Genomic DNA, 56299 nt, shown 5'->3' with positions numbered 1-56299 from the left:
CCGGCGCGCGCCTCCTCGAGCGACTGGCGGGTGACCGCGTAGCTCACGAGGACGTCGTTGCCGTCGATGCGCACGCTCGGCATGCCGAAGCCGGCGCCGCGCAGCGACAGCGGGCTGCGCGACTGCCGCGAGACGGGCACCGAGATCGCCCACTGGTTGTTCTGCACGAAGAACACCTGCGGCGTCTGGTAGCTCGCGGCGAAGACGAGCGCCTCGCTCGCGTCGCCCTGCGAGGTCGAGCCGTCGCCGTAGTAGACGAGCACGGCCGCGTCGGACTCGGGGTCGCCCGTCGCCGTCGCGCCGTCGAACTGCAGGCCCATCGCGTAGCCGGTGGCGTGCAGCGTCTGCGAGGCGAGCACGAGCGTGTAGAGGTGGAAGTTGCCGCTCTCGTCGGGGTTCCACCCGCCCTGGGTCACGCCGCGCAGCAGCGCGAGGATGCCCACCGGGTCGAGCCCGCGGATCATGCCGACGATGTGCTCGCGATACGAGGGGAAGAGGTGGTCCTGCGGGCGCGCGGCATGCGCGGAGCCGACCTGCGCGGCCTCCTGGCCGTGGCTCGGCACCCACAGTGCGAGCTGGCCCTGCCGCTGCAGGTTGGCTCCCGTGAGGTCGAGCCGGCGCGACACCGCCATGTCGCGGTAGAAGCGCTGCAGGGTCGTGTCGTCGAGCGCCTCGACGAGGGGCAGGTACGGCTCGGCCTCGGGGGTCGGTCGCAACTGGCCCTCAGGGGTCAGGAGCTGGACCGTCGGCGCGGTGAAGTCTCTCTCGCGGGCTGCCACCGTTCCACGCTACCCGCTATGCGGGACGCCCTTCTTGTGAGGCCGGTACAAGCTCACTGAGAATCGTGAGGAGGGTTTCGACAGACTCCGGCTCGCCGATCGAGATCCGGATGCCGTCGGGGGCGAACGCCCGCGTCACGAGGCCGGCGTCGAAGAGGCGCTCGGCGACCTCGGCCGTCGCCTCGCCGCTCGGCAGCCAGATGAAGTTGCCCTGCGCCTGCGGAATCGGCCAGCCCTGTGCGATGAGCGCAGCCCGCACCCCGTCGCGGCGCGCGGCGATCACGCCGACCCGGTCGAGCAGCTCGGCCTCGGCCGCAGGCTCGAGCGAGGCGATGGCCGCCGCCGACGAGGCCGCCGTGACGCTCAGGGGGATGACCGTCGCGCGCGCGGCGTCGAGGATCGGCACGGGCCCGATCGCATACCCGACGCGCAGGCCCGCGAGACCGTACGCCTTCGAGAAGGTGCGCAGGATGACGAGGTTCGGGTACCGGCCGAGCAGGGTGCGGCCGTCGACGGCCTCATCGACCGAACCGGGGCCCTCGCGGTCGACGAACTCGATGTACGCCTCGTCGAGCAGCACGAGCAGGTCGGACGGCACCTTCGCCATGAACGCCTCGAACTCGGCGGCCGTGACGACGACACCGGTCGGGTTGTTGGGGGAGCACACGATCGCCACGCGCGTGCGCTCGTTGATCGCGGCGGCCATGGCATCGAGGTCGTGGCCGTGGTCGGGGCGATTCGGCACCTGCACGCTCGTCGCGCCGGACACCGTGACGAGGCCCGGGTACGCCTCGAACGAGCGCCACGAGTAGACGACCTCGTCGCCGGGCGCGGCCGCGGCCTGGATGAAGGCGGCGAGCAGCGCGACCGACCCGGCGCCGACGAGCACCTCGTCGGCGGTCACGCCGAAGCGGGCACCGAGTCGTTCGCGCAGCGCCAGCGCCGTGGCATCGGGATAGCGGTTGACCGTCGCACCGGTCGACGCGACCGCCGCGGCGACCGAGGGCAGCGGATCGAACGGGTTCTCGTTGCTCGACAGCTTGTAGCCGTCGGCCGGGGCAGGGCGGCCCTGCCGGTACGGGGGAAGGGCGGCGATCTCGGGGCGCAGGCGAACGCCTGCGCGCGAAGGCTCCGGTGCGGTCACGCGTTCAACCGTACCGCCTCGCCCCGCGGAACTCCTCGCCCGGCGGGGCTCTTCGCCCGGCGGGCGCGGTCTGACAGAGTGGGGGCATGCGCTTCATCGTCAAGGTCATCGTCATCGCCTTCGCGCTCTGGCTGACGACGCTCATCGTCTCGGGCGTGAACGTGGTGCCGTACGACGACACCGACATGGCACGGGTGCTGACGTACCTGCTCGTCGCGCTCATCTTCGGCCTCGTCAACGCGATCGTCGGCACGTTCATCAGGGTCGTCGCGTTCCCGATCTACGTGATCACGCTCGGCCTCATCTCGTTCATCGTGAACGGGCTGCTCCTGCTCATCGTCGACTGGATCAGCGACCTCATGGGCTTCGGCCTCGTCGTCGACAGCTTCTGGTGGGGCGTGCTCGGCGCGCTCGTGCTCGGACTCATCAGCTGGCTGATCGGGCTCGTCGTGCGACCCTCGAAGGACTGACCGCACGCCTCACTGCCGCCGGGCGACCCACTCGCTCACCGCGCCCTCGCCGCCGCCCGTGAACGCCAGCAGCTCGCGGAACTCCGCGAGCCGCGGGTCGTCGGACTCGTCCATCAGCGCCGCGGTCTGCCGATAGCGCTCGAGCGAGTGCGCCGGCAGGATCTCGCCGTCGTACGACCGGCCGGGTTCGAGCGCGTCGCGTGCGACCACGATGCGCTCGGGCGACGGGTGACCCGCCCCGCCCAGCGCGGGTACGAGGTCTTCGGTGTGCTCGACGGCGACGTTCGGCACGCCCGGCCGCGTCGGCGCCGAGTCGTTCGGCCCGCCGAGGTCGAGCGCCCCGATGACGCCCAGGGACGGGTCGCCCGCGAGCCTCGCCCCGATGATGCCGCCGCCCGAGTGCCCGGCCACGAGCACCGGGTCGTCGGGCGCGATGCCCGCGGCCGACATCGCCTCGCGCACCGCGCGTTCGCCCGCGCCTGATGAGGCCCCCGCGCGCCGCAACGCGTCGAGCGGCGAGTCGTCGGCGATGCCGTGCAGGTTGTTCACCATGTCGAAGGGCTGCTCGCCCGCGACGACCCCGAGTTCGACGGTGCCGCTGACGTACACCACCCATCGCGGGTCGCCGGGCTCGCCGTAGCGCTCGATGCGGATCTGCGGCCCCTCACCGCCCGGAATGCGGCCCGCGAGGTCGCCGAAGCCGGCCGGCGCCCGCACCGTGCGTTCGGGGCCCTCGGACGGATGGCCGCCGGGCGCCTGGCCGTCGCCCGCCCGGTCGTCGCGATCCGTGCGGCGAACGCGGACGGGTCCGTCGACGAGCGCCGGCGCACGGAGCGCCGCGGCGAGCGCGAGCAGCACCGACGCGCTCTCGGGCGCCCCGACATGCGGCCCGATCAGGGCGGCGAGCTTCTCACCGCCCGGCACGTGCAGGGCGCCGAGCACGAACTCGTCGACCGAGTCGACGGCAGCGCGGACCGCGCGCACGAACAGCGGGTCGGACAGCACGCCCCGGTTGGCCGCGAGCCACTCGTCGAGCGCGGTCGCGCCCCACACCTGCCGGGCCGACGTGTTCGCCCCCGCGGCGAGCGCGACCCCGCCGGCGAGGGCGGCACCACCGGGTGAGACCAGGAACGAGCCGAGCAGATACCCGGCGACGCCGCCGCCGACCCGCCAGGCGCCGTCGACCAGCTGTTCGGTCAGGCCGTAGCGCTCGGCGCTCGCGATCAGCGCACTGCGCAGTTCGTCACCCTCGGCCCGGCGGTCGCGCAGCGCGCACTCGAGACGGTGGGTGGCCCCGGCGGGGTGCGGCCCGTTCCAGAGCGTCTGCCGGCCGGCGAAGCCACCGGCATCGCGGTCGGCGCCGAGCGCGTCGAGTTCGACCGCCAGTCCGGCGGCGTCGCCGGCGGCGGCTTCGAGCGCGGCGACGGCGGCGCCGAGGCGAGCTGCGTCGGCGAACAGGTCGTCGGTCGCGACGGCGGTCGTCCCCCCGCCCGAGATCGTGATGGCGTCGCTCATGCCGCACCCCGGCGCTCGTCGGCGACCCGCAGCATGCGTGCCTGCTCGGCGAGGTCGGCGGCGCGCCGGGCCTCTTCGGCGGCGCGCACGTCTCGCTCGGCCTGTTTGTACGCGGCGATCTCATCGCCCATGCGCCGGATGCGCTCGTCGAGCTCGACGACGGCCTGATCGAGCAGGCCGACCGCGGCGAGCGCACCCGACCTGAGCTCGTGCAGCCGTTCGGCGTAGCGGTCGGCCGCCTGCGAGCGCCACGATCCGCCGTCGGGCGGCAGCATCGCCGCGGCGTGCCCGATCGCGGTGCGCAGCGGCGCGAACCGCCCCCGCAGCATCGTCGCGCGATCGAGCTCGTCGCGGGTCGCGCAACCGCCGCCCGTGAGCGCGAGCAGCCATTCGTCCGAGGCATCCATGCCGGTCAGCCTGCCGGTGCGCCGCGGCCTCCACGATCGTGCGGGCCGCGCCTGTGCACCCGCGCACGCCGACGGCGAGTGTGGAGGACGGGTGGGCGGGCTCAGCCGGCGAGCACCTGCGCGAGCGCGAAGCGCCCGAGGCGCCCGATCGGTCCCGATCCGTCGAGTTCGTCGACGACCGCGCTGCCCCAGACGAGCGCCCAGCCGCGCGCGCGCCGCCACGTCGCCGCGTCGACCTGCCGGCGCCGCTCGACCTCGCTCCGGAAGGCGGCCCGACCGGTGGCGCCGAACGTCAGCCAGGCCGTCGCGAGATCGGTGGCCGGGTCGCCCGCGGTCAGGTCGCCGAAGTCGATCACCGCGGCGAGATCACCGGATGCCTCGACCACGAGATTGCCGGGATGCAGGTCTCCGTGCAGCCAGGACGGCGGGCCGTGCCACGCGGGCGCCCCGAGCGCATCGCTCCAGAGGTCGCGCAGGGCCGCCACGTCGAGCCCGTCGAGATCACCGGTCGCCGCGCGCACCGCGAACCGGTCGAGCCGGGCGCGCACCGCCTCGTCGCGCACGCTGAGCGGTACGCCGCGATACGGGTTGCGGGGGGCGCCGTCGGGCGCCGGCACCGCCATCGCATCGACGAATCCGGCGAGCGCGGGCGCGAGGATCGCACGGCGTGCGGCCGACGCCTCGGCCGCCACGGTGCCCGTGAACCACGGCACGATGCTCCACGGCGCGTCGAACCCCAGGTCGGGGGCGGGGCGACCGATGCGAACCGGCGCGGGCACGGCGACCGGCAGCCGTGCGGCGAGCCCGGGCAGCCAGCGCTGCTCGTGCGCGATGAGCGGCACCGCCACCAGCCGCCGCGGCAGCCGCACCGCGAGCACGTCGCCCAGGCGGAGGATCGCGTTGTCCCACCCGTTCGCGACGAGTTCGAGCGGGCCCGCCAGGTCGGGATGCTGCCGCTGCACGAGCCGCGCCGCGAGCTCGGTGTCGACCTCGAAGTCCGGCACCGGGGCATCCATCGTCATCTCCACCCATTCCTGAAAGCCGCATTCTCCTCCACAATGGAACCCATGACGCGCGCGGAACCCGCGGGGGAGGCCGCGCAGCCCTTCCGGGTGTCCTTCGTGTGCACCGGCAACATCTGCCGCTCGCCGATGGCCGAGGTCGTGCTGCGCGCCCTCGCCGAACGTGCCGGACTGGCGTCGCGCATCGCGATCGAGTCGGCCGCCACGGGCGATTGGCACGTCGGCGAGCCGGCCGACCAGCGCACCGTCGACGCGCTCGCGCGCGCCGGCTACGACGGCACGCATCACCGTGCGCGGCAGTTCGACGCCGGCGACTTCCCCGACCTCGACCTCGTGGTCGCGTTCGATCGCGGGCAGGCGCGCATCCTGCGCAACTGGGCCGCCGGCCCCGTCGAGGAGCACAAGGTGCGCCTGCTGCTCGAGTTCGAGCCCTCGCTCAGCACGCTGCAGGACGTGCCCGACCCCTATTACTCCGACGATGCGATGTTCGATCGGGTACTTGAGATGATTGAACGGTCGACCACGGCGCTCTTCCGGCAACTCGCGCCGGCTCTCAGACAAGGAAACCGATGACTTCGCTGCCCCCCCAGCCGCTCAGCCCCCTCGACGGACGCTACCGCTCGGCGGTCGGCGAACTCGGCGAGCACCTCTCGGAGGCCGGCCTCAACCGGGCGCGTGTGCACGTCGAGATCGAGTGGCTCATCGCGCAGACCGACCGCGGCTTCTTCGGATCGTCGCCGCTCGGCGACCACCAGAAGGCGGCGCTGCGCCAGGTCGTCGCCGACTTCGGGCAGCCCGACATCGACGAGCTCGCGTCGCTCGAGGCGACGACGCGCCACGACGTGAAGGCCGTCGAGTACTACGTGCGCCGCCGGCTCTCCGACCTCGGGCTCGACGCGATCGCCGAGCTCACCCACTTCGCCTGCACCTCCGAGGACATCAACAACCTCTCCTACGCGATCACCGTGCGCGACGCGGTGCAGCAGGTCTGGCTGCCGAAGTACCGCGCGGTCATCGCCACCCTGCAGGCGCTGGCCGTCGAGCACCGGGATGCCTCGATGCTGAGCCGCACGCACGGCCAGCCGGCGACCCCCTCGACCATGGGCAAGGAGCTCGCAGTCTTCGTGCACCGCCTCTCGCGCATCGCCGCTCAGGTCGAGGCGACCGAGTACCTCGGCAAGTTCTCGGGTGCGACGGGCACGTTCTCGGCGCACGTCGTCGCCGCACCGGATGTCTCGTGGCCGACCGTCTCGCAGGAGTTCGTCGAGTCGCTCGGGCTCAGCTGGAACCCGCTCACGACGCAGATCGAGTCGCACGACTGGCAGGCCGAGCTCTACGGTCGGGTCTCGCACGCGAACCGCGTGCTGCACAACCTCGCGACCGACATCTGGACGTACATCTCGCTCGGCTACTTCCGGCAGATCCCGGCGGCCGGCGCGACGGGCTCGTCGACGATGCCGCACAAGGTCAACCCGATCCGCTTCGAGAACGCCGAGGCGAACCTCGAGCTCAGCTCGGCGGTGCTCGACTCGCTCGCCGCGACGCTCGTGACCTCGCGCCTGCAGCGCGACCTCACCGACTCGTCGGCCCAGCGCAACATCGGCGTCGGCTTCGGGCACTCGATGCTCGCGCTCGACAACATCCAGCGCGGGCTCGGCGAGATCGACCTCGACCGGGCGCTGCTGCTCGCGGACCTCGACGGCAACTGGGAGGTGCTCGGCGAGGCGATCCAGACGGTGATCCGCGCCGAGGTCGTGGCCGGCCGGTCGACGATCAGCGACCCCTACGCGCTGCTCAAGGAGCTCACGCGCGGCAAGCGGGTCGGCGCCTCGGACCTGGCGACCTTCGTCGAGTCGCTCGAGATCGGCGACGAGGCGAAGCAGCGCCTGCTCGCCCTGACGCCCGCATCGTACGTCGGCATCGCCGACGACCTCGTCGACCGGCTGCCGTAGGCGTTTCGCGACGCCTCCCGCTCGGCGGGCGAGCGCCTGGTGCAAGATCGCGCGACGCGCGCACATACTCGAAGATGAGTGCGCAAGGAGGCGGTGATGCGAACTGAGAGGGTGGGGGCCAGGCGGGCGCATCGGAGTCGCACCCTGGCGGTGGCGCTGGCATTCGCCGCGGCATCCACCACCTCGGGTTGCGCGACCGCGGAGGGTGCGACGGTCCGGACGGCCCCGGCGACCGCGGGGACGGCCGAGCCGATCGGGCTCGTCGGACTGTGGGACGTGTCCGACGCCGACGGAGAGCGGGAAGGCACCCGCCTCCGTCTCGGCGGCGGCGAACTCGAGCTTCTGCGCGAGTGCGGGACACTCGGCGGGTGGTGGCGTGCCGGCGAGCGTGCCGTCATCGCACACGTCGACTCCGCGAGCGGCGACTGCGTGACGAGCTCGTCCCACGAGGTCGGGTGGCTCGACGCCATGGCCGCCTACCGGGCCATCGACGACGGCTGGCAGCTGCTCGACGCCGACGGCGAGGTCGTCGCCTCGCTCACGGCCGCTCCCGTACCCGAAACGAACGACCCGCAGACGGGGTCCTTCGCCGCAGCGCCGGTCTCCGAGGAGACCGCCCACGTGCTCTTCACCGACCCGCCGCCCCTGCCTGCGGCCCTCACGCCGGCCTCGAGCGGCGACCTGATCGGCCGGTGGGAGCCGGTCGGGATCTCCGCCCCGACCGAACCGCACGTGGTCTTCCTGGCCTCGGGCACCTGGGACGGGTCGGACGGTTGCAACAGCCTCCACGGCAGATGGATCTTCGAGGACGACGGCGACCTGCTGACGACCGCCGGCGGGTCGACCGACGCAGGGTGCGAGGGGTCCCTGGCGCCGTATTGGGTGATGGGAGCACGTCTCGCCGGATTCGACGGAGACGAACTCGTCCTCCTCGACGACGCGGGAGGCGAGCTCGGACGCCTCGTACGGGCCGACCCCTGACCGCTCGGCGTTTGCCTCCGGTACGCTGACCGGGTGGATGCCGCCCGTGAGTCGAGGGACCCCCTCCTCGACGATGTGGACCGCGAGATCATCGACCAGCTCCGGGTCGACGGCCGCCGGTCCTTCTCCGAGATCGGCCGTCGTATCGGCTTCTCGGAGCCGACGGTGCGCCAGCGGTACAACCGCCTCGTGTCGGTCGGGGTCATCTACGTCGCCGGCATGTACGACGAGACGAAGATCGGCGGCATCGCCGCCCACGTCGGCATCCGGGTGTCGGAGGTGCCGGTGGCGCGGGTCGCCGAGCAGCTCGCCGAGCACCCGCAGATCAAGTACGTCGCCTGCACCCTCGGCTACTACGACATCATCCTCGACGTGGTCGCCCCCGACGCGCAGGCCCTCGGCAAGATCGTGCTCCAGGACATCCGCCGCATCCGGGGCATCTCGGACCTCGAGACGCTCACCGTGCTCGAGGTCATGAAGGACACCTACCTCTGGCAGGGGTTCCGCGAACCGACGCCGCTGTCGCGCCTCGAGAACTGATCAGCGATTCGGGTCGCTGATGCTCTGCGCGGTGCCTCGCAGGCCGCCGCCGCTGTAGTCCTTCGCGAGGGAGGTCACGATGATCGGCTGGATCGCGGCCACCCCTGGGTGGCGACGGATCTCATCGAGCAGTGCAATGAGCTGCGGCTGGTCACGACAGGTCGCCTCGAGATAGAGATCGTGCGAGCCGGCGACGAGCGCGACGTGGTTGATCTGGTTGATGCCGACGAGCCCGTCGGCCACTGATCGCGGCGTCAGGTTGCGGACGCTGAGCAGCAGCCGGACCACCTGGTGCCCGAGCAGCAGAGCGTTGCACAGGGCGACGATCATGACGACGTCGTCCTCCTGGAGCTTCGCCACGCGAGCACGCACCGTCGACTGCGAGACGCCGAGCTCCTCGGCGAGCGAGGCGAACGGACGTCGCCCGTCTCGGGCGAGCAGCTCGATGAGCCTGCGATCCAGGTCGTCAATCATTCGGCAGCGGTCTCCTCGGTTCGAGGGTATCGCCTCGCGCCGCGACGACGCCGGGGTCAGCCCCGCTCGAGCGCGCGCACCGCGGCGACGAGCTCGGCATTGCCCGCCGGCAGGCTCCCGTCGGGCAGGTGCACCCCGTCCTCGAATCCGATGCGGGTCTCGCAACGGTCTGCGATGGCAGCCTCGACGACCGGCCAGACCGTCGCGTCGTAGCCGTGGTACAGGATCGGCGCGGCCACGCCGGCCGCCCGGATGACGGCCGCGATCCTCCGGCACTCGGCGACGGCGTCATCGGCGTCCTCCGTCTCGGGCTCGATCAGGATCCGGACGTTGCGGTGCAGTGTCGGCGAGGCGAGGAGGGCCGGCACGTCCTCGATCGACCAGACCGCCGACTCGAGGACCATGCCGCGTTCGAGGACGAGCTCGGCCGCCTCGGCGGCACCCTCCTCGCAGAACGCGACGGAGGCGAAGTCCGGCAGTGCATCGCCGGGCCAGCCGGCGAGGTGCCGCATCCGCTCGGCGTGCGACTCGACGGTCCAGAGGCCGGTCGTCGTCCCGATCACGATCGCCGGGTCCGCCGCTCGCATGGCGCGCACCCACGCTCCGACCGCCTCGGGCTCGATCGTCTGCGCACCGTCCTCGGTGATCACGTGGGCGTGAACGACGTCGGCGCCGGCGGCGATCACGGCGCGACTCGCCTCCACGATCTGCTCGATGGTGCGGGGGACGGCCGGGTGCTCGGAGGTCGGTCGGCCCCCGTTGATCGCGGCTTTGAGGAGCATGGATGTGCCTTTCATGGGTGGATCCGGGCGCGTTCGATCGCAGCCGGACGAGCAGTCCGCCGGCTGTCGGTGATCGAGGCGGGTGCTATTGCGGGGTGGCGCTCTCGAGGAGGGCCGCGACGGTGTCGCTGGCGCCGGTCAGGCTGCCGAGCGGCGCTCCGCCGCGGAGCTCGTCGATGAGCGCCGGCTCCTCCGCGTCGTCTTCGAGCGCGAGGTCGACGAGGGCTTCGAGGCCCTCGAGCGGTACGACGAGGACTCCGTTCGCGTCGGCGAGGACGACGTCGCCGGGGTGCACGACCGCGCCACCGCACGTGACGGGCACGTTGACGCCGCCCGCGTCGATGCCCTGGAGCTTCGTCGTCAGCATGCTGGTGCCACGCGCGTGCACGGTGAGCCCGAGCTCCGCGATCTCGTCGACATCGGTGACGACCCCGTCGACGACGGCGCCGGCCGCGCCCCTCGCGACGAGCTGGGCGGCGACGACCTCGCCGAGGGGTGCGTGGCGCCGGTCCCCGCCGGTGTCGAGCACGAGCACCTGGCCCGGCTCGATGATCCCCGCCGCGTGGTGCAGCGCGGTCGAGTCCGTGGCCGTCGTGCGAACGGTGAACGCCGTGCCGATCACCCGGCCGCCTGCCTCGACCACCCGCCGAATCTCGGGGTCGGCGAAGCCCTCCTCGAGGTAGTGGCCGAGGGTCGGGAAGCTGAGCCGTTCGAGCTTCGCGCGGAGACTCGTCGGCAGTTGGGATGGGGCGTCCCCGGTGCGGAAGAACATGATCCTCTTTCCTGCTAGTTCACGTGGTAGGCGAGTGCGATGCGGCGGTTCTCGAGCGCCGGCAGCATGCGTCGCGCCGTCGCGGTGCGCTCGGGGTCGAGCTCGGCGACGACGATGCCCTCGTCGTGGGCGTTCAGTCCGGCGACGACCACACCGAGGGGGTCGATGATCCGGCTCAGCCCGGCCGAGTCGGGCCCGACGGTCGCCGAGGCGAGGAACCAGCTCACGTTCTCGATCGCGCGCGCCTGCGTGAGCACCGACCAGTGCTCCTCCTTGCCCTTGCCCGAGACCCATGCCGCCGAGAGCGCGATCGCGTCGACGCCGCGGTCGGAGAGGCTTCGGAACAGCTCCGGGAACCGGACGTCGTAGCAGTTCGCGAGGCCGACCCTGAGGCCGTCGACGTCGATGATCGGCGGCAGTCGGTCGCCGCGCGTCACGTAGGCGGACTCCCGGTACGCGAAGGCGTCGTACGTGTGCATCTTGTGGTACCTCGCGAGCTCCTCCCCGTCGGGGCCGAACGCGAGGATCGTGTTGAAGGGGCTGCCGTCGGGGTTCGGCTCGTAGCCGGCCGCGATGACGGTGAGCTCATGCTGGCGAGCCAGCTCGCGGATCAGCGCGACGAAACCCGGCCAGACCGCGGGCAGCAGGTCGGGGAAGTCCGGCTTGATCTCGTCGTCGGCGAGGAGCATCGCCTCCTCGGGGAACACGACGAGACGCGCGCCCTGCTCGGCGGCCTCGGCGGCGAAACGGCGGATGGTGGCGAAGTTCGCCTCGGGGTCGATGCCCGGTGACGTCTGGACGACGGCTACTCGCATGCGGGGCTCCTGGTTCGGTTCTGGCGGTGGTTCGGTCAGCGGACGACGATCCTGGCGTCCTGCGGGCGCCACGAGAGGCGGAGGGTGTCGCCGGTGGCGAGGCCCGGCAGGTCGCGCTCCTTGACGAGGCTCGACAGGGAGGCCTTGATGAGTCGGCCGCCCACGCTCAGGTGGAGATGCCACTCCTCGCCGAGGAAGGTGAGGGTCTCCACCGTGCCCTCGATGCCATCGCCGTCGCGGTGCACCTCGATCCGCTCGGGGCGGAGCAGCAGGGTTCCCGTGCGCTCGTGGGTGACCGTCTCGCCGAGCACTCCGCGCACCGCGCCGATGCCGTCGAGCGGCACCGTGACCACGTCACCTTCGACCCCCTCGGGAACGGTGACGTCGAGCAGGTTGCAGCTGCCGATGAAGCCGGCGACGAATCTCGTCTCGGGCTTGTTGTAGATGTCCTCGGGCCCGGCGACCTGCTGGACGACGCCCTCCGACATGACCGCGATGCGGTCCGACATGGTGAGGGCCTCCTCCTGGTCGTGCGTCACGTAGATGAACGTGATGCCGACCTCGCGCTGCATGCGCTTGAGCTCGTACTGCATCTCCTTGCGGAGCTGCTGGTCGAGCGCGCCGAGCGGCTCGTCGAGCAGCACGACCTTCGGACCGGAGACGACGGCGCGCGCCAACGCCACCCGCTGGCGCTGGCCGCCCGAGAGCTGGTCGGGCTTCCGGTCGCCGAGGTGTCCGAGCTTCACGAGCTCGAGCGCCTCCCGGGTGCGGCGGTTCGCCTCGCTCTTGGCGACGCGCCGCACCCGGAGCTCGAAGGCCACGTTCTCGAACACGGTCAGGTGGGGGAACAGCGCATAGCTCTGGAAGAGCATGTTGAGATCACGGTTGCGGGTCGGCACACCGGTCACGTCCTCGCCGCCGAGCAGCACACGTCCGGCGGACGGCGTCTCGAAGCCGGTGATCATCCGCATGAGCGTGGTCTTGCCGCACCCGGAGGGACCGAGGATCGAGAAGAACTCGTTCTCCCGGATCTCCAGGTCGAGCGGGTGCACCGCGAGATGGCCGGCGAACTCCTTCGAGAGCCCCTGGATCTCGACCGCGGAGGCGGCGGTCGACGTGGTCTGCGTGTTCATGATCCCAATCGCTGTTCGCTGGTGGCCGGCCTAGGAGGCCTTCACCCGGGTCCAACCGTCCTGGTAGTACTTCATCGCCTCACCCGGGTCGACGATGAAGTCGGCGTTCGCGACCTCCTCATCGGTCGCGTACACGGCGGAGTTGCTCAGCACACCCTGGTCGGTGACGTGCTCCTGGGCGGCCGCGTTCGCACTCGCCAGCCCGCCGTCGTTCGTCGCCATCGCGGCGATCTCGGGGCGGAGCAGGAAGTTGATGAACTCGTACGCGGCATCCTGGTGGGGCGCGCCCTTCGCGATGGAGAGACCGTCGACCCAGAGGCTGCCGCCCTCCTCGGGCAGCACGTAGTGCACGTCGGGGTTCTGCTCGATGATCTTCGCGGTGCTCGTGCCGCCCCACGCCTCGGAGATGCAGACGTCGCCGCTCGCGACCAGGTCGCCGTAGTTCGTCGAGTTGTAGCCCGAGAGGATCGGCTTCTGCTCGATGAGCGACTCGGTCGCCGCGTTGATCTCGTCCTCGTCGGTGCTGTCGGCGTCGTACCCGTTGACCTGCAGGCCGGCGATGTAGGCGGCGAGCATGTTGTCGAGCATGTTCACCTTGCCCTTCCACTTCGGGTCGAAGAGCGACTCCCAGCTCGTGATCTCCTCGCCGCCCGTGCAGGCGGAGTTGTACAGGAGGCCGGTCGTGCCCCACACCCACGGCACGGAGTGCTCGAGCCCGGGGTCGTAGCTCGGGTCGGCGAACTTCGGTGCGAGGTTCTCGATGCCCTCGATCTTCGACTTGTCGAGGGTCTCGATCAGGTCCTGGCCGACGAGCTGCTGCACCGCGTACTGGCTGGGCTCGACGATGTCGTAGCCCGAGTTGCCCGCTGCGAGCTTCGAGATCATCGTCTCGTTGCTGTCGAAGTTGTCGACGTTGACCTTGATGCCGGTCTCCTCGGTGAAGGCGTCGAAGACCGACTGGGGGATCTCGTCGGCCCACGCGTAGACGTTGAGCTCCGTCGACGCGCCGTCGCCGGATCCGCCGGTGCTGCACGAAGTGAGTGCCAGTACGGCGACGATGCCGACGGCTGCTGTGGTCAGCTTCTTCATTGCGGGGTTCCTTTCGGTGGGGGGATGTTGCAGTTCGGGGGCTAGCCGCGCGACTCGACGAGGATGCGTCGCATCTGCGTGACGCCGACGAGGAGCACGATCACGAGCGTGAGCAGGATGAGCAGTGCTCCGAGGGCGTTGATCGTGGGGGTGAGTCCGGTCTTGAGGCTCGAGTAGATCTTGAGCGGGAGCGTCGTCGACCCGACGCCGCTGAGGAACGTGGACATCACGATGTTGCTGAACGACGTCGTGAAGCTCAGCAGCCATGCGGCGACCACGGCGGGGCGCAGCAGCGGGAAGTACACGCGGGTGAACGTCTGCCACGGCGTGCAGCCGAGGTCGGTCGCCGCTTCGGGGAGGCTCGGGTCGAGCATCACCGCCGAGCTCATGAGCACGAGCGTCGCGAGCGGGAGCGACACGATGAGGTGGCCGAGCACGAGCGTGCCGATGCCGAGGGGGATCTTCGTAGTGCTGAACACGCTCAGCAGCGCGACACCGAGCACGATCTCGGGCACGATCAGCGGGAGCGCGATGAGCGCGAGGAGACTGGCACGCCCGCGCCCGCGGTACCGGGCGATTCCGAGCGCGAACATGATGCCGATGATCGTGGCGACGGTCGCGGTGATGACCGCGACGATCGCGCTCGTCTGCAGGGTCTGCATGAGCGCGGCGTCCTGGAACAGCTCGACGTACCACTGCAGGGTGAGCCCCTCGAAGCGGGTGTTCGTGCCCGCCGCGTTGAACGAGTACACGATCACCGCGACGATCGGGAGGTAGAGGAAGACGAAGACGCCCCGGGCGATGCCGTTCACGACGCGATCCACGGTCACGCTCCCTTCTTGGCGGACGAGCGCTTCAGCCCGAGGCCGACGAGCACCATCGAGATGAGCATCAGCAGCAGGAGCACCATCGACGCCGCTGCGCCCATCGGCTGGTTGCGGAACTCCGTGTAGAGCGTGACGATGAGGTTGCCGACGAGCGGGTCCTTGCCGCCGCCGAGCAGCACCGGGATGACGAAGACGCCCATGGTCGGGATGAACGTGAGCAGTGCGGCGCCCAGGATGCCCGGGCCCGTGAGCGGCAGGATCACCCGGCGGTGCACCCCCCACCACCCGCAGCCCAGGTCGGTGGCGGCCTCCTTCAGCGACGGGTCGATCGACCGCATCGACGCGTAGATCGGGAAGATCGCCGTCGGGAGGAACGAGTAGAGCAGGCCGAGCACCACGGCGACGTTGCTCGGGATGAGCGAGAAGCCGGCGACGCCGAAGATCCCCAGCAGGCCGGCGATCGGGCCGCCCGATCCGAGGATCGTGATCCACGCGAACGTGCGCACCAGGAAGTCGGTCCAGAACGGGATGATGACGAGCAGCAGCAGGAACCCCTGCCGGTTCGGCGGTCGCGACACGATGTAGTACGACGTGATGTACCCGACGACGAGGCAGACGACGGTGTTCAGGACGCCGAGCCCGAGCGAGTAGAAGAGGGTCTTCGAGTAGACCGGGTCGAGCAGCTTCGCATAGTTGTCGAAGGTGAGCCCGTCGGTGATCCCGCCGTAGTTGTCGGCGACGGCGAAGCTGTTCCGCGCGACGATGAACAGGGGCAGGATGCCGAGCAGCACGACCGAGGCGATGCCCGGAACGAGCAGCAGGAGTGACCCGCGCTTCGGCCGCTCCTTGCGACCCAGCTGGATCGCCCGTGTCGTCGATGTCACTTCGCTCCTTCGCAGATCACCGCCCGGATGGGTGGAATCCCCATCCTGTTATGCGGGGCTGATGATCCGCCCGGGTTCGCGTCGCGGAATCCGTGGAAGTCGGCACCAATCCCGACGGAGTCCGCGTCGGCCGGCGATCGGGCGGTCTCACGAGCAGGCGGAATCGGGCGTGCGGCGGCCGTGAAACCGGTCGCGCGCTCCACCCGATCGGTGCGCGGAGTGCCGCTGTACTAGTGCGTCCGCCCCGTCGGTCCGCCGTCGGCGGGGTCGTCGCCGCCGAGCTCTGCCTGCTCGTCGGCGTTCGGCTTGATCGCCATCTGCAGCAGCGCGAGCACGACGAGCACGACGATGAACGCGCCGCCCGCTCCGATGAGCGCGATGGTCCAGTCGCGGGTCGTGAGGAGGGCGATGACGCCGACGAAGATCGCGGCGATCGCGGCGCCGCCGACGTACTCGGCCGGGCGCAGGCGATCGCGCCGACTCGGTTCGAACTGCCCGGGCGTCTGGCTCACGACTGCGGCTCCGTTCCTGCCGCGGGTGCCCCGTCGGCGGTCTGGTTCGCGGCCCACTTCAACGAGAGGCCGCCGATCACGAGGAAGACGCCCACGATCACGAGGTAGCCGCCGAGCAGGCCCACCGCGGTGACGGCGTCGGGCGGAAGGAGCAGGAACACGAGCGCGAGCAGTGCCGTGAACGCTCCGACCGCGATCCAGTCGCGCGCGACCGCCGAGCGACCGCGCGAGCGCAGCCCCGCGTAGAGCTCGACGAAGCCGGTGACGGCCGCCCACACGCTCACGAGGTAGAGCAGGAAGGGCAGCCCGCCCGGCACCGCGAGCGCGAGCAGGCCGGCGGCGACGGTGACGACGGCGGTGATGGCGAACAGCGAGCGGATGCCTCGGCCGCCGAGCAGGCGCAGGCTCAGCGCCCCGACGACGAGACCGGAGACGACCGCCCACACCCCGAAGACGACGAGGCCGAGGTCGGCCGAGTGGTCCTGCGAGAAGGTGATGACGGCGGCGGGAACGATCGCGAGAAGTCCGCGCACGACCGGGACGACCCAGTAGTGGGGGCGCTCCGGAACTGCATCGCGGGCGGTGGCCACGGCGACCTCTTTCACATCGGAGGGGAGTACCGATCCATCCTACGTGGGCGCGGCTGAGCGCGTGCCCGGGGCGATCGCAGACATGGCCGCCCCAATAGGCTCGACGCATGAGCCGGGTCCTCTTCATGTGCGGCCCGGCGGGCTCCGGCAAGTCCACGATCGCCCGGCGGTTCGAGTCCGAAGGCATGGTCCGACTCTCGTTCGACGTCGAGGCATGGCGACGAGGCATCCGCAGCATGCCGCTCGCGCCCGACGTGCACGCCGAGATCGAGTCCGAACTGCAGTCCCGACTTCAGCGCGCGATCGAGCAGGGACGTGACGTCGTGCTCGACTTCTCGTTCTGGTCGCGCCAGGACCGCGATCGGTACCGGGCGCTCGTGCGAAGCGAGGGAATCGAGCCGGAGACCGTGTACGTGGCGGCACCTCGCGACGTCGTCGTGCGACGCGTGCTGGCGCGCGGTGCAGAGCACGCCGACGATTTCCCGCTCGACGAGGCGCTGGCCGGCGCGTATTTCGACGCTTTCGAGCCGCCGACCGCCGATGAGGGACCGCTCACGGTCGTCAGCCCGGACGACGACCGGCGGTGAACCCGGCCTGAGACGAAGGATGCCCCGCGCCGACGTGCGGCACGGGGCATCCGTTCGCTCACGCCTACAGCGCCCGCAGGATGTCCTCCACGCGCTGCTTCGCGTCACCGAACAGCATCTGCGCGTTGTCGCGGTAGAACAGCGGGTTGGCGACGCCGGCGTAGCCGGCCGACATCGAGCGCTTGAACACGACGACGTTCTTCGCCTCCCACACCCGCAGCACCGGCATGCCCGCGATCGGGCTGCCCGGGTCTTCGGCGGCGGCAGGGTTGACCGTGTCGTTGGCGCCGATGACGAGCACGACATCGGTCGCCGCGAGGTCGTCGTTGATCTCGTCCATCTCCTCGACGATGTCGTACGGCACCTTCGCCTCGGCGAGCAGCACGTTCATGTGCCCGGGCAGGCGACCGGCGACCGGGTGGATCCCGAACCGCACCTCGACGCCACGCTCGCGCAGCCGGCTCGTGAGCTCGGCCACGGGGTACTGCGCCTGGGCGACGGCCATGCCGTAGCCGGGGGTGATGATGACGGTCGAGGCGTCGCTCAGCAGTGCGGCGACGGCCTCGGCGTCGACCTCGTGCGTCTCGCCCTCGACCTCGCCGCTCGACGACGGCGCGGCGATGCCGAAGCCGCCCGCGATGACGGAGATGAACGACCGGTTCATCGCCTTGCACATGATGTACGAGAGGTAGGCACCCGACGAGCCGACGAGCGCACCGGTGACGATGAGCAGGTCGTTGTTGAGCAGGAAGCCCGCAGCGGCCGCCGCCCAGCCCGAGTAGCTGTTCAGCATCGAGATGACGACCGGCATGTCGCCGCCGCCGATCGAGGCGACGAGGTGCCAGCCGAGCGCGAGCGCGAGCAGCGTCACGACGACGAGCAGCCACAGCTCGGGCGTGACGACGTACCAGACGGTGAGCACGACGAAGGCGACGAGTGCGCCGAGGTTGAGCGCGTTCTTGCCGGGCAGCATGAGCGGCGCCGACTTCATGCGGGCCGAGAGCTTGAGGAACGCGACGATCGACCCGGTGAACGTGACGGCGCCGATGAAGACGCCGATGAAGACCTCGGCGTGGTGGATGTCGAGGAGCGCGCCGGTCATGCCGGTTTCATCGAGCGCCCCGTTCCAGCCGACGAGCACGGCTGCGAGGCCGACGAAGCTGTGCAGCAGGGCGATGAGCTCGGGCATGCCCGTCATCGCGACCACGCGGGCTCGCCACAGGCCGATCGCCGCGCCGACGATCACCGCGACGACGAGCAGGATGAGCCCGGTCGTCACCGCGGGTGTTCCCCACGCTCCCGCGAACGTCACCCATACGGTCGCGACGAGCGCGATCGCCATGCCGGCGATGCCGTAGCCGACCCCGGCTCGGGAGGTCTCGTGCCGGCTGAGCCCCGCGAGGCTCATGATGAACAGCAGCGCCGCGACGATGTAGGCGGCTCCGGCGATCGACGCCGGGGTCAGCAGGGTCGTGGTCTCAGGCACGGTCGGCTCCAGTCTCGGCCTTGGCGGCGGCGCGGGCGGCGGCAGGGGCCGTCGGCGCAGCGGAAGGCGCGGTCGGCGCGGCGGCGGGCGCGGCACCCTTCGCGAACATCGCCAGCATGCGTCGGGTCACGGCGAAACCGCCGAAGATGTTGATGCTCGCGAGCAGCACGGCGACCGCCGCGAGGATCTGCACGACGGGCTGGTCGCTCGTGATCTGCACCATCGCGCCGACGACGATGATGCCCGAGATGGCGTTCGTCACGCTCATGAGCGGCGTGTGCAGCGCGTGCGCCACCTTGCCGATGACGTAGAAGCCGACGACGATCGCGAGCACGAGCACCGTGAAGTGCTGCGGCAGCGGCGGGGGAGCGACCGCGTTGACGAGGAACAGCGCGGCGACGCCGACCGCGATGAGCGCGACCTTCCTGCCGGCCGACATGGGCTGCTTCTGCGTCGCGGATGCCTCGGCCGAGGCATCCGGCTTCGGCGATGCCGCGGCGGGCGCGGCCGAGACCTGCACGGGCGGCGGCGGCCAGGTGACCGCGCCGTCCTTCGCGACCGTCACCGAGCGCTGCACGATGTCGTCGAAGTCGAGCGACGGCTCGCCGTCCTTGCCCGGGGTGATGAGCTTCATCAGGTTGACGACGTTGGTGCCGTAGAGCTGCGAGGCCTGCGTGGGCAGGCGCGATGCGAGGTCGGTGTAGCCGAGGATGACGACGCCGTTCGGCGTGACGATGCGCTCGCCCGCCACCGAGCCCTCGACGTTGCCGCCCATTCCGGCCGCCATGTCGACGATGACGCTGCCCGACTTCATGCTCGCGACGTCGGCCGCGGTGATGAGCCGCGGGGCCGCGCGTCCGGGGATGAGCGCCGTCGTGATGACGATGTCGACGTCGGCCGCCTGCTCGGAGTAGATCTCCGCGGCGCGGCGGTCGTAGGCCTCGCTCGTCGCCTTGGCGTAGCCGTCGGTCGACTGCTCGACCTCGACCTCGACCTTGAGGTACTCGCCGCCGATCGACTTGACCTGGTCGGCGACCTCGGGGCGCGGGTCGGTCGCGCGCACGATGGCGCCGAGGCTGGAGGCGGCCCCGATCGCCGCGAGCCCCGCGACGCCGGCACCCGCGACGAGCACCTTCGCCGGCGGGACCTTGCCGGCGGCGGTGACCTGGCCCGTGAAGAATCGGCCGAACTCGTGCGCGGCCTCGACGACGGCGCGATAGCCGGCGATGTTCGCCATCGAGCTCAGCACGTCCATCGACTGGGCGCGCGAGATGCGCGGCACCGCGTCCATGGCGAGCGCGGTGACGCCGCGTCCGGCCAGCGCCTCGAGGAGTTCGGGCTTGAACGCCGGGGCCAGCAGGCCGACGACCGTCGCACCGGGCTGCAGGCCGGCGATCTCGGCCTCCGTCGGCGCGTTGACCTTGAGCACGACGCCGGCGGCGAGCGCCTCGGCGGTGCCGACGATCGTCGCACCGGCGTCGACGTAGGCCTCGTCGGGGAACGCGGAGGCGGCGCCCGCACCGGCCTCGACGATCACCTCGTAGCCGAGCGAGATCAACTGCTTCACGGTCGCCGGCGTCGCGGCGACCCTGGTCTCGGGCGGTTGCTCGGTGACGACCCCGATGCGCGTCATGCGGTGCTCCTTCTCGTCTGCCTCGTCGAGACGGTCACCGGGTGCGACCGCCTCAGCGTGCGTCACCGTCGACGCGGGACGGGAGGACCCCGCTGCGGCGACGGTGCTGCATGCCGAGCACCCACTGTATGGTCACAGAACTTCCTTGATGTGAAAGTTACGTTCCGTTATGCGGAATCGTTGCGTGCCTGTGACCGTCGCAGCGAGGCTCGGCATCAGCGTAGACGCGCGAACGGCGGTGACGAAGGTTTTCCGCCCGATTCGCCTCGAAGGATCTGCACTTCTTTCACCGGGCGGAAGTTCGACCCGCTACTCGACCGCGTCGTCGGCGCGCTCGCGCACGGGACTCGTCGCGGGGAGTGCACCTCGGCCGAACATGGGGAGGTTCTCCCGATGCCCCGCAACGCCCGACGACCGGACCATTGATTCGTCCGGCAGCCGCCGGACGCACTCGAAGGAACGGAACCATGAAGACATTCATCATCGAACGCGAAGTGCCCGGCGCGGCTCGCCTGAGCCACGCCGAACTCGCAGAGATCTCGACGGTCTCGAACGCCGCCGTCGACTCGCTCGGCGTCGAGTACGACTGGGTCACCACCTACGTCGCCGGCGACAAGCTGTACTGCGTGCACCGCACCGACGACGCCGAGACGGTGCGGGAGCACGCCCGACGGGGCGGGTTCCCCGCGAACCTCGTCTCGGAGGTCGTCGCCGAGTTCGGCCCGCACACGGCCGCCGAGATGGCGTGATGGCCATGGACACCGCAACGACCGTGGTGTTCGCGTCGAGCGCCGCGGCGGCCGAGCACGTCGACGCGTTGAGGGGCCGCTTGACGGCGCACCTCGCACATGCGTTCGCCGTCGTCGGCGCGTTCGCCCGGCGACGCCGACCACGCGACCCGCTCAGCCATGAGACGGTTGCGCTCGCCCTCGAGAACCGACGGATCGCCGCCCGGCTTCGCGCGGACTCGCAGCGCGGCGCCGTCGGCGGCCGGCTGCTCTGAGCGAGTCGGCTCCCCGGCCGCCGGCATGCTCGAAACCGCCCACCCGAACCGGCCCCATGACACGTACGCTGCTGTCATGGGGCTGTTCGAGCGCGAGCCCGAGCTCGCGACGCTCCGCGACGGGGCGCGACGCATCGAAGAGGGCGGCCGCGTCGTCACGGTGACCGGTGATGCCGGCGCCGGCAAGACGAGCCTCATCCGCGCCGCGTTCGGCAGTGCACCGGCCTCGGGGCCGCGCCTGCTCCGCGGCCTCTGCGATCCGCTGACCACGCCCCGGCCGCTCGGCCCCATCGCCGACGCGCTGGGCGAGCTCGATGCGATTTCGCGGCCCGGCGGCTCGAATGTCGCACCGGGCGGTGGCGCGACATCCCCGCTCGACGGCGAAGGCGCGTTCGTCGCGGCGGTCGCCGACCGCGCGACGGTACTCGTCATCGAGGACGCGCAGTGGATCGACGCCGCCTCGGTCGAGATGCTGCGCTACCTCGTGCGCCGCATCGACGCGCTGCCGGTGCTGCTCATCGTGAGCTACCGCGACACCGTCATCGGTGTCGGGCATCCGCTGCTCCCGCTCCTCGGCGACGTCGCTCGACTCGAGACGGCGTCGTCGATCACGATGCAGCCGCTGTCGGTCGCGTCGGTCGCAGCCGTGCTCGCCGGTACCGGGGTCGACCCGGGCCGCGCGCACGAGCTCACGGGCGGCAATCCCTTCTACGTCGGCGAGATCGCGCGACATCCCGACCAGCGGCTGCCGTCGACGATCCGCGACGCGGTGCTCGCGAGTACCACCGCGCTCGACGGTGACGACCTGGAGACCCTGCAGCTCATCGCCTCGGCACCCGACGCGCTCGACGACCGCCTGTTGCCCGGACTCGGCATCGGCCTGCCGCAGTTGCGTCGCCTCGAGGCGACCGGGCTCATCGTGCGAGCCCGGCGCGGCATCGCGTTCCGCCACGAACTCGCCCGGCTCGCAGTGCTCGACTCGGCCGGACCGGGCGGCGCGAGCCTGCTGCACCGACGGCTGCTCACGGCCCTCGAGGCGCTCGGCTCGAACGACTACGCGGTGCTGACGCACCACGCGGAGGCGGCCGGCGACGACGCCCGCACCCGGCGATACGCGGCCCTCGCCGCCGACGTCGCGACGCGCACCGGGTCGCACTCGGAGGCGGTCGCCTTCCTCGAGCTCGCACTCGCACACCTGGGCGACGAGCGCACTCACCGCCGCGAGCGCGCCGAGATGCTCGAGCTCCTCAGCACGGAGCAGTACATGGTGTCCCGATTGCCCGAGTCGATCGCGTCGATCGATGCGGCGCTGCGGCTCCGCGAGCAGCTCGGCGACCGCGAGGGCGCGGCAGCCGCGCACGACCGGCGCGCCGTGGTCGAGTACTACTCGGCGCGGCGTGCCGCCGCCGAGCACCATGCCGAGCTCGCGGTCGCGGCGAGCGACGGCACGCCGAACGGGCCGTCGGCGCGTGCCACGCTCGCCTATCTCGCCTACCGGCGCCACGACCTCGCCGCTGCCCGCGCCATCCTGCTCGAGGCCGAGCACGATGACGACGCGCCGGCCGGCCCGCACGACGACCCCGCCGCGATCCGCTTCGCCATCACCGAGGCGGCCGCCGCTCTCGTCGAGGGCGAGCCGTCCGGCCGTCCCCGGCTGCTGCTGCGTGCCGCGCAGGCACTCGACCGCTCGCTCGACGAGGTCGGCACGACGGCGTTCTCGAATCTGGCTGCGATCGACATCGAGTCGCGCCGCTTCCGCGAGGCCGAGGCCGTGCTCGCCCGTTCGATCCCGCTGACCGTCGAACGCGACATCCCGATCTGCTACCAGTGGCAGACGGGCATGCGGGCACGGCTCCACTTGCTTCGCGGACACTGGGCCGCGTCCGCCGAGGATGCCTCGAACATCCTCGACGAAGGCAGTGCGCCGCTCGCCTCGGTGTGGCCGAACCTCGTGCTCGGGCTCGTCGAGCTGCGAACGAGCGGTGACGACGCGACGGTCTCCGAGCACCTCGACACCGCATGGGAACTGGCGCTCGAGCTGGGGGAGTCGCTCATGATCCTCGGCGCCCTCGCCGCGATCGCCGAACGCCGGTGGATGAGCGGCGGCGCCGATGCGCGGCTCGACGAGGCGCCGGCCCACCTCGGCGCCGCCGCCTCACTGCCGGGCATGCAGTGGGCGATCGGAGAGCTCATGGTCTGGCTCGCCCGCGTCGGCCGGGCCGTCGATGCCGATGCGAGCGGGCTCGCCCGCATCGCCGAGCCGCACCGGCTCGAACTCGCCGGTCGCCACGCGGAGGCGGCCGCGGCCTGGCTCGCACTCGGTTCGCCGTTCGAGGCGTCGCTCGCCGAGCTGCACGGCACCGACCGGGAGGCGGCGATCGGCGCCCTGATCCGGCTCGAGGAGATGGGCCTGGATGCCTCGGCGGCACGCGCCCGCACCCTGCTCGCCGATCGAGGCATCGAGGGGCTGCCCGCGCAGCGCAGGGCGAGCACCCGGTCGAACCCCTCGGGCCTCACGAACCGCCAGCTCGACGTCGCCCGCCTCGTCGCGAAGGGGCTGACGAACGCCGAGCTCGCGACGAGCCTCTACATCTCGCCGAAGACGGCCGACCATCATGTCTCGGCGATCCTCGCGAAGCTCGGACTCTCGAGCCGGCGCGAGATCGCCCGACGGGCCGCCGAGTTCGGCATCGACTGAGCGACCGGCTCGTTCACCGCTCCACGTCGGGTCGGCGGCCCTTCCGGGCCGCCCGCCGGGCCGCGACGCGCCCGAGCGAGAGCGTCTCGGCCTTGCGCATCATCTCGGGCTCGAGCTTGACGTACCCGGCGCTCTGGACGCCGATGGCGACGGCCCCGCTGACGAGGATGACCACGCCCGCGATCCAGCTGATCTGCCAGAACGCCGCCACCGTGCCGACGCACGCGGCCGCCATCGCGACCCCCCGGGCGAAGCCGACGCTGCGCGCGCGGCTCACGCGGTGGCGGTACGCCTCCTGGCTGCCGAGCAGCATGAGCATCGCGAGCAGCGGAATGGCCAACGCGAACGAGATGACCGTCACGAGCCCGAGCGGGGGAAGGTCGTCGCTCCCGATGTACGGCTGGACGATCACGACGCCGAGGCCGATCAACCCGCCGTACATGAGCGTGTTCTGCCGGATCAATTCGTCGGCGAGGCCCGGCTCCTTGAGGAGTTCGCCCGTGATCGCCTCGTCGTCGCCCATGCCGAGCGGGTCGCCGGCCGCCGGCTGCCCGCTCGACGGGGACTCGTCACCGTGTTCGGTCATCGACGTCAGTCTCGCACCCGAGGGGTCGTCGGCGCCATCGTCCGATGATCGAGCAGGTCGTTCTAGTATCGGACGCATGGCGGCAGACATGAAGGCGGCGCAGGCGGGGTCGCAGACCCTCAGCCGTGGCATCCGGATCCTCGAGATCCTGGCCGATGCCGACCGCGCGCTCTCGATCGACGAGGTGGCCGCCGAACTGGGCGTGCACCGCTCGGTCGCCTACCGCCTGCTGCGTACGCTCGAGCACCACGGGCTCGCCTCGCGCGACGCCGGGGGGCGCATCGTGCTCGGGGCCGGGCTGGCCGCACTGGCCGCCGGGGTGCAGCGCGACCTGCAGCAGCTCGCCCTGCCCGAGCTCGCGGAGGTCGCCGAAGAACTCGGCATGACGTGCCTGCTCGCCGTGCTGCTCGACGGCGACGAGGCCGTGACGCTCGTGAGCGCGTCGCCGCGCCGGACGGCCGCCGTGTCGTACCGGCCGGGGCACCGGCACCCGATCACGCGCGGAGGCCCCGGCAAGGCGATCCTCATGGGCTTGCCGGAGTCGCGCTGGCCCGACGACGTGCCCGAGGCCCTGCGCGCCGAGATCGCCGAGAGCCGTGCCCGCGGGTACACCGTGAGCCACGACGAGGTGGTGCCGTCGCTGCGATCGGTCGCCGTGCCGCTCAACCTGCCCGGGCAGCCGCCGGCGGCGATCGCCGTCATCCACGTGTCGTTCCCCCGGCCCGAGGCCGAGCTCGCCGAGCGGCTGCTCGTCGCCTCGGCGAACCTGCGGCGCGCCTCGGGCGCCTGACGACTCGGCCCTCCGCGCCCCGAGAGTGCACTCGCCGCCCGCATCCGGGCCACGAGTGCACCTTCGACGGGCCCGGGTTCAGCGCTCGAGCATCTGCCCCGCGAAGAACTCGCCCAGCTCGGCCGTCGCCGTGAGCGGCAGCACGTGCGCGACGTACCCGTCGGGGCGCACGACGACGACCGCACCGTCGCGCGAGATGCCGCGCTCCTCGAAGATGTCGGTCGGGCACCAGACGCTCGGTCCGGCGGCGAAGACCTTCTCCCAGTCCATCAGCGCGAGCGGACCGGTCTTCGGCCGGAACGCCTCGGGCGCCCGGGTGATGTCGAGCTCGTCGTGCCGCTGCTGGTAGATCGCCTTGACGTCGAACACCGCGTCGACGTCGGCACCCGCCGGCGTGAACCGCGACACCGGTGACTCTGGTGTGGTCGCCATCCACTCGGCCCAGTCGGTGAGGGCGGATGCCTCGCCCGCGGCCGGCGCGTCGGCGAAGGCGTAGACGCGCCAGCGGCCGTCGGCCTTGGCGTGGTGGCCGAGGTGCACGACGTTGCCGTCGCACACGAACGACACCTGCGACGACTTGAACCGCTTGCCGATCGGGAACCCGGTCGCGAGCTCCTGGTGCGCGGCGTCGCCCGTGATCATCGAGGGCCCGTACTGCGTCATGAACCCCGACGGGAACTCGGCCGTGCCGAGGTAGAACGTCGCGAGCTCCTGCGGGTCGGAGATCTCCTCGGGCTTGCGCGCCATGAGCGACGACCACTCGCGGTCGAAGTCGATGAGCTGCTGCGCGACGGGCTGCCGTTCGGCCGAGTAGGTCGAGAGCAGCGACGCCGGCGCGAGCCCCGAGACGACCGAACCGAGCTTCCAGCCCAGGTTGAAGCCGTCCTGCATCGAGACGTTCATGCCCTGGCCGGCCTTCGCGCTGTGGGTGTGGCAGGCGTCTCCGGTGAGGAACACCCGCGGCGAGGCATCCTCGTCGTCGTTCGCCCGGTCGTCGAAGTGGTCGGTCACCCGGTGGCCGACCTCGTAGACGCTGAACCACGCGACCTGGCGCACGTCGAGCGTATACGGGTGCAGGATGTCGTTGGCCTTCGCGATGATGGCCTCGATCGGCGTCTTGCGCACCTCGTGGTCGTCATCCTCGGCCACGGCCCCCAGGTCGATGTACATGCGGCTGAGGTACCCGCCCTCGCGAGGGATGTGCAGGATGTTGCCCGCCTCCGAGTTGATCGCGCACTTCGTGCGCCAGTCCGGGAAGTCGGTGTTCACGACGACGTCCATGACGCCCCACGCGTGCGACGCCATGGCGCCGATGTGCTTGCGGCCGATCGCCTCGCGCACGCCGCTGCGCGCGCCGTCGCAGCCCGCGACGTACTTCGCGCGCACGGTGCGCTCCTCGCCGGCGCGCTCGCCCGCGGTGTAGCGCACGCGCACCTCGACGGGGTAGCCCGACGCCGCGCCTTCGCTGCCTTCCTCGTGCACGGTGAGGCCCGTGAACTCGATGCCGTAGTCGGGCACGATGCGGCCGGGCCCGTGGGCGGCGGCCTCGGCGAAGTAGTCGAGCACGCGCGCCTGGTTCACGATGAGGTGCGGGAACTCGCTGATCTTGTAGCCGTAGTCCTCGGTGCGCGAGGTGCGGATGATGTTCTGCGGGTCGGCGGGGTCGGGGCCCCAGAAGTTCATGTAGCCGATGTTGTACGCCTCGGCGATGATGCGCTCGGCGAAGCCGAACGCCTGGAACGTCTCGACGCTGCGCGGCTGGATGCCGTCGGCCTGGCCCAGCACGAGCCGGCCATCTCGGCGCTCGATGATGCGCGTGACGACGTCGGGGTACTGCGAGAGCTGCGCCGACAGCAGCATGCCCGCTGGCCCCGAGCCGACGATGAGCACGTCGATCTCGTCGGGCAGCTCCTCGGGGCGGTCGATGCCGACCCCTGCGGCCGGGAGCACCCGGGGGTCGCCGGACACGTAGCCGTGGTGGTGGAACTGCACGGTGGGCTCCTCACGTCGTCGTGACGAGGCACCCGGCGGTTTCGAGAGATGGATGCCTCGCGTTGTTCGATATTCGAACGTGCTATTCGTTTATCGCGCGAGGCAATGGTAGATCGCGACGCGACGCAGCACAAGCCGGGTGGCGATCAGCGCCGGGCGACCGATGCGGTCGGGCTCGGCGACGTTCGTCACCTCAGTGGAGGAACCGGGTCGCGGCGGGTGGTCGGGCTTCCGTTCGGGCTTGCGGTCAGCGGGAGCGGGCGAACCGGCTCGCGCCGATGATCATCGCCAGGGCGGCGCCGACCGCCGACACGAGCGGCACCGCGACCACCGCGAGGGCGATCGTGTTGGGGCGGAATCGCAGTCCATCCGGTCCGCCGATGTACGCCCCGATCGGCACGGCGTAGCCACCGCCACCGCCACCGCTGCCCTCACCCCGACCGGCCGGGGTCTTCTCGGTCTCCGGCATGTCGCCGGAGCCCTCACCCCCGCCGAACCCGAAGGCCACGAGCGCGACCGGAACGAACTCGCGCCCGTCGATCGTCGACTTCTCGCCGTACGCCACCTTCGCGCCCCACCTGGGCACCGAATCCGCCAGGTTCTCGATGAGCTTCGTCATGCGCTCGACGGTACGCGCGTTGCCCGCGCGCGGCTAGACCCACCGCGAGGTCCGGAACGCGATTGCGCTGGTCAGCGGGTCTCGACGTTCGACGCGAGGTCGGGATCCTGATCGTCCTCGGCGGGCCGATGGACCGGCACCGATCCGGTCACGACGGCGTCGACGGTCATCGACCCGTCCACGGGCCCGATGACCGCGACCGGCGTGGTCGGAGTGGCCGCGAGCGGCTCGACCGGCAGCCGCCCCAGACGACGATGCTCGCGGACATAGGCGGGAATGAGCAGCGCGACCGAGCCCAGCCACGCGAGCGGGTTGCTCAGCACGACGCCGACGAAGCCGAATATCGACCCCAGCACGACCGCGGCCGCGACGCGCATCACGAGCTCGATCACCCCGGTCACCGTCGGCACGACGGTGTAGCCGAGCCCCTGCAGCACTCCTCGCAGGATGAACAGCACGCCGAGCAGCGAGTAGGTGAAGCCGTCGATGGAGAGCATGAGCGCGGCGGCGTCCACCACGTCGTTCGACCCCTCGCCGACGAAGAACCGCACGAGTTGCTCGCCGAACATGATCAGCAGGGCCCCGATCGCCACGGCTGCCCCGATCGACATCCAGGTCGCCTGCACGACGCCGCGACGAACGCGGTCGGGGCGCTTGCCGCCGAGGTTCTGCGCGGCGAACATCGAAGCTGCGAGGCCCAACGACGAGAGCAGCGCGACCGCGATCGACTCGACCCGCGATCCCAGCGTGAACGCGGCGACCGCGTCGGCGCCGAGCTCGTTGAGCGCCACCTGCACGGTGAGCGTGCCGATCGCGATGATCGAGGTCTGCACGCCCATGGCCATGCCGATGCGCAGGTGCTCGCGCAGCTCGACGCGCGACACCCTCCAGTCGGAGCGGCGCAGGTGCAGCACGGGCAGGCGGCGGCGCACGTAGAGGAGGCAGAGGGCGACCGAGACGGCCTGCGCGACGACCGTCGCCCACGCCGCTCCCGCCACGCCCCAGCCGAGCGGGCCGACCATGACGACGACGAGGCCCACGTTCAGCACGCACGCGATCGTGAGGAACACGAGCGGCGTGCGCGAGTCGCCGAGCGCCCGGATCACAGCGGAGAGGTAGTTGAAGAACATGACCGCGGCAGCCCCGAGGAAGCTGACCTGCGTGAACACGGTCGCCTCGGCGAGCAGCTCCTCGGGGGTCTGCAGCAGGCGCAGCGTCGGTTCGGCGAGGAACGGGGCGGCGATCGTGAGGCACGCGCTCATCGCGGCGGTGAGCATCGTGCCCGTCGCCACCGAGCTGCGCACCGCGGCGGAGTCACCGGCGCCGAAGGCCTGCGCCGTCGGGATGGCGAATCCCGAGGTCAACCCCCAGGCGAATCCGAGCAGCAGGAAGAGCAGCGACCCCGTCGCACCGACCGCGGCCAACGAGTCGATGCCGAGGTAGCGCCCGACGACGATCGCGTCGGCGACCTGGTAGAGCTGCTGCACGACGTTGCCGATGAGCAACGGCGTCGCGAAGACGAGGATGACGCGCCAGGGGGCGCCGGTGGTGAGGGAGGTGGTCATGGGGCTCTCGGCGGGTCTCTGCGGGGGCTTCAGATGTTTGCGTTGCCAAGGAGCCTATCGAACCGATTCGATGCGGGTGGCCCGGGTCGGGAGATCACGACACGCGAATCGCACGGCCAGGTGCGCGGGTCACAGCCTCCCGGGAACGAGCGGATCGAACTCGGTGCGGTCGACGTCAGGTGCGGGAGACTTCGAGTGGCGTCCCCGAGAACCGCGGCACCCAGCACCGCACCGCCGCGCGGTACCGGCGGAACTCATCGCCGATTCTCGCTTCCATCTCGGCCTCCTCGAGCGGGCGCACGACGAAGTTCCAGAACAGCCCGCCCGCGACCGCGTAGGCGACGACCAGCCACGCGCCGAGCATGAGACCGACCGCGACCCCCTGCGTGATGCCCGCCAACGCCATCGGGTTGCGCACGAAGCGATACGGCCCGGTGATCACGAGCCGGTTCGCGGTCGCCGCGGGCAGCGGAGTGCCGGCGCCGCGGGTCGCCATCGCGACCGCCGACCAGATGCCGAGGCCGCTCGCGAGCGCGAACACGAAGGCACCGAACGGCAGCAGCCAGCCGGGCGTGGGCACGGCCAGCCCCCACCGCACTTCGAGCCAGGCGATCACCGCCGGCACGACTCCGAGCAGCAGCCCCCAGAAGACCACGATCTGCACGGCGGTCGCCGCGAGGTGTGCGACCGTCTTCGCCGACTCGTCCGCCCGGCGGAATCGGAACGGCCCGACGAGCATCCACTCGGTCGGCACGCGTCCCAGCACCATCAGGCAGAGAGCCACCACGGATGCCACGGACGCCGCGCCCATGAGCAGGACACCCCAGCCCGCCTCGGTGCTGAGCGTCGCGTACACCGTGAGACCCGCGGTGACGATCAATGTCCACCCTGTCGCGACGAACGCCGCCGCGCGCACGCCGCACGCAGCGACCGCCGAGGCCCCGACGAACAGCGGGAGGTCGAGCACGGCGACGACCATGGGGTCGAGCCCGCCGAGCGTGGCGCCCCGCACGACGGGCACCGTGAACACCGCGAGCCACCACGCCAGTCCTGCGACCGCCTGCACCCCGAAGTACGCCCGGCCGAGCCGTTCACTCATCGAAGACGTTCCAGCAGATCGCGCTGCGGCGCCGCTGATCGTCGAGCACGAGATCGCGGATGGCCGGCGGCAGCCGGTCGCGCTGCCAGTCGCGCTCGGCGAGCCGCGCCCGCTCCGAGGCATCCCCGTCGTCAACGGGTGCCGCGGCCGTGGCCGCACGGATCGCATACGCCGCCGCCCCGAGCTCGTGCTCGGCGACGTGCGCCACCGCGACCGCCTGCCCGACCGACAGCGCAGCGAACTTCACGGGATCGGGTCGGCCTCGGCCCGCGGCGTTCGCGTGGAACGCCGCATGATGCGCCTCGCGCATCGGCACCTCGCCGCGCACCCACCCGCGTGCGACCTCGAGCACCTCGCGCGGCCGCGGGTCGTCGGGCTGCGCGTCCTCGAAGAGGGGCAGCACGTGCTCGGCGCACGCGATCGCCCACTCCGCGAGCAGGTGGTGGTCGTCGTCGCTCAGGGTTCCGCCACGACGGATCGTGATGAGCCGCGGATCACGTTCTTTCGGCAGGATCGGCACCTGCCATTCCTACCATCGCGTCGGCGCGGCCGGCGGCGCACCGTCGCGGGCGCCGCGCCCCGCCGCGCTCAGCTGAGACGGCGGGTGAGGTGGACGGTGACCGAGTCGCCGTCGGTCTTGCCGATGCGCTTGCGGACGGCCGCGGAGACCGGCAGCTTGTGGGTGCCGTCGCCGAGCGCCATGAACGCGCCGCGGAACGGCTCGCCGTCGATCGTGCCCTCGACCTTGACGAGGCCGCGGGTGTCGAAGATCGTCGCCGAGTCGGGCAGCTGGGCACAGGTCCAGGTGTCACCCTCGCGCACCTTGCCGAGGGTCGAGGTGAAGGTGATGTCGAGCGGTCCGCTCGTGTCGGTCATGTCGTTGCTCCGATCAGGTGAAGGCGCCGACGAGGGCGCCGATGATGACGAGCTTGAGCAGCCAGTCGGTGAAGTGGACGAGCGCGACGGGGATCGGCGTGTTCTCGTGCACGACCGACCCCAGCAGGAGGACCGCCGGCAGTGAGGCCAACGCCAGTCCGAGCACCGCGCCGGCCGCCGCTCCGTGCCAACCGCCGGCGAGCATCAGGCCGAGCACGAGCAGGGACATGACGAGGCTGCGGAGGACGACGAGCAGCATCTGGACGACGACCGGGATGCCTGGGCGAGGGGTGCTCCGCGCGCCGATGAGCCGGGAGACCGGCGGAATCGCGTAGAGCACCGCGCTTGCGATGAACGAGACGACCGTGGCGAGGGCGACGCCGAGGAGTGCCATGCGGTCCCCTTTCAGTACTGGTGAGTACTCAGTACGGTACGCGCCTCGTTTTAGTCCTGTCAAGTACTAAACTGGAACCATGTCGGTTCCCACTTCTGCTCGCGGGCGTCCGCCCGGGCTCACCGGCTCGGCACTGCTCGCCGAGGCGCGGGCCGTCTTCCTCGAGCGCGGCTACTCCGCCGCGACGATGGACGAGGTGGCCGCGCGTGCGCGAATCTCGAAGAGCTCGTTGTATCGGGAGCATCCATCGAAGTCGGCGCTCTACCGCGCGGTGGTCTCCGACTGGGCGGCCTCGGGTCGCGGCGCGATGCGGCCGGCGCTCGACCGGCTCGCGCAGGCGCCCGATGTCGAGCACGGGCTCGTCGAGCTCGGTGAAACGCTCCTGCGCGCCATCCTCTCGCCCGACGTCGTCGCCATGCGACGACTGGTCATCAACGAGGCGAAGACGCAGCCCGAGGTCGCGGCCATCTACTTCGAGGAGAGCTGGCAGCGCAACGTCTCCGACCTCGCGGACACCTTCGACGACTTGCGTCGAGCGGGCGCGCTGAAGGCCGACGCCCCCCGGGCGGCTGCCGAGGAGTTCACGTGGCTCGTCGTCGGCGCCCCGCTGAACGCCGCTCTGCTCGGCGTCGAGGCCGAGCCGGCGGCGGATGCCTCGGCGAGAGCCGTCGCGCTCTTCCTGGCGCGCTACGGCGAGCCGGGCCGCCACGTGCCGTGAGCATCGAGCGCCCGGTTGCCGTCGGTGTCGCCGTCGACCGCCGGCCGCGGTGACCGCGTCAGTGCGTGGAGCCCTCATACACGCGGGGCGGGCGGACGGGTCAGTCGGTCGCGGAATCGCGCAGCTGCGCGAGGAGCTTCTCGACGCGGCGCGACCGGGTGTCGGCCCCCTTCGCCTGGCCGATCACCCGCGCCTGCTGACGACGCCGGCTCACGGTGAGAGCGTCGAACGCGGCTCGAGCGGTCGGGTCGGCATCGAGCGCCGCGGTGAGCTCCGGCGGCTCGTCGACGGTGATCGGCTCGTCGTCGAGCGCGAGGCCGATGGTGACCTCGTCGCCGACCTCGGCCCCGGTCGCCGCCCGGTTCGCGTTGCTGAAGCCGATGAGGTTGCGTCCGAGCATGATCGCGAGACGGGTTCGCCACGTGTGACCGTTGATCGTGACCACGACACGCGGTCGCTTGCCGCCTCCGAGCCCGTCGACCACCTCTGGCGGCACCTCGAGCCCGCGCATCTTCTCGTGCGGTTCGACGATCGAGGTGAACTGGAGTGCCATGCGGCCATCCTGCCGCAGGGCCTCGTTCAACGACAGGGATGTCTCCGCGACATCCCTGTCGCCGTCGTAGGCTCGTTGGAGTGAGCGATGAAGTGCGCAACCTCAGGGCGGCCCTCGCCGCCGTGCCCGAGCCGTGGCAGCCGCACCGGCTGACGAGCGTCAACGACTACGACGTGAAGGTCGTGAAGCTCCTCGGCGAGTTCGTGTGGCACAGCCACCCCGAGACCGATGAGCTCTTCATGGTGCTGAGCGGTGAGCTCACGATCCAATTGCGCGACCGCGACGTCGTGCTCGGCCCCGACGACGTGTTCGTCGTGCCGAAGGGGGTCGAACACTGCCCGCGCGCCGACGCCGAGGTGCACGCCGTGCTCTTCGAGCCGCACGGCACGGTCAACACCGGCGATGCCGGCGGAGCGCTGACGTCACCGCTGCGCGAGCTCGACTGAGGCCATCGCCTCGGACCGCGACCGCGACCGCGCGCCGAGGTTCTCCGCGCTCTCGGATCGGGGTCGTCACGCCGTGACTCGCGCGGGCCGGTATCGCATGGCGACCACGCCCGACCGGAACTCGTGGCGATCGACGAGCTCGAGCCGGATGCGTTCGCGCAGGCCGGCGAGCAACGTCGGCCCGTGCCCGGCGAGGACCGGCTGCACGACGAACACGTACTCGTCGATCAAGCCGAGGTCCGCCAGCGCCAGGGGGAGCGTCACGCCACCCACGAACAGGCCCTCGCCCGGCTCCTGCTTGAGCCGCTGAACCGCTCGCCCCACGTCGCCTCGCACGAGTTCAGCGTTCCAGTCGACGCCGCTCAGCGTGCTCGACACGACGTGCTTCTTCGCCCGGTCGATGGTCTCGGCGAACGGGATCTCCCACTCGTCCATCCAGTCGGGCCACGTGCCCGTGGCGGGCCGCCGCCACGCCGCCTCCATCATCTCGTAGGTCACCCGTCCGAAGAGCAGGGCGTCGGCCCGTTCCATCTCCTCGGTCCAGTAGCGCATCGACTCCTCGTCGGGAGGGAGCCCTGCCTCGTGATGGCAGCAGCCGTCGAGAGTCACGTTGATCGAGTATCGAAGGGGTCTCATCTCGTCGCTCTCCCTGATGCGTGCATCGCGCCTTCGCCGGACCGTGCTGAGACCATTGTCGGCGGTATTCCTCATCGGCGCCCGTTCCCCTCCTCCTTCCGTATGTCCGGCGCTGCGTTTCGGGCGCTTCCTGCACGGCTTCGTGCGCTGTCGGGCGATCGGGCCAGCTCGATCAGGATTCGAGAAGCGCCGCGGTGCTCGATTCCGTACCGTGAAGGCAGATCGAATTTGACCGGAAGACATCGAGAAGGAGCAACCCATGGCTACGACAAAGACCGACGGACTCTCCGCCGACGAACGCGCCGCCGTCAAGCAGCGCGCGGCAGAGCTGCGGGCCGAAGCGAAGGCCGGCAAGACGCGGGAGGCGGGCGAGAAGGCGATCCGCGAAGCGATCGCCGCGCTGCCCGATGACGACCGCGCGATCGCCGAGGGCATCGACCGCATCGTGAAGGATGTCGCGCCGCAGCTGTTCCCCAAGACCTGGTACGGGTTCCCGTCCTACGCCGACGCGAACGGCAAGATCGTGGTCTTCTTCAAGCCCGCGTCCAAGTTCGAGTCGCGCTACGCGACGCTCGGTTTCGAGGAGGCCGCCCAGCTCGACGACGGCGACATCTGGGTGACCTCGTTCGCGCTGCTCGCGCTCACCCCCGAGACGGAACGGCGCATCACCGAGCACATCCGCAAGGCCGCCGGCTGAGACCGCCACTCGGCGAACCGACCGGGCGAGCCCGGCGTCAGCCGTGGGCCGGTGCGACCGTCTTGCGCATGACGGTCTTGCTCTTGCCGATGTGCCGCTCGAACGTGAATCCCGCCTTCTCGAACATGGCCCTCGTGCCGTTGTGGAGGAACGACGACGACGTCCGCTTGCCGGGGGCGAGCTCGTTGGGGAACGAGACCACCTCGCCCCCGCCGGCCTGGGCGATCAGCTCGAGCGCGCCGTCGAGCGCTTCTCGTGCCACTCCCGACCGTCGATGGTCGCGGTCGACGAAGAAGCAGGTGATGCGCCACGGCGCCGGCGTGGTCTCGCCGGCGTCGTACTGCTTGCGGTGGTAGATGTTCGGCAGTTCGACCGGACTGCCGTACTCGCACCAGGCGATCGCGTCGTCGCCGTCGAAGACGAGCGCGGCGTGCGCGACGCCCTCCGCCACGAGTCGCTGCTTGAACGTCGGCCGGTCGTAATCGTCCTTGACGGTGCGCTCCGTGTCGCCGTGGAAATACGAGCAGTAGCACCCGCCCCAGACCCCGTTGTGCTTCTGCGCGAGCGCCAACCACGCCGGGAAGGTCTCGGGAGTGAGCGGCTTGATCACGTGCGACGTCGTCACTCCCGTCTCACCCGCCACACGTCTCGGCCCGTGCGGCGGCCCGCCGATCCGAGACTCGCCATCGCTCGCGGAAGATGGCTGGCGTGCCTCCGCTCGGGACGTCCTGATCGGCCATGGCAGACTCCTCGCGTCGTGGTGCCAGTCTGCCGACGACTGCGATGTTCGACAAGGTCGGCCGGCACGCCGATCTGCGGGCGTGCGAGTCGGATCGGGCTGCCATTGTCGATGCGGCCGGCAACGCCGCGACGACAGGTTGCGCGAGAACCGGCTGTAGGTTCCGCGCGAAGATGTCGCCGAGGCGCAGAATCCACGGTATTTGTCCGGGCCTGAGCGGGTGGGATTCCACGGAAGATGGCAAGTTCCTACACACACCGAAATCTGCGCCGCGCCCCGCAGGGGATCCCTCAAAGGGAGCGAGTGACGCCGGCTAGGCAATCTGCTTAGCCGGATCCCACAGACCGCGATCGACCGGGTCATTCGCGTTTGTCGCCCGTACCGGTCTGACCTGTCCTTGACGTGCTGCCTGCGTCGGTAGGTCCGGTGTGGAGCGCATCGGTGTCGACGCTGACGAGGCCGGGTGCGGCCAACCCGCCGGTGACGGCTTCGCGCACAGGGTGTGCGTCAGCGTCTTCATCGAGTGAGGCGCGCAGCGGAACTTCCTTGATGAAGAGCACGAGCACGAGGCCAACGAGAACCATCGGGATGAGCGTGGCGAACACCGGGGTGAGGGCGTCGTTGTAGGAGCCGACGATGACCTCCCTGATCTGGTCGGGGAGATCGCGTACGGCCGCGGGGGTGAGGGAGTTGAGGTCTCCGGCATCGCCACCGCCGGCAGGCATGTTCTCGGTGAGCAGGTTCGTCAGGTTCGCGGTGAAGAGGGCACCGACGATCGCGCCGCCGAGGGATGCGCCGATTTCGCGGAAGAAGTTGTTCGCGGCGGTGGCGGTTCCGACCTGCCGGTCTGGGAAGGAGTTCTGGACGATTAGGACGAGGATCTGCATGCCCAGGCCGACGCCGAGTCCGAGGACGAACAGGTAGCTCATCAGCACCCAGAGCGGTGTGTCGACGGTGAGTGTGGAGAGGAGCCACAACCCGATGCCGAGGCCGACCATGCTGCCGATCGGCATCCACTTGTACCGGCCGGTCTTCGCCGCGAGCTGCCCGGTGGTGATCGCCCCGGCCATGAGACCGACAATCATCGGGATCAGCATCAACCCGGACACCGTTGCGTTCACCCCGGTAACCATCTGCAGGTAGGTGGGCAGGTAGGCAATCGCCCCGAACATGGCGATCCCGATGAAGAGACCAGCGATGGTGGCGAGAACGAAGTTGCGCGACTTGAACAGAGAGAGCGGAATGATCGGTTCCTCGGCCTTGTACTCGGCGAGGACGAACAGTGCCGAGAACACGGTCGCGATCACGATCAGCCAGATGATGATCGGAGAGTTCCACTCGTACTCGGTGCCGCCCCACGACGCTACGAGGATGATCGAGGTGACCGCGATGGCCATGGTGAGCACCCCCCACACATCGAACCGGACTTTGGAGTCGTGCTTAGGGAGTTTCAGGAAGAATGCGGCGAGAGCGATGGCGGCGATGCCGAGGGGGATGTTGATCCAGAACGCCCACCGCCAGCCGACGGACTCGGTGAACCAGCCGCCGAGGAGCGGGCCGACAACGGCGGACAGTCCGAAGACGGCACCCATGATGCCCATGTACTTGGAGCGCTCTCGGACGGGAGCGACGTCGGCGATGATCGCCTGCGAGAGGATCATGAGTCCGCCACCGCCAAGGCCCTGGATCGCGCGGGCGATGATCAGCCAGGTCATGTCCTGGGCAAAGCCTCCAACGATCGACCCGACCAGGAAGATCGATAGCGCCCCGATGAATAGGCCCTTACGCCCGATGAGGTCGCCCAGTTTGCCGTAGATCGGCATCATGATCGTCGACGCCACTAAGTAGGCGGTGGTCACCCACAGCATGTGGTTCACTCCACCGAGCTCACCCACGATGGTCGGCAGTGCGGTAGAGAAGATGGTCTGGTCCAGGGAGGCCAGCAGCATCGCGACCAGCAAGCCGGCGAAGATCGGGAGGATGTGGCGGGAACCGCCGGCCTGGTCAACAGTGTTCGCGTCGGGTCGGGAAGAGTGAGTCACCCGTCTATGCTCTGACGGAGCTCTCGGGTGCACGTCCCCCAGGTGCGGCATCTTGACGTACTGCGTTCGCAGTATGCGGGTATCTATCCACCCGGGGTCAGTAGACCGGTCTCGTAACCGATAATCACCAACTGGGCGCGATCATGAGCGTGAAGCTTGGTCATCACTCGGTTCACATGAGTCTTCGCAGTGTGCGGGGAGATGAAGAGCTCCTCCGCGATCTCGAGGTTGGACCGGCCCCGAGCGACCAGCAGCAGCACCTCGCGTTCCCGATCGGTCAGTTCGGCCAGCTCTGGGATGGTTTCAAGGTTGGGCTGCGCTGGAACATTCACGTACCGCGTGATCAGGGAACGGGTAGCGGTCGGCGACAGCAACGCGTCGCCCGCGTGCACGGCGAGAACCGCCCGGACGATGTCGTCGGGCTCTGACCCTTTGCCGATGAACCCGCTCGCGCCGGCGCGCAGCGCCGCGACGAGGTACTCATCTTCCTCGAACGTGGTGAGAATCAGCACCCGGGTGTCGGCTAGGTCGGGGTTCGCGCAGATCTGGGCAGTCGCGGCGATGCCGTCCATGCCGGGCATCCGGATATCCATCACGATCACGTCGGGCCGCAGCCGGGCGGCCTGGTCGACGGCATCGACGCCGTTCACTGCCTGCCCGGTGACGGTGATGCCGTCTTGGCCCGTGAGAATGTCGGTGACGGCCTGCCGGATCAGGGCTTGGTCATCGACGATCAGCACATCGATCACGTCGCGTCCTCCTTCTTCAGCGGCAGAGTAGCGCTGATCTTCCAGCCGCCGAGTATGGGACCGGCCTCAACGGTTCCGCGCACCGACGCGACTCGTTCCCGCAACCCGATCAGCCCTACTCCAGTACCGGTCAAGGGGGCGCTGGGCTGGTCGCCGGCGGGGTTGGTAACCACGATCCGCAGGTTGTCCGGTCCAACCTCCAACAGCAGGTGGGCACGGTGCTCGGTGCCGTGCTTGTGGGCGTTCGTGAGTGCTTCCTGAATCACCCGATACGCCACAAGTCCCACAACACCAGTGACGTGCGTGGTCGCTCCGTCGATGCGAGTGTTCACCTCCAGGCCGGTGCTGCGGAACTGGTCTAGGAGGTCGGGAAGCTGCTCGAGCCCGTATTGAGGAGCCGGGACGCCATCGGCCGGGTCGTCGGCACGGAGCATAGTGAGCAGACTACCGATCTCGCCGAGAACGGTCCGAGCGGCTCCGCGGATCGTGCCGAGCGCCGTTGCCGCCCGGGCGGGGTCATCTCGCAGCGCGGAAGAAGCGACTCCCGCGTTCAGGCTGATGACTGCGATCTGGTGGGCGACCGCGTCATGCAGATCACGGGCCAGGCGCAGCCGCTCCTCGGTGACGCGGCGGCGGGCCTCTGCATCCCGGGTCTGTTCGGCGCGTTCGGCGCGCTCCGTGATCGCCGCAATATATGCCCGACGTGACCGGGCACCGTCTCCAGCGGCGGAGGCGAACGCGACCGCGAACACGAACTGGAACACCCGCGGGTCAAAGACACTCCCGGGGGCGGCCGGAATGCTCAACACGAACACCACCAGCACGGTGAGCCCCCCGATGAGGACCGTGGCTCGTCGGGTGGACCGGTTCGCTACTCCAAACATCGCGATCGCCACGCTCAGCCCAATGCCCGGCGACAGCAGCCCGATCCACGCCGCCGTCCCGTACAAGACGAGGCACACGATGAGCACGGCGAGTGGCCATCTACGCCGGAATGGCAACACAACCGCCGGCAGGATCACCAAGACCGTCGCCGCCCAGTTGTCGGGTTGGAACTCATCACCCGGGAAGGGTGCGAACGCGGCGGCGACGATCAGCGCTGCGGCGATCAGATCCCCCGCCCACGCCGGCATCGCCGGATGCGGTGAAGCCGGCACCTCCGCCACCGTCACGGGGCGATCCGGATCTCTGGTCACCCTCCCAGTGTGGCGCGACCAGACCCCACAGACGTCACCTTCTCAGGGGATCCGGAAATACCGCATCCGCGGTATGAGAGTGTCCGCGTCAGAGTGACGCGCGTATCGGGTGTGCCCGGAAGGCTGGAGATACCCAGACCATCCGACGGCCCCGCGGGGCATCACAGGAGCGATTCATGAGTATCCCGATCATCCTCGCCGACGACGTGCACAAGTCGTACGGGCGCGGCCAAACCCGTTTCGACGCCCTCAAGGGGGTGAGCTTCGCCATCTCCGAAGGTGAATCCATCGCGATCCTCGGCAAATCCGGCTCCGGGAAATCCACCTTGATGCACATCATGGCCCTCCTCGACGCCCCGTCCAGCGGTCGCATCAAGCTCGAGAACGTCGACACCCGTACTTTGAAGGGCCGCCGGCTCAACCGCACCCGCAACAAGACCTTCGGGTTCGTGTTCCAGCAGTTCTTCCTCATCCCCAACGCATCAGTGCTCGACAACGTCACACTGCCGCTGAAGATCGCCGGCGTCGGTGCGGCAGAACGCAAGCGCCGCGGCATGGCAGCGCTCGAGCAATTGGAACTCGCCGACAAGGCCAAGAACAAGGCCATCAACCTATCGGGCGGGCAGAAGCAACGCGTCGTGATCGCCCGCGCCCTGGTGAACAACCCCCGGATCATCTTCGCCGACGAACCCACCGGCAACCTCGACTCCAAGACCGGAGCCGTCGTCGAAGACATCCTCTTCGAGCTGAACCGGGAACACGGCATCACCCTCATCGTCGTCACCCACGACGAAGACCTCGCCGCCCGCTGCGACCGGCAGCTGCGCATCCGCGACGGCCTCCTCATCGACGACACTACGGAGGTAGCGGCATGAAGGCCCTCGACCTGATCGGCTCCGCGGTCTCCAACACGTTCCGATCCAAGACCCGCACCATCCTGACGATTTTGTCGATCTTCATCGGCGCATTCACCCTGGCTATCACCAGCGGCCTTGGCACAGGTATCAACAACTACATCGACGACACCATCTCCGGAGTCGGAGCCTCCGACGCGATGACTGTCACGAAGACCACCGAAAACGCTGGCGACCCCCTCGCCGGAGGCGGCGAACCGGCCGAATACGACCCCGACGCCGTCTCCGCCGGCATCCCTGGGATGACCGTCACCGCCCTCACCCCCGACGACATCGAAACCATCGAGGGCATCGACGGGGTCCTTTCCGTCGACGCGCAGCGGAACATCAACCCTGACTTCATCCAATTCGATGACGGCACTCAGTACGTCGCGAGCGTCGGCGCCCTCGTTGCCGGGCAGACCACCGTCCTCGCGGATGGCTCCGCACCCGATGACGACGCGACGGAGTACGAAGTCGCGTTGCCGCAGGCGTACGTGGAACCGCTCGGATTCGACAGTGACGCTGACGCGATCGGACAGACCGTGACGATCGCGATCACCGACGCGGTGCGCACCCAGCACACCATCGACGCGACCGTCGTCGGTGTCACGGAAGAGGCCCTCGCGTCCCCGACGGGCTCCAGCATCCTCATCAACACCGCGCTCACCGACACCCTGTTCGACGCACAGTCCACCGGCATCCCCGCAGACGAAGCGGACCGGTACTCATCCGCGACCGTCTGGTTCGACCCAGACGCAAGCGCGGACGACATCGAAGCGCTCAAGGAGCGACTCGCCGACGCCGGCTTCACCGGCACGACCATCGATGACCAGCTCGGCACAATCACCACCGTCATCGACGGGATCGTGCTCGTCCTCAACGCGTTCGCGATCATCGCACTGCTGGCCGCGGCGTTCGGGATCGTGAACACCCTCTACATGTCCGTTCAGGAACGGACCCGGGAGATCGGACTCATGAAAGCCATGGGCATGGGCAGCGGCAAGGTCTTCGGCCTGTTCAGCCTCGAAGCTACCTTCATCGGCTTCCTCGGCTCCGCGATCGGCGCGGTCATCGCGATCGCAGCCGGCACCGGGCTCAGCTCCGTACTCTCGCAGACACTACTCGCCGACCTGCCAGGGCTCACGCTGATCGCGTTCGACCCGGCATCGATCGTGGGAATCATCCTGCTGGTCATGGCGATCGCGTTCCTCGCTGGCACTCTGCCCGCCGCACGGGCCGCGAAAGCCGACCCCGTCGACTCACTTCGCTACGAATAGCCGCTATGGGGTGCTCGGCAAACCCCGAGCACCCCACCAGCTCCGCAATCGATCACGTCCCGAGGAGGTGATGTCAGCATCAACTCACTAGAAGAGCACGCGGCGTCGGTCTGAGAATCGAAGGATAATCACGACTTTTCGTTGCAGTCCAGCTCCTCCATGACACCACCCGAAACCCGAGCGATCCGCACCCGCAGCAACAGATCTGACTCCGATTTCCCTCGACACCGCAGACCGCCCTCACCCACATCGAACAGATCGGACTGGAAACATGAAACACAAGACCGCTACGTTCCTCCTCGCATCCGTGGTCGGCGCAGTCGCAGTGTTCGGGCTTACCCTGCTCATCTACGGAACCTTCTTCCAGGACTTCCTCGAAGGTTTCAGCGAGCTATCCCCCGAAACCACGGAGCTGATCTCCAGAGACAGCATCAACATCGTCGCGATCATCATCGCCAACCTCGCTCACGGCGTATTGCTGGCGACCGTCATCACCTGGGGCAAGTTCTACACACCGCTACGCGGTGCGACCGCAGCCGCCGTCGTCGCATTCCTCACTGAGGTGTACTTCCTGTTCACCCAGTACGCGATCTTCAAAACCATGGACCTTGTCTCCGCGATCGCCGACACCATCATGTGGACCATCGTCAACGCCATCGTCGGCGCCCTCCTCGGCTGGATCCTCGCCACCTCAGCTCGCAAACGAGCCGCGCCCGCAGCCATACAGGAGTAGCCGCCGAGGACAGGATCGCGTGATAGGCAGGGGCACGCGCCACGCGCCGGCGAGGGTGCGCTCGGGCACACTCAACGCGATCACCCCGCAGCCAGCCCGCCACACCGCCGTTCAAGCCCCTGGAGAATGAGGGCCCGTTCACCCTGACTGGTGAAAACGCCCGCACAGATGCGTCTACTGCAAAGGCACGGTCGACTCATCTATGGGACCCACGGAAGGTGGCAGAAATGCCATCTTCGTGTGGAACCCTAGGACGGGCCGGAATCCGCGGTAGTTGTCACTAATGACAGGTAGGTGACAAGTACTCGCGGAAAATGACATCTTCCCGCGGAACCTACACCGGCGAAACGGCCCGGCTACACCTGCACCATGTCGGCGAACCGCGAGAAGTGCCCGTGGAAGGCGACCGTGATCGTGCGCGTCGGACCGTTTCGGTGCTTCGCCACGATCAGGTCGGCCTCGCCGGCACGGGGGCTGTCTCGCTCGTAGGCGGCCTCGCGGTGCAGCAGGATGACCATGTCGGCGTCCTGCTCGATCGAACCCGACTCGCGCAGGTCGCTGATCGCGGGCATCTTGTCGGCGCGCTGCTCGGGGCCACGGTTCAGCTGCGACAGCGCGATGACTGGCACCTGCAACTCCTTCGCGAGCAGCTTCAGCGCACGCGAGAACTCCGACACCTCTTGCTGGCGGCTCTCGACGCGCTTGCCGCTCGTCATGAGCTGCAGGTAGTCGATGACCACCATCTTGAGTCCGACGCGCTGCTTGAGCCTGCGGCACTTCGCGCGGATCTCGACGAGCGTCATGTTCGGCGAGTCGTCGATGTAGAGCGGGGCATCGTTGATGCGACCGCGGGTCGAGGCGATGGTGGTCCAGTCGCGCGAGTCGACGGTGCCCTTGCGCATGTTCTGCAGCGGCACGGATGCCTCGGCCGACAGCAGGCGCATCGCGATCTCGCTCTTGCCCATCTCGAGGGAGAAGAACACGGCAGGCAGGTCGTTCGTGATCGCCGCAGCCCGAGCGAAGTCGAGCGCGAGCGTCGACTTTCCCATCGCGGGTCGGGCGGCGACGATGATCATCTGCCCGGGGTGGAAGCCGTTGGTCAGGTCGTCGAGATCGGCGAAGCCGGTCGGCACGCCGACCATCTTGCCGTCGGTGTGCTTCGCGGCCTCGATCTCGTCGATCGCGACACCGATCGCGTCGGAGAGGGGCACGTAGTCTTCGGTCTCGACCGAACCGGTGACCGAGTAGATCTCGGCCTGCGCGTTGTTGACGAGGTCGACGACCTCGCCCTCGCCCTGGTAGCCCATCTGCACGATGCGGGTGCCCGCCTCGACGAGGCGGCGCAGCAGCGCGCGTTCGGCGACGATCGAGGCGTAGAAGCCGGCGTTCGCCGCGGTCGGCACGAGGCTCGTGAGCCTGTGCAGGTACTCGACGCCGCCGGCGCGCTGCAGGTCGCCCGTCTTCGTGAGCTCGTCGGTCACGGCGATGACGTCGGTCGGCTCGCCGTGCGAATAGAGCGTCAGCAGGGCGTTGAAGATGACCTCGTGCTTGGGCACGTAGAAGTCGACGCCGCGGATCGTCTCGATGACGTCGGCGACCGCGTCTTTCGAGAGCATCATGCCGCCGAGCGCGCTCTGTTCGGCGAGCAGGTCGTGCGGCGGAACGCGTTCGCCCCGTCGGGCTCCCTCGTCGTCGACCGGTTCGGCGAGCCCGATGTGCGCGATCGACAACTTGGTGACCTCCGATTCGGCTCGGGCGGGCGAGCGACCCGCGCCCGCTCTTCAGCCTCGCCGTGACCACTGACATGGACTCGGCGACCGCGAGAGAACCATCTGATCGAGGGACGCTGCTTCACGATATGGAAGGCTCGTCCACAGCACAAGCCAGCCTGTGGATAACTCTGGGGAGAATCTGGGCGAAACGCCGACCAACATGTGCACTCAGCCTGTGGACAACTGTGGAATTCTTGTGAATTACACGGGTTGAATTCTGACTTGATCAGGGATTCAAGAATTCCACACCTGTGGGGGAGAACTTCTTTTCGAGATCTTCACACACGGTTCTCCACCTGTGTACAACCATCTCAGGAAACCCGCATGCGGGGTTGCGGCCGACCATCGAACGGGTGTAGAAAACGCGACCCTTCCGACGGTCTCCGAGCGCCCCGCCACGGGGGACGCCGACGCCGTGCCGCGCCCGCCCGAGGCATCCCCGAAAACGACGAAGCGGCGGCCGGGAGCCGAAGCTCCCGACCGCCGCTCGCGATCGTTGCGAAGGCTACTTCGCGGCGACCACCTGGAGGGTGATCGTCGCGGTGAGCTCGTCGTGCAGACGAACCGTCGCCTCGTGGTCGCCGACCGACTTGATCGGCGACGGGATCTGGATCTTGCGCTTGTCGACCGTGCCGAGGCCGGCGGCCTCGACCGCAGCCGCGACGTCCGACGTCTTGACCGAGCCGAAGAGACGGCCGCCGAGGCCGGCCTTGACGGCCAGCCGGACCTTGCCCTCTTCGAGCTTGGCCTTGAGGGCCTGAGCGTCTTCGAGCGAGTGCAGCTCGCGAGCGGCACGCGCCGCCTTGATCTGCTCGACCTGCTTCTCGCCACCGCGGGTCCACGGCGTGGCGAAGCCCTGGGGAACCAGGTAGTTGCGCGCGTAGCCGTTCTTGACCTCGACGACGTCGCCGGCCGTGCCGAGGCCGGTGACCTCGTGCGTGAGAATAACCTTTGCCATTGTCGTGCTCCTTAGCGGCCGGAGCCCGAGTAGGGCAGGAGGGCCATCTCGCGCGCGTTCTTCACGGCGCGGGCGATGAGGCGCTGTTCCTGCACGGAGACGCCGGTGATGCGACGGGCACGGATCTTGCCGCGCTCCGAGATGAACTTGCGAAGGGTGGCGACATCCTTGTAGTCGATGACGCCGACCTTGATGGACTTCGCGGGGGCGGCGTTCTTCGCGCCCTTGCCGCCGCGAGGCTTGCGGCGGTCGCCGCTGCTCTTTCCAGCCATTTCTGATCCTGTCTAGATGTTGCGGGTGTCGGTGGGCGGCCCGGCCGCCTCACTCACCCGCGTGAGTGTTAGAAGGGCGTCTCGTCGCCGTAGTTGGTGCCGGGGGTGTTCCACACGTCGCCGCCGCCGCCCTGAGGGGCGGAAGCGGGCGCGCTGGGAGCCCACGCGTCGTCGGACTGGCCGCCCCCGAAGGAGCCGCCGCCGCCGACCGCACCGCGGTTCGACTGCGCTCGAGTGACCTGGGCGGTCGCGTACCGGAGCGAGGGGCCGATCTCGTCGACCTCCAGCTCGATGGTGGTGCGCTTCTCGCCTTCCTTCGTCTCGTAGGAACGCTGCTTGAGACGCCCGGAAGCGATGACCCGAGAACCCTTGGTGAGCGATCCGGCGACGTGCTCGGCGAATTCACGCCAGCAGCTCGCGCGCAGGAACAGCGCTTCACCGTCCTTCCACTCGTTCGCCTGACGGTCGAACGTACGAGGAGTGGAGGCGATGGTGAAGTTGGCAACCGCCAGACCGTTCTGCGTGTAGCGCAGCTCGGGATCTGCAGTGAGGTTGCCCACCACGGTGATGATGGTCTCGCCGGCCATGGGGACTAGGCGTCCTTCTTCGCAGCGGCGGCGGCCTTCTTGGCGGCCTTCGCCTCCTGCGCCTTGGCGTACGCGGCGACCTGGGCGATCGCCTCTTCGGCGCGGAGCACCTTCGTGCGCATGACGGCCTCGCTGAGGTTCAGCTGGCGGTCGAGCTCGTTGGTGGTCGCCGACTCGGCGGTGAAGTCGACGACGGCGTAGATGCCCTCGGACTTCTTGTTGATCTCGTAGGCCAGGCGACGACGTCCCCAGATGTCGACCTTGTCGACGGTGCCGCCATCGTTACGGATGACGTTGAGGAACTTGTCAAGGCTGGGAGCAACGGTGCGCTCGTCGATCTCGGGATCGAGGATGACCATCAGCTCGTACTGGTGCATGACTAACCCACCTCCTTCGGACTCAGCGGCTACAGGATCTCTGCAGCAGGAGGGTTGTGCATACGTCGCGTCGTGGAGGCCGCGCAATGCGGCACACGGGCAACCTGTCAATGGTAACGGATGCCTCGCGCTCGCGCCATTCGAGCCCGCACCCGCACCCGCACCCGCACCCGCACCCGCGAATGTTCCCGTTTCGACCGAGCGTCGCCGCGAGGGGGGTACTTCTCGGCTGGAAAGGCCACACTCGTGCGGTGCGAGCGGAAGAGCAACACCGTCACCGCCGCTCGCGGAGCGGGCGCAGCCCCGCACGGCGGAGTTCGGCGTCGAGCAGTGGGGGCCGTACGGCCGCCGTCCAGTCCCAACGGGCTCCGAACGGGCGATGATGACGCACGCGGTTCTCACGCTCCTTCTCGAGCAGCACCGCCTCGGCCGTCGTGCGCCCCTTCAGGTACTCGGGCCGAACGTACTTGCCGCGTCCGTCGAATTCGCCGAACACCCCGAACTCCGGCCAGTCGAAGTCGACGATGTCGCGACCGCCTCCCGGTCGTGGGAATGCGACCTGCAGCTCGGGTGCCGGGTAGCCGAGCAGATGCATGTTCGCGCGACTGACCGATTCACCGGGCGAGCCCGACCTGGGGTCGCCGAACGCCACGGCGATGCGCGCCGAGCGCACCCCGCGCCGCCCGGGAATCGCCTCGATCGCCTCGAGCAGGTGCTCGCGCGAGACGCCCGCGAGCGCCGGATGATGCGGATGCATCGTCGCCGCGCCGAGCGCCACGTCGACGACCGCGACCGCCGCGGCGAACGGGAGCGCCCGTACGAGGTCCACGACGGTTCGCCGGAAGCTCGTCACGAGGAACCCGTCGTGCTCGACGGTCTCCTCGTCGGCGACCGGCTCGTGGTGCCACGTGACGCCGTTCTTGCTGCGGACCCCGGAGCGCTCCGGCGCGACGAGATGGACGGCGCCGTGGTGCGGGCCGACGATCGGCAGGCCCCAGACGACGCCGGCCGACACATTGCAGAGCACCGCATCGACTCGCCGCGTCTCGAGCACGGCGCTCACCCTCATCAGGTATCGCTCGTCGTGTCCCGCCGACCGCCACGTCTCCGAGTTCACGAAGACACCGCGGCGCAGGCGCGTGAGCTCGCCCGAACTGGCTCGCGGGGCGCGTCCTTCGAGCGCGAGCGCCCGCGTCGTGACGAGCTCTGCCCGGCGCCGGTCCGTTGAATCCACGCCGCAACGCTGGCACGAATCGCCACCTCCGCCCGCGACTGAACGCGCTCCGTGCACCGTCTGGCCGAAGCATCCGGTGTGGAGGACCAGTGACGACGAGAACGTGCGCGGCGAGCGTTGCCGGGCCCACCGAAGGTTGCCGATCTCGCCGCCACGCTCGGTCGGAACGGTCACATCCGCGTGGCCGCCGCGCGGCGCGTCGCGGCGCGTGGCCGCCGCGCGGCGCGCGCTGCGCGCCCGGCGCGCGCTACTGCTCGCGCGCGGCCCACCAGGCGAGCAGGCGCTCGCGCGCGGCCTCCTCGCCGATCGGACCCTCGTCGAGCCGCACGTCGAGCAGGTACTTGTACGCCTCGCCGACCACCGGGCCCGGCCGGATGCCGAGCGCGGCCATGATCTGCTGGCCGTCGAGTTCGGGCCGTACCGAGGCAAGCTCCTCCTCCTCGGCGAGCCGGGCGATGCGCTCCTCGAGGTCGTCGTACGCGAATGCGAGCTGGTCGGCCTTGCGGCGATTGCGGGTCGTCACATCGGCCCGCGACAGGATGTGCAGGCGCTCGAGCTGCTCGTCCGACCCCGCGTCGCGCACGTAGCGGCGCACGGCCGAGTCCGACCACGAGGCATCCGCGTAGCCGAAGAATCGCAGGTGCAGCTCGACGAGCCGCCCGACCGCCGCAACGGTGTCGTTGTCGAACCGCAGCGCCCGCAGGCGCTTCTTCGCGAGCTTCGAGCCGACGACGTCGTGGTGGTGGAAGCTCACCGCCCCGCCCGACTCGTACCGGCGGGTGGCGGGCTTGCCGATGTCGTGCAGCAGCGCGGCGAGGCGGACGACGAGGTCGGGCGATTCGAGCACGCCGCGCGAGATCTCGTAGTCGATGGCCTGCTCGAGCACGGTGAGGCTGTGCTCGTAGACGTCCTTGTGGCGGTGGTGCTCGTCGCGTTCGAGGCGCAGCGCCGGCACCTCTGGCAGCACGCGATCGGCGAGCCCGGTGTCGACGAGCAGGCGGATGCCTCGGGCCGGCGACCTCGTCGACAGCAGTTTCGACAGCTCGTCGCGAACGCGCTCGGCCGAGATGCGGTCGATCTCGGGTGCGAGCGCCGACATCGCCGAGAGCGTGCCCTCCTCGACGTCGAAGCCGAGCTGGGCGGCGAACCGTGCGGCGCGCATCATGCGGAGCGGGTCGTCGCCGAACGACTGCTCGGGCGCGGAGGGCGTGCGCAGCACCCCGGCGAGGAGGTCTTCGATGCCGCCCGACGGGTCGACGAGCTCGAGCCGGGGCAGGCGCAGCGCGAGCGAGTTGACGGTGAAGTCGCGGCGGGTGAGGTCGCCCTCGAGCGAGTCGCCGAAGACGACCTCGGGCTTGCGCGACTCGCCGTCGTACGAGTCGGCCCGGTACGTCGTGATCTCGACGGTCTCGCCGGCGATCTTCGCGCCGATCGTGCCGAACTGGCGGCCGATGTCCCAGTGAGCCTCGGCGATCGGCTTGACGATCGCGAGGATCTCGTCGGGCGTCGCATCCGTCGTGAAGTCGAGGTCGTTCGTGGACCGCCCGAGGAAGGCGTCGCGCACTGGCCCGCCGACGAGCGCGAGTTCCCGTCCGGCGCGCTCGAAGGCGGCCGCGAGCGGTGCGACGGTCGGCGAGGCCGCCGACTCGGCCAAACGGTCGAGGGCTGTCGCGACACTCTGCATGCCCCCTATGTTAAGCGGGCGTCGTGCGCCGCCGTTCCGAGCGGATGCCCCGCCCCCGACCCGTAGAATCGCCTGCATGGCAGCCGACTCGACCCCTGCGCGCGCGCGCGGCGATCGGCTCACCCACCGTCGGGGCGTCGTGCTCGGCGTCGCCGCCGCCTCGGTGATCGCGGTGATCGCCGCCCCCCTCGGCGCGCTCGCCCTCTCCGGCGGAGCCTCGTCGGCCGGGATCGGCGACGCCGCCTCAGCGCAGGCACGTGCGCAGGCCGAAGCCGTTGCGTCCGCCGAGGCGGAGGGCGTCAGGCTGCACCTCGCGCCCGCGACGTCGACGACGATCGACCCCCGCAGTCCGCTCACCGTGCAGGTCGAGCTCGACAACGCCACCGCCGAGCAGCTCGCCGCCGGCACGCTGCGGCTGACCCGGGCCGAGGAGCCGATCGACGACGCCGACGAACTCGACGCCTGGTTCGGGGTCGGCGACGGCACGCCGCCGTCCGCCGTCGAGCTCGGCACGGCCGAGTCCCGCGCGACGAGTGCCGGCGGATCGACCACGGTCACGTTCACGGTCCCGTCGAGCGCGCTCGGTGACCCCACGGCGCCCGTCATCGGGCTCGGCGCGGAGCTCGTCGTCGACGGCACGGTCGTCGCGACCGGCGCCGACGCGTTCGCGACGCCCACGGGCACCGCCGGCGCGAAGACCACGGTCGCGTTCGCGTATCCGCTCACCATCCCCGAGCAGACGACGGGCATGATCGACGCCGCGACCCTCGAGGAGTGGACGGCGCCGCTCGGCCTCCTCAGCCGGCAGCTCGACGCCGTCGCCGACCGGCCCGTCGCCATCGGCATCGACCCGCGCATCATCGCGTCGATCCGTGCGCTCGGCAGCGCCGCTCCCGAGTCGGCGACCGCGTGGCTCGCACGGCTGGGCACGGTCACGAACGAGATCTTCCCCCTGGCCTACGCCGACGCGGATGTCGCGCTGCAGGCGCAGCTCGGACTGACCACGATGCTCGCGCCCACGAGTTTCAGCGACGTGCTCGACCCGTCGTCGTTCACGACGCCGATCGAACCCGAGCCCGGCACGGATGAAGGCGAACAGGCGCCGATCGACGAACCGACGCCCACGGCCGACGCGACCGTGCCGGCCACCCTCCCCGCGACGACGACGCCCACCGACGGCCCTGCCGACACCCCGACGCCGACGCCGACCGAGACGCCGGCGGTGCCCGGCGAGGTGCCATCGACCGAGGCGCTGCTCGAGTGGCCGTACACCCGCACCGATCTCGCCTGGCCGGCCGACGACACCGTCGCCACCGGCGACCTCGGCCGACTCGACGCCGCCGGTCTCACGACGACGATCCTCGCTCCCGGCAACGTCGCGCCCACCGACTCGGCCGTCTCCGCGACGGCCTCGATCGACGGCTCGACGGCACTCGTCGCCGACGCGAGGATCACCGCGCCGTTGCGCGAGGCATCCGCTGCCGGAAGTGACACGGCGTGGCGCTCGGCGACGGGGCAGCTGCTCGCCGAGTTCGCCGTCGCGCCGGCCGCGGGCGGGCCGGCCCTGCTCGCGACCTTCGACCGCGATGCGGGCGAGCACTCCGTGCGGGTGGCCGCGACGCTCGGGCAGCTGACGAACGACGCGTCGGTGCAGCCGACCGGCCTCGCCGGAGCGATCGGGGCTCCGCCGGTGGCGCGCACGCTGGTCGACGAACCGGAGGACCCGCAGCGCACGACGACCGCTCAGCGCATGCTCGACCTCGAGGCCGAGGTGGGCCAGTTCTCGACCGTGCTCGACGATCCGCGCCTCCTCACCGGCCCGGTGCGCCGCGACCTGCTCGCGCTGTTCGACGTCGCCTGGCTCGCCGACCCCGCTGCCTGGGACGCGGCGGCCGCCCAGTGGCTGGCCGACCGCCGAGCGACGCTCGCGGGCGTCTCGGTCGTGCCGTCGTCGAGCGTCAACATCTTCGCCCGCGAGTCGCCGTTGCCGATCACCGTGCTCAACGCGCTGCCGTACCCGGTGACGGTCGTCGTGTCGGCCGACCCGTCGAACGGTCGCCTGGTGGTCGAGGACAGCGTCACCGAGACGATCCCCGCCGAGTCGCGCAGCACGGTGCAGGTCCCGATCGCCGCCGGCGTCGGCCGCGGCGAGGTCACCATCGCGATCTCGCTGGCCTCCCCGACCGGGGTCGCCATCGGCCGTACCGTCTACATCAGCGGCAACGTCCAGGCCGACTGGGAGGGCCTCGGCGCCGTCATCCTGGCCACCGCCGTCGTGCTCTTCTTCGGGTTCGGCATCTGGCGCAACATCCGCCGCCGGCGCAAGCAGCGCGCGGCCGAGGCGAGCAGTGCGATTGCGGAGAGCGGGGTAGCGAAGTCGGCGGAGGCCGGCGGTGCCGCCGACGCGGCGGAGATTGCGGATGCCGCGGCTGCGGTCGAAGCCGGCGACGATGCCGGAGAACGCGAAACCGCCCGAGCCGGTGTCGACACCGCAGAGCGCGCCGACGAGACCCAGGACGACGAGGACCCGAAGCGTGACTGACGACCATATCGGCAAGGCGAGCCTGTTCCTGGCCTCGGGAACGCTCGTCTCCCGCATCCTCGGGTTCGTCAAGGCGATCGTGCTCGCGGGCACCATCGGTGTCGTCAGCTCCGTCAGCGGTGATGCGTTCGCCGTGGCGAACGGGCTGCCGAACACCGTCTACGTCATCGTCGCGGGCGGCGTCCTGAGCGCCGTGCTCGTTCCGCAGATCGTCCGTGCTTCGGCACACGCCGACGGCGGCAGCGGCTACATCAACAAGCTGCTGACCCTCGCGATGGTGATCCTGCTCGGTGCGACGGTCGTCGCCACGGCACTGGCCCCGCTGCTCACCACGCTCTACGCCGGCACGAACAAGACGATGCTGCCGCTTGCCATCGCCTTCGCGTGGTGGTGCATGCCGCAGATCTTCTTCTACGGCCTCTACACGCTGCTCGGCGAGGTGCTCAACGCCCGCCGCAGCTTCGGCCCGTTCACCTGGGTACCGGTGCTCAACAACGTGGTGGCCATCGCCGGCCTCCTCGTCTTCGGCCTGATCTACGGCTTCGACCCCGACGGCCAGCGCGAGGTCGCGGACTGGACGAGCGGCATGGTCGCGCTGCTCGCCGGCTCTGCGACGCTCGGCATCGCCGTGCAGGCGCTCGTGCTGTTCTGGTTCTGGCGTCGCGTGGGCCTCCGCTTCCGGCCCGACTTCGCCTGGCGGGGCGCTGGCCTGCGCGCGGCCGGCAAGCTCGCCGGCTGGACCTTCGGCATGCTGCTGCTCACGACCTTCGCCGGCATCGTGCAGTCGCGCGTGTTGTCCATCGCGTCCGGCTACGGCGCATCGGTCGCAGCAGTCGACACCGCCTGGCTCGTCTTCATGCTGCCGCACTCGGTCATCACGGTCTCGATCGCGACCGCCTACTTCACGCGCATGAGCGAGCACGCCGCCCGCGACGATCTCGGTGAGGTCCGCTCCGATCTCTCCAGTGCGATTCGCGGCGTCCTCGTCATCCTCATGCTCGCGGCAGCAGGACTCATGGTCGTCGCGTACCCGTTCGGCGCGGTGTTCCAGACCGGACTGGCCGCGGCATCCGCGATCGGCAACATCCTCATCGCCTTCGCCCTCGGACTCGTGCCGTTCAGCCTGCTGTTCGTCGTGCAGCGCACGTTCTACGCGCTCAACGACACCCGCACGCCCTTCTTCTTCACGCTCTTCCAAGTGGTCGTGTTCACGATCGCCGCGTTCACCTGCCTCATCCTGCCGCTCCCCTGGATCGGCGTCGGCGTCGCGCTCGCGACCACCGTCGCCGTCATCGCGCAGTTCATCCTCGCGACACTGCTGCTGCGTCGTCGGCTGACCACCCTCGACGGTCGACGGATCGGGGTGGCGATCGTCCGCTCGCTCATCGCGCTCGTCCTCCCGGTCGCCGCGGGCCTCCTGCTGCTCGTCGTGCTCGGCGGAACCAGCCAAGGCGGTTTCGCCGTGTCCGGCAGGTTCGGCGCCATCGTCTCGATGGTCGTCATCGGTGCCGTGATGTCGGCGCTGTACTTCGGCGGCCTCTGGCTGCTGCGCTCGCCCGAGTTCCGCGGCTTCGCCGAACCGGCACTCGCCCGACTCCGTCGACGCTGACGTCCGGGATCGCGCGTCGGCCGCGGCATCCGTCACACGGGCGTCGCGTTCGGGCCGCCGGAATACGCGACGCCTAGACTGTGTTGACCATGGCGTGACATCCGGATGCCTCGGATGCCACTTGCACGAGAGGGAGCACCCGTTGCGCGACATCATCATCATCGGTTCGGGCCCGGCCGGGTTCACCGCCGCGATCTATGCGGCCCGCGCGCAGCTGAAACCCCTGCTCATCGCGAGTTCCGTCGAGATCGGCGGCGAGCTCATGAACACCACCGAGGTCGAGAACTACCCCGGCTTCCCCGAGGGCATCATGGGCCCCGACCTCATGACGGCGTTCCAGCAGCAGGCCGAGCGCTTCGGCACCGAGGTCGTGTACGACGACGTGGTCGAGCTCGAGCTCGAGGGTCCCGTCAAGCGCGTCAAGCTCGGCAACGGCGGAGTCGAAGAGGCGCGCACGATCATCTACGCCACGGGCTCGGCCTATCGCAAGCTCGGCCTGCCCGAGGAAGACGTGCTCTCCGGCCACGGCCTGTCGTGGTGCGCGACCTGCGACGGCTTCTTCTTCCGCCAGAAGACGATCGCGGTCGTCGGCGGCGGCGACTCGGCGATGGAGGAGGCGACGTTCCTCACCCGCTTCGCCGACAAGGTCTACGTGATCCACCGCCGCGACTCGCTCAAGGCGTCGAAGATCATGCAGCAGCGGGCCTTCGACAACGAGAAGATCGAGTTCATCTGGAATGCCGAGGTCGCCCGCCTGCTCGGTGAAACCGCCGTGACCGGTGTCACGCTGCGCGACACCGAGACCGGCGCGGAGCGCGACCTGCCGCTCGACGGCCTGTTCGTCGCGATCGGCAACGACCCCCGCACGCACCTCGTGCACGGCAAGCTCGACCTGACGCCCGAAGGCACGGTCGCGGTCGCCGGCCGCAGCTCCAAGACGAGCATCGAGGGCGTGTTCGCCGCCGGCGACGTCATCGACCCGCACTACCGCCAGGCGATCACCGCCGCCGGTTCGGGCGCGGCCGCCGCGCTCGACGCCGAGCACTACCTCGCCTCGATCGGCAACGAGAACGCGGCCGAGGCCGTGCTCGAGAGCGAGTTCGCCGTCGTCGACTGACACTCGGCATCCCATCGACACCGGATCAGCCGGTATCACGACGTTTCAACCAAGGAGAACGCAATGAGCGCACGCGCTGTGACCGAGGCCACCTTCGAGCAGGAGGTGCTCAAGAACGACAAGCCCGTGATCGTCGACTTCTGGGCCGAGTGGTGCGGCCCGTGCCGCGCGGTCAGCCCGATCCTCGACCAGATCGCGACCGAGCACGCCGACAAGATCGACATCGTCAAGCTCAACGTCGACGAGCACCCGAGCCTCGCCATGAAGTACCAGATCACCGCGATCCCCGCGTTCAAGGTGTTCCAGGGCGGCGAGGTCGTCAAGAGCTTCGTCGGCGCCAAGCCCAAGCCGGCCCTCGAGGCCGACCTCGCCGCCTACATCTCGTAGTCGGCGGTCGCATCGTACGAAGGACCCGTCCGGCACCAGCCGGGCGGGTCCTTCGTCGTAGCGGGATGCCTCGTGCCGCGTGCTCCGCGCTCGGACACGGGCTCCCGTAACCCGTCGATCCGCCGGTTCTCCGGCAACTAGCATGGAACTCCTGAGCAGAACGGATAGCGCAGTGACCTCTGACGGCGTCCCCCAGCGGACCGGCAACAATCTCGACCCCTGGTACGCGAATTACGCCGAGCGAGCCGCCGGGTTCGCCGCCTCAGAAGTCCGGGCCCTCTTCGCCGTCGCCTCGCGCCCCGAGGTCGTCTCGCTCGCCGGCGGCATGCCGTTCGTCTCGGCGCTGCCGCAGGACCTGATCACGTCGTCGATGGACAAGGTCATGCGCGAGCAGGGCCCCGTCGCCCTCCAGTACGGCGGGGGAGCGGGCGTCCCGGTGCTCCGCGAGCAGATCCTCGAGGTGATGGCGATCGAGGGCATCGACGGCACGGTCGACAACGTCGTGACGTCGACCGGGTCGCAGCAGGCGCTCGACTTCGTCGCGAAGCTGTTCCTCGATCCTGGCGACGTCGTGCTCGCCGAGGCGCCGTCGTACGTCGGCGCGATGGGGGTGTTCCGCTCCTACCAGGCGTCGGTGGTGCACGTCGCGATGGACGAGAACGGGCTCATCCCCGAGGCGCTGCGCCAGACCATCGCGCACCTGCGCGGGCAGGGTCGGCGCATCAAGTTCCTGTACACGATCCCGAACTTCCACAACCCGGCCGGGGTGACGCTGTCGGCCGAGCGCCGGCCCGAGATCCTCGAGATCTGCCGGGCGAACGAGATCCTGGTGCTCGAGGACAACCCCTACGGGCTGCTGCACTTCGACGAGCCGGCACCGAACGCGCTCCGTTCGCTCGACCCCGAGGGGGTCATCTACCTGGGTTCGTTCTCGAAGACGCTCGCGCCCGGGTTCCGTGTCGGCTGGGCACTCGCGCCGCACGCGATCCGCGAGAAGCTCATCCTCGCGGCCGAGTCGGCCGTGCTGTCACCGTCGTCGTTCAGCCAGCTCGTCGTCTCGGA

At 69.9% G+C, this 56299-nt stretch carries 59 protein-coding genes (2 of these 59 only partly in view); 21 read left to right on the top strand and 38 right to left on the bottom strand.

Annotated features, from left to right (window positions below; all coding sequences use genetic code 11):
* A protein-coding gene (locus PX701_RS17535; protein WP_275507014.1) for a thiamine pyrophosphate-dependent dehydrogenase E1 component subunit alpha crosses the window boundary here: on the bottom strand, window positions 1-779 show its 5' portion. Its footprint begins 355 nt before the window's first position; the window shows 779 of its 1134 coding nt (coding positions 1-779); its start codon is at window positions 777-779; the stop codon falls past the left edge of the window.
* Window positions 780-795: 16 nt separating this feature from the next.
* Window positions 796-1923 (bottom strand): histidinol-phosphate transaminase, encoded by a 1128-nt coding sequence (locus PX701_RS17530; protein WP_275507013.1) that lies wholly within the window; start codon window positions 1921-1923, stop codon window positions 796-798.
* An 86-nt stretch (window positions 1924-2009) separates the two neighbouring features.
* Between PX701_RS17530 and PX701_RS17525 the strand changes: the two genes are divergently transcribed.
* Entirely contained in the window at window positions 2010-2393 is a 384-nt protein-coding gene (locus PX701_RS17525) for a phage holin family protein (RefSeq protein ID WP_231429311.1), read from the top strand.
* Window positions 2394-2402: 9 nt separating this feature from the next.
* Here the strand turns inward: PX701_RS17525 and PX701_RS17520 are convergent, their stop codons facing one another.
* The 3 genes from PX701_RS17520 to PX701_RS17510 form a co-directional block, all read right to left on the bottom strand.
* Window positions 2403-3908, bottom strand: a complete 1506-nt coding sequence (locus PX701_RS17520; protein WP_275507012.1) for a hypothetical protein — start codon at window positions 3906-3908, stop codon at window positions 2403-2405.
* On the bottom strand, window positions 3905-4315 hold the full coding sequence (locus PX701_RS17515; protein ID WP_275507011.1) for a hypothetical protein: 411 nt from the start codon (window positions 4313-4315) through the stop codon (window positions 3905-3907). Before PX701_RS17515 ends, PX701_RS17520 begins: the two co-directional genes overlap by 4 nt.
* A 101-nt stretch (window positions 4316-4416) precedes the next feature.
* Complete coding sequence (locus PX701_RS17510) at window positions 4417-5319, bottom strand: aminoglycoside phosphotransferase family protein (RefSeq protein ID WP_275507010.1); 903 nt, start codon at window positions 5317-5319, stop codon at window positions 4417-4419.
* 63 nt (window positions 5320-5382) lie between these two features.
* On the opposite strand from PX701_RS17510, the gene PX701_RS17505 reads away from it, so the two are divergent.
* The 4 genes from PX701_RS17505 (at window position 5383) to PX701_RS17490 (ending at window position 8810) form a co-directional block, all read left to right on the top strand.
* Window positions 5383-5910, top strand: coding sequence for a low molecular weight protein-tyrosine-phosphatase (locus PX701_RS17505; RefSeq protein ID WP_231429307.1), 528 nt, complete (start codon window positions 5383-5385; stop codon window positions 5908-5910).
* Window positions 5907-7289 carry an adenylosuccinate lyase gene (gene purB, locus PX701_RS17500; RefSeq protein WP_275507009.1) on the top strand — a complete coding sequence of 461 codons (1383 nt, stop codon included), beginning with the start codon at window positions 5907-5909 and terminating at the stop codon, window positions 7287-7289. Before PX701_RS17505 ends, purB begins: the two co-directional genes overlap by 4 nt.
* Window positions 7290-7439: 150 nt before the next feature.
* Window positions 7440-8270: an META domain-containing protein gene (locus tag PX701_RS17495; protein ID WP_275507008.1), complete on the top strand. Its 831-nt coding sequence runs from the start codon at window positions 7440-7442 to the stop codon at window positions 8268-8270.
* 33 nt (window positions 8271-8303) lie between these two features.
* On the top strand, window positions 8304-8810 hold the full coding sequence (locus tag PX701_RS17490; protein ID WP_231429305.1) for an Lrp/AsnC family transcriptional regulator: 507 nt from the start codon (window positions 8304-8306) through the stop codon (window positions 8808-8810).
* On the opposite strand, the gene PX701_RS17485 is transcribed toward PX701_RS17490, so the two are convergent.
* The 10 genes from PX701_RS17485 to PX701_RS17440 all read right to left on the bottom strand — a co-directional run bounded on the left by PX701_RS17485 (window position 8811) and on the right by PX701_RS17440 (window position 16688).
* Entirely contained in the window at window positions 8811-9284 is a 474-nt protein-coding gene (locus PX701_RS17485; RefSeq protein ID WP_231429304.1) for an Lrp/AsnC family transcriptional regulator, read from the bottom strand.
* A 56-nt stretch (window positions 9285-9340) separates the two neighbouring features.
* Window positions 9341-10066: a 3-keto-5-aminohexanoate cleavage protein gene (locus PX701_RS17480; protein ID WP_231429303.1), complete on the bottom strand. Its 726-nt coding sequence runs from the start codon at window positions 10064-10066 to the stop codon at window positions 9341-9343.
* An 85-nt stretch (window positions 10067-10151) separates the two neighbouring features.
* The gene (locus PX701_RS17475; RefSeq protein ID WP_275507007.1) at window positions 10152-10838 is read right to left on the bottom strand and encodes an RraA family protein; all 687 of its coding nucleotides are present in this window, start codon (window positions 10836-10838) and stop codon (window positions 10152-10154) included.
* A 14-nt stretch (window positions 10839-10852) separates the two neighbouring features.
* Window positions 10853-11653, bottom strand: a complete 801-nt coding sequence (locus tag PX701_RS17470; RefSeq protein ID WP_231429301.1) for a carbon-nitrogen hydrolase family protein — start codon at window positions 11651-11653, stop codon at window positions 10853-10855.
* 35 nt (window positions 11654-11688) lie between these two features.
* Entirely contained in the window at window positions 11689-12786 is a 1098-nt protein-coding gene (locus PX701_RS17465) for an ABC transporter ATP-binding protein (protein ID WP_231429300.1), read from the bottom strand.
* A 30-nt stretch (window positions 12787-12816) separates the two neighbouring features.
* Window positions 12817-13875 carry an ABC transporter substrate-binding protein gene (locus tag PX701_RS17460; protein ID WP_231429299.1) on the bottom strand — a complete coding sequence of 353 codons (1059 nt, stop codon included), beginning with the start codon at window positions 13873-13875 and terminating at the stop codon, window positions 12817-12819.
* Window positions 13876-13916: 41 nt separating this feature from the next.
* Window positions 13917-14705 (bottom strand): ABC transporter permease, encoded by a 789-nt coding sequence (locus PX701_RS17455; RefSeq protein WP_275507006.1) that lies wholly within the window; start codon window positions 14703-14705, stop codon window positions 13917-13919.
* Entirely contained in the window at window positions 14702-15586 is an 885-nt protein-coding gene (locus tag PX701_RS17450; RefSeq protein WP_275507005.1) for an ABC transporter permease, read from the bottom strand. The genes PX701_RS17455 and PX701_RS17450 overlap by 4 nt, the downstream gene beginning before the upstream one ends.
* 230 nt (window positions 15587-15816) lie before the next feature.
* A complete protein-coding gene (locus tag PX701_RS17445; RefSeq protein ID WP_275507004.1) occupies window positions 15817-16098 on the bottom strand; it encodes a hypothetical protein in 282 nt (93 codons plus the stop codon).
* The gene (locus tag PX701_RS17440; RefSeq protein WP_231429295.1) at window positions 16095-16688 is read right to left on the bottom strand and encodes a hypothetical protein; all 594 of its coding nucleotides are present in this window, start codon (window positions 16686-16688) and stop codon (window positions 16095-16097) included. The genes PX701_RS17445 and PX701_RS17440 overlap by 4 nt, the downstream gene beginning before the upstream one ends.
* A gap of 107 nt (window positions 16689-16795) precedes the next feature.
* On the opposite strand from PX701_RS17440, the gene PX701_RS17435 reads away from it, so the two are divergent.
* Window positions 16796-17275: a P-loop nucleotide/nucleoside kinase family protein gene (locus PX701_RS17435; RefSeq protein WP_231429294.1), complete on the top strand. Its 480-nt coding sequence runs from the start codon at window positions 16796-16798 to the stop codon at window positions 17273-17275.
* Between the two features lie 64 nt (window positions 17276-17339).
* On the opposite strand, the gene pntB is transcribed toward PX701_RS17435, so the two are convergent.
* Together pntB and PX701_RS17425 are read right to left on the bottom strand one after the other, a co-directional pair.
* Entirely contained in the window at window positions 17340-18761 is a 1422-nt protein-coding gene (pntB, locus tag PX701_RS17430; protein WP_275507003.1) for a Re/Si-specific NAD(P)(+) transhydrogenase subunit beta, read from the bottom strand.
* A complete protein-coding gene (locus PX701_RS17425; RefSeq protein ID WP_275507002.1) occupies window positions 18754-20394 on the bottom strand; it encodes a Re/Si-specific NAD(P)(+) transhydrogenase subunit alpha in 1641 nt (546 codons plus the stop codon). The genes pntB and PX701_RS17425 overlap by 8 nt, the downstream gene beginning before the upstream one ends.
* Window positions 20395-20861: 467 nt before the next feature.
* On the opposite strand from PX701_RS17425, the gene PX701_RS17420 reads away from it, so the two are divergent.
* The 3 genes from PX701_RS17420 to PX701_RS17410 all read left to right on the top strand — a co-directional run bounded on the left by PX701_RS17420 (window position 20862) and on the right by PX701_RS17410 (window position 24095).
* Window positions 20862-21143, top strand: coding sequence for a DUF4242 domain-containing protein (locus tag PX701_RS17420; protein ID WP_231429292.1), 282 nt, complete (start codon window positions 20862-20864; stop codon window positions 21141-21143).
* 5 nt (window positions 21144-21148) lie between these two features.
* A complete protein-coding gene (locus PX701_RS17415; RefSeq protein ID WP_231429291.1) occupies window positions 21149-21397 on the top strand; it encodes a hypothetical protein in 249 nt (82 codons plus the stop codon).
* Between the two features lie 76 nt (window positions 21398-21473).
* Window positions 21474-24095 (top strand): ATP-binding protein, encoded by a 2622-nt coding sequence (locus tag PX701_RS17410; protein WP_275507001.1) that lies wholly within the window; start codon window positions 21474-21476, stop codon window positions 24093-24095.
* 13 nt (window positions 24096-24108) lie between these two features.
* Here PX701_RS17410 and PX701_RS17405 read toward each other — a convergent pair whose 3' ends face one another.
* Entirely contained in the window at window positions 24109-24681 is a 573-nt protein-coding gene (locus tag PX701_RS17405; RefSeq protein WP_231429289.1) for a hypothetical protein, read from the bottom strand.
* Between the two features lie 76 nt (window positions 24682-24757).
* Between PX701_RS17405 and PX701_RS17400 the strand changes: the two genes are divergently transcribed.
* Window positions 24758-25471: an IclR family transcriptional regulator gene (locus tag PX701_RS17400; RefSeq protein ID WP_275507000.1), complete on the top strand. Its 714-nt coding sequence runs from the start codon at window positions 24758-24760 to the stop codon at window positions 25469-25471.
* 78 nt (window positions 25472-25549) lie between these two features.
* Here PX701_RS17400 and PX701_RS17395 read toward each other — a convergent pair whose 3' ends face one another.
* From PX701_RS17395 to PX701_RS17365, 7 genes are all read right to left on the bottom strand, one after another.
* Window positions 25550-27463, bottom strand: a complete 1914-nt coding sequence (locus PX701_RS17395) for an FAD-binding monooxygenase (protein WP_275506999.1) — start codon at window positions 27461-27463, stop codon at window positions 25550-25552.
* A 247-nt stretch (window positions 27464-27710) separates the two neighbouring features.
* Window positions 27711-28082: a hypothetical protein gene (locus tag PX701_RS17390; protein ID WP_231429286.1), complete on the bottom strand. Its 372-nt coding sequence runs from the start codon at window positions 28080-28082 to the stop codon at window positions 27711-27713.
* A gap of 71 nt (window positions 28083-28153) precedes the next feature.
* Window positions 28154-29647, bottom strand: a complete 1494-nt coding sequence (locus PX701_RS17385) for an MATE family efflux transporter (protein WP_275506998.1) — start codon at window positions 29645-29647, stop codon at window positions 28154-28156.
* A 175-nt stretch (window positions 29648-29822) separates the two neighbouring features.
* Window positions 29823-30746, bottom strand: a complete 924-nt coding sequence (locus PX701_RS17380) for a methyltransferase family protein (protein ID WP_231429284.1) — start codon at window positions 30744-30746, stop codon at window positions 29823-29825.
* Window positions 30739-31266, bottom strand: coding sequence for a putative immunity protein (locus PX701_RS17375; RefSeq protein ID WP_231429283.1), 528 nt, complete (start codon window positions 31264-31266; stop codon window positions 30739-30741). The genes PX701_RS17380 and PX701_RS17375 overlap by 8 nt, the downstream gene beginning before the upstream one ends.
* Window positions 31267-31334: 68 nt before the next feature.
* Window positions 31335-31622 (bottom strand): DUF1905 domain-containing protein, encoded by a 288-nt coding sequence (locus PX701_RS17370; protein ID WP_231429282.1) that lies wholly within the window; start codon window positions 31620-31622, stop codon window positions 31335-31337.
* Window positions 31623-31635: 13 nt separating this feature from the next.
* Window positions 31636-32016 (bottom strand): DUF1761 family protein, encoded by a 381-nt coding sequence (locus PX701_RS17365; protein WP_231429281.1) that lies wholly within the window; start codon window positions 32014-32016, stop codon window positions 31636-31638.
* Between the two features lie 79 nt (window positions 32017-32095).
* On the opposite strand from PX701_RS17365, the gene PX701_RS17360 reads away from it, so the two are divergent.
* Window positions 32096-32734 carry a TetR/AcrR family transcriptional regulator gene (locus tag PX701_RS17360; protein WP_275506997.1) on the top strand — a complete coding sequence of 213 codons (639 nt, stop codon included), beginning with the start codon at window positions 32096-32098 and terminating at the stop codon, window positions 32732-32734.
* Window positions 32735-32834: 100 nt separating this feature from the next.
* Here the strand turns inward: PX701_RS17360 and PX701_RS17355 are convergent, their stop codons facing one another.
* Window positions 32835-33287 (bottom strand): YdeI/OmpD-associated family protein, encoded by a 453-nt coding sequence (locus tag PX701_RS17355; RefSeq protein ID WP_275506996.1) that lies wholly within the window; start codon window positions 33285-33287, stop codon window positions 32835-32837.
* An 80-nt stretch (window positions 33288-33367) separates the two neighbouring features.
* On the opposite strand from PX701_RS17355, the gene PX701_RS17350 reads away from it, so the two are divergent.
* On the top strand, window positions 33368-33733 hold the full coding sequence (locus tag PX701_RS17350; RefSeq protein ID WP_275506995.1) for a cupin domain-containing protein: 366 nt from the start codon (window positions 33368-33370) through the stop codon (window positions 33731-33733).
* A 66-nt stretch (window positions 33734-33799) separates the two neighbouring features.
* Here PX701_RS17350 and PX701_RS17345 read toward each other — a convergent pair whose 3' ends face one another.
* Entirely contained in the window at window positions 33800-34369 is a 570-nt protein-coding gene (locus tag PX701_RS17345; protein WP_231429277.1) for a dihydrofolate reductase family protein, read from the bottom strand.
* Window positions 34370-34628: 259 nt separating this feature from the next.
* Here PX701_RS17345 and PX701_RS17340 point away from each other — a divergent pair, with 259 nt between their 5' ends.
* Window positions 34629-35066 (top strand): hypothetical protein, encoded by a 438-nt coding sequence (locus PX701_RS17340; RefSeq protein WP_231429276.1) that lies wholly within the window; start codon window positions 34629-34631, stop codon window positions 35064-35066.
* A gap of 37 nt (window positions 35067-35103) precedes the next feature.
* On the opposite strand, the gene PX701_RS17335 is transcribed toward PX701_RS17340, so the two are convergent.
* The 4 genes from PX701_RS17335 to PX701_RS17320 all read right to left on the bottom strand — a co-directional run bounded on the left by PX701_RS17335 (window position 35104) and on the right by PX701_RS17320 (window position 39792).
* Complete coding sequence (locus PX701_RS17335) at window positions 35104-35691, bottom strand: GNAT family N-acetyltransferase (RefSeq protein WP_231429275.1); 588 nt, start codon at window positions 35689-35691, stop codon at window positions 35104-35106.
* Between the two features lie 473 nt (window positions 35692-36164).
* Entirely contained in the window at window positions 36165-37847 is a 1683-nt protein-coding gene (locus PX701_RS17330) for an MDR family MFS transporter (protein WP_275506994.1), read from the bottom strand.
* Window positions 37848-37930: 83 nt separating this feature from the next.
* On the bottom strand, window positions 37931-38596 hold the full coding sequence (locus PX701_RS17325; RefSeq protein ID WP_231429267.1) for a response regulator transcription factor: 666 nt from the start codon (window positions 38594-38596) through the stop codon (window positions 37931-37933).
* Window positions 38593-39792 (bottom strand): sensor histidine kinase, encoded by a 1200-nt coding sequence (locus PX701_RS17320; RefSeq protein WP_231429266.1) that lies wholly within the window; start codon window positions 39790-39792, stop codon window positions 38593-38595. The genes PX701_RS17325 and PX701_RS17320 overlap by 4 nt, the downstream gene beginning before the upstream one ends.
* Window positions 39793-39968: 176 nt before the next feature.
* Between PX701_RS17320 and PX701_RS17315 the strand changes: the two genes are divergently transcribed.
* From PX701_RS17315 to PX701_RS17305, 3 genes are all read left to right on the top strand, one after another.
* Complete coding sequence (locus PX701_RS17315; protein WP_231429265.1) at window positions 39969-40667, top strand: ABC transporter ATP-binding protein; 699 nt, start codon at window positions 39969-39971, stop codon at window positions 40665-40667.
* Window positions 40664-41965, top strand: a complete 1302-nt coding sequence (locus PX701_RS17310) for an ABC transporter permease (RefSeq protein WP_231429264.1) — start codon at window positions 40664-40666, stop codon at window positions 41963-41965. The genes PX701_RS17315 and PX701_RS17310 overlap by 4 nt, the downstream gene beginning before the upstream one ends.
* 271 nt (window positions 41966-42236) lie before the next feature.
* Window positions 42237-42698, top strand: a complete 462-nt coding sequence (locus tag PX701_RS17305) for a hypothetical protein (protein ID WP_231429263.1) — start codon at window positions 42237-42239, stop codon at window positions 42696-42698.
* Between the two features lie 356 nt (window positions 42699-43054).
* On the opposite strand, the gene dnaB is transcribed toward PX701_RS17305, so the two are convergent.
* The 7 genes from dnaB to PX701_RS17270 all read right to left on the bottom strand — a co-directional run bounded on the left by dnaB (window position 43055) and on the right by PX701_RS17270 (window position 49582).
* Window positions 43055-44428, bottom strand: a complete 1374-nt coding sequence (gene dnaB / locus PX701_RS17300; protein ID WP_275506993.1) for a replicative DNA helicase — start codon at window positions 44426-44428, stop codon at window positions 43055-43057.
* Window positions 44429-44975: 547 nt separating this feature from the next.
* On the bottom strand, window positions 44976-45428 hold the full coding sequence (gene rplI / locus PX701_RS17295; protein WP_231429261.1) for a 50S ribosomal protein L9: 453 nt from the start codon (window positions 45426-45428) through the stop codon (window positions 44976-44978).
* An 11-nt stretch (window positions 45429-45439) separates the two neighbouring features.
* Window positions 45440-45700 carry a 30S ribosomal protein S18 gene (rpsR, locus tag PX701_RS17290; RefSeq protein WP_231429260.1) on the bottom strand — a complete coding sequence of 87 codons (261 nt, stop codon included), beginning with the start codon at window positions 45698-45700 and terminating at the stop codon, window positions 45440-45442.
* A 68-nt stretch (window positions 45701-45768) separates the two neighbouring features.
* A complete protein-coding gene (locus PX701_RS17285; RefSeq protein ID WP_231429259.1) occupies window positions 45769-46287 on the bottom strand; it encodes a single-stranded DNA-binding protein in 519 nt (172 codons plus the stop codon).
* Window positions 46288-46292: 5 nt separating this feature from the next.
* The gene (gene rpsF / locus PX701_RS17280) at window positions 46293-46664 is read right to left on the bottom strand and encodes a 30S ribosomal protein S6 (RefSeq protein ID WP_275506992.1); all 372 of its coding nucleotides are present in this window, start codon (window positions 46662-46664) and stop codon (window positions 46293-46295) included.
* A gap of 274 nt (window positions 46665-46938) precedes the next feature.
* Window positions 46939-47898: a hypothetical protein gene (locus PX701_RS17275; RefSeq protein WP_275506991.1), complete on the bottom strand. Its 960-nt coding sequence runs from the start codon at window positions 47896-47898 to the stop codon at window positions 46939-46941.
* A gap of 247 nt (window positions 47899-48145) precedes the next feature.
* Window positions 48146-49582 (bottom strand): CCA tRNA nucleotidyltransferase, encoded by a 1437-nt coding sequence (locus PX701_RS17270; RefSeq protein ID WP_275506990.1) that lies wholly within the window; start codon window positions 49580-49582, stop codon window positions 48146-48148.
* A gap of 76 nt (window positions 49583-49658) precedes the next feature.
* Between PX701_RS17270 and PX701_RS17265 the strand changes: the two genes are divergently transcribed.
* From PX701_RS17265 to PX701_RS17245, 5 genes are all read left to right on the top strand, one after another.
* Complete coding sequence (locus tag PX701_RS17265) at window positions 49659-52124, top strand: DUF6049 family protein (RefSeq protein ID WP_275506989.1); 2466 nt, start codon at window positions 49659-49661, stop codon at window positions 52122-52124.
* Complete coding sequence (murJ, locus tag PX701_RS17260; RefSeq protein ID WP_275506988.1) at window positions 52117-53733, top strand: murein biosynthesis integral membrane protein MurJ; 1617 nt, start codon at window positions 52117-52119, stop codon at window positions 53731-53733. Before PX701_RS17265 ends, murJ begins: the two co-directional genes overlap by 8 nt.
* 142 nt (window positions 53734-53875) lie before the next feature.
* On the top strand, window positions 53876-54850 hold the full coding sequence (gene trxB / locus PX701_RS17255) for a thioredoxin-disulfide reductase (RefSeq protein WP_231429253.1): 975 nt from the start codon (window positions 53876-53878) through the stop codon (window positions 54848-54850).
* Between the two features lie 63 nt (window positions 54851-54913).
* The gene (trxA, locus tag PX701_RS17250; RefSeq protein ID WP_231429252.1) at window positions 54914-55237 is read left to right on the top strand and encodes a thioredoxin; all 324 of its coding nucleotides are present in this window, start codon (window positions 54914-54916) and stop codon (window positions 55235-55237) included.
* Between the two features lie 142 nt (window positions 55238-55379).
* A protein-coding gene (locus PX701_RS17245) for an aminotransferase-like domain-containing protein (protein WP_376930000.1) crosses the window boundary here: on the top strand, window positions 55380-56299 show its 5' portion. It continues 433 nt past the right edge of the window; only the first 920 of its 1353 coding nucleotides appear in the window; its start codon is at window positions 55380-55382; its stop codon lies off the right edge, out of view.

This window comes from Agromyces chromiiresistens, from assembly GCF_029167465.1.
Lineage (GTDB): Bacteria > Actinomycetota > Actinomycetes > Actinomycetales > Microbacteriaceae > Agromyces > Agromyces chromiiresistens.
Note: the sequence above shows the minus strand (reverse complement) of the source record. Positions and strands in the feature narration are given on the sequence as shown.

Coding starts and splice junctions, on each gene's coding strand:
- PX701_RS17525 (WP_231429311.1), top strand. CDS start 2,010: ATGCGCTTCATCGTCAAGGTCATCGTCATCGCCTTCGCGCTCTGGCTG.
- PX701_RS17520 (WP_275507012.1), bottom strand. CDS start 3,908: ATGAGCGACGCCATCACGATCTCGGGCGGGGGGACGACCGCCGTCGCG.
- PX701_RS17515 (WP_275507011.1), bottom strand. CDS start 4,315: ATGGATGCCTCGGACGAATGGCTGCTCGCGCTCACGGGCGGCGGTTGC.
- PX701_RS17505 (WP_231429307.1), top strand. CDS start 5,383: ATGACGCGCGCGGAACCCGCGGGGGAGGCCGCGCAGCCCTTCCGGGTG.
- purB (WP_275507009.1), top strand. CDS start 5,907: ATGACTTCGCTGCCCCCCCAGCCGCTCAGCCCCCTCGACGGACGCTAC.
- PX701_RS17485 (WP_231429304.1), bottom strand. CDS start 9,284: ATGATTGACGACCTGGATCGCAGGCTCATCGAGCTGCTCGCCCGAGAC.
- PX701_RS17480 (WP_231429303.1), bottom strand. CDS start 10,066: ATGCTCCTCAAAGCCGCGATCAACGGGGGCCGACCGACCTCCGAGCAC.
- PX701_RS17475 (WP_275507007.1), bottom strand. CDS start 10,838: ATGTTCTTCCGCACCGGGGACGCCCCATCCCAACTGCCGACGAGTCTC.
- PX701_RS17470 (WP_231429301.1), bottom strand. CDS start 11,653: ATGCGAGTAGCCGTCGTCCAGACGTCACCGGGCATCGACCCCGAGGCG.
- PX701_RS17465 (WP_231429300.1), bottom strand. CDS start 12,786: ATGAACACGCAGACCACGTCGACCGCCGCCTCCGCGGTCGAGATCCAG.
- PX701_RS17460 (WP_231429299.1), bottom strand. CDS start 13,875: ATGAAGAAGCTGACCACAGCAGCCGTCGGCATCGTCGCCGTACTGGCA.
- PX701_RS17435 (WP_231429294.1), top strand. CDS start 16,796: ATGAGCCGGGTCCTCTTCATGTGCGGCCCGGCGGGCTCCGGCAAGTCC.
- PX701_RS17425 (WP_275507002.1), bottom strand. CDS start 20,394: ATGACGCGCATCGGGGTCGTCACCGAGCAACCGCCCGAGACCAGGGTC.
- PX701_RS17420 (WP_231429292.1), top strand. CDS start 20,862: ATGAAGACATTCATCATCGAACGCGAAGTGCCCGGCGCGGCTCGCCTG.
- PX701_RS17415 (WP_231429291.1), top strand. CDS start 21,149: ATGGACACCGCAACGACCGTGGTGTTCGCGTCGAGCGCCGCGGCGGCC.
- PX701_RS17410 (WP_275507001.1), top strand. CDS start 21,474: ATGGGGCTGTTCGAGCGCGAGCCCGAGCTCGCGACGCTCCGCGACGGG.
- PX701_RS17405 (WP_231429289.1), bottom strand. CDS start 24,681: ATGACCGAACACGGTGACGAGTCCCCGTCGAGCGGGCAGCCGGCGGCC.
- PX701_RS17400 (WP_275507000.1), top strand. CDS start 24,758: ATGGCGGCAGACATGAAGGCGGCGCAGGCGGGGTCGCAGACCCTCAGC.
- PX701_RS17390 (WP_231429286.1), bottom strand. CDS start 28,082: ATGACGAAGCTCATCGAGAACCTGGCGGATTCGGTGCCCAGGTGGGGC.
- PX701_RS17385 (WP_275506998.1), bottom strand. CDS start 29,647: ATGACCACCTCCCTCACCACCGGCGCCCCCTGGCGCGTCATCCTCGTC.
- PX701_RS17380 (WP_231429284.1), bottom strand. CDS start 30,746: ATGAGTGAACGGCTCGGCCGGGCGTACTTCGGGGTGCAGGCGGTCGCA.
- PX701_RS17370 (WP_231429282.1), bottom strand. CDS start 31,622: ATGACCGACACGAGCGGACCGCTCGACATCACCTTCACCTCGACCCTC.
- PX701_RS17365 (WP_231429281.1), bottom strand. CDS start 32,016: ATGGCACTCCTCGGCGTCGCCCTCGCCACGGTCGTCTCGTTCATCGCA.
- PX701_RS17360 (WP_275506997.1), top strand. CDS start 32,096: ATGTCGGTTCCCACTTCTGCTCGCGGGCGTCCGCCCGGGCTCACCGGC.
- PX701_RS17355 (WP_275506996.1), bottom strand. CDS start 33,287: ATGGCACTCCAGTTCACCTCGATCGTCGAACCGCACGAGAAGATGCGC.
- PX701_RS17345 (WP_231429277.1), bottom strand. CDS start 34,369: ATGAGACCCCTTCGATACTCGATCAACGTGACTCTCGACGGCTGCTGC.
- PX701_RS17340 (WP_231429276.1), top strand. CDS start 34,629: ATGGCTACGACAAAGACCGACGGACTCTCCGCCGACGAACGCGCCGCC.
- PX701_RS17315 (WP_231429265.1), top strand. CDS start 39,969: ATGAGTATCCCGATCATCCTCGCCGACGACGTGCACAAGTCGTACGGG.
- PX701_RS17310 (WP_231429264.1), top strand. CDS start 40,664: ATGAAGGCCCTCGACCTGATCGGCTCCGCGGTCTCCAACACGTTCCGA.
- PX701_RS17305 (WP_231429263.1), top strand. CDS start 42,237: ATGAAACACAAGACCGCTACGTTCCTCCTCGCATCCGTGGTCGGCGCA.
- rplI (WP_231429261.1), bottom strand. CDS start 45,428: ATGGCAAAGGTTATTCTCACGCACGAGGTCACCGGCCTCGGCACGGCC.
- rpsR (WP_231429260.1), bottom strand. CDS start 45,700: ATGGCTGGAAAGAGCAGCGGCGACCGCCGCAAGCCTCGCGGCGGCAAG.
- PX701_RS17285 (WP_231429259.1), bottom strand. CDS start 46,287: ATGGCCGGCGAGACCATCATCACCGTGGTGGGCAACCTCACTGCAGAT.
- rpsF (WP_275506992.1), bottom strand. CDS start 46,664: ATGCACCAGTACGAGCTGATGGTCATCCTCGATCCCGAGATCGACGAG.
- PX701_RS17270 (WP_275506990.1), bottom strand. CDS start 49,582: ATGCAGAGTGTCGCGACAGCCCTCGACCGTTTGGCCGAGTCGGCGGCC.
- PX701_RS17265 (WP_275506989.1), top strand. CDS start 49,659: ATGGCAGCCGACTCGACCCCTGCGCGCGCGCGCGGCGATCGGCTCACC.
- trxA (WP_231429252.1), top strand. CDS start 54,914: ATGAGCGCACGCGCTGTGACCGAGGCCACCTTCGAGCAGGAGGTGCTC.